The organism is Paenarthrobacter sp. NPDC090522, assembly GCF_044769225.1.
Taxonomy (GTDB): domain Bacteria; phylum Actinomycetota; class Actinomycetes; order Actinomycetales; family Micrococcaceae; genus Arthrobacter.
This window is the reverse complement of record NZ_JBIVXL010000025.1, coordinates 1-49,986: the sequence shown is the minus strand read 5'-3', so window position 1 is coordinate 49,986 and position 49,986 is coordinate 1. Positions and strand designations below refer to the sequence as shown.

General features: G+C 63.9%; 37 protein-coding genes. 12 read left to right on the top strand and 25 right to left on the bottom strand.

Annotation, left to right across the window (positions count from 1 at the left end):
• Positions 1–626: 626 nt before the first annotated feature.
• The 3 genes from ACIQT2_RS21755 to ACIQT2_RS21745 form a co-directional block, all read right to left on the bottom strand.
• A complete protein-coding gene (locus tag ACIQT2_RS21755) occupies positions 627–1,355 on the bottom strand; it encodes a hypothetical protein (protein ID WP_402950734.1) in 729 nt (242 codons plus the stop codon).
• 107 nt (positions 1,356–1,462) lie between these two features.
• A complete protein-coding gene (locus ACIQT2_RS21750; protein WP_400336504.1) occupies positions 1,463–1,645 on the bottom strand; it encodes a hypothetical protein in 183 nt (60 codons plus the stop codon).
• Between the two features lie 63 nt (positions 1,646–1,708).
• A complete protein-coding gene (locus ACIQT2_RS21745; RefSeq protein WP_402950732.1) occupies positions 1,709–2,590 on the bottom strand; it encodes a siderophore-interacting protein in 882 nt (293 codons plus the stop codon).
• 174 nt (positions 2,591–2,764) lie between these two features.
• Between ACIQT2_RS21745 and ACIQT2_RS21740 the strand changes: the two genes are divergently transcribed.
• The 5 genes from ACIQT2_RS21740 to ACIQT2_RS21720 all read left to right on the top strand — a co-directional run bounded on the left by ACIQT2_RS21740 (position 2,765) and on the right by ACIQT2_RS21720 (position 7,571).
• Positions 2,765–3,379, top strand: a complete 615-nt coding sequence (locus ACIQT2_RS21740) for a TetR/AcrR family transcriptional regulator (RefSeq protein ID WP_402950729.1) — start codon at positions 2,765–2,767, stop codon at positions 3,377–3,379.
• A 210-nt stretch (positions 3,380–3,589) separates the two neighbouring features.
• A complete protein-coding gene (gene fepB, locus ACIQT2_RS21735) occupies positions 3,590–4,591 on the top strand; it encodes a Fe2+-enterobactin ABC transporter substrate-binding protein (protein WP_400336507.1) in 1,002 nt (333 codons plus the stop codon).
• Positions 4,592–4,600: 9 nt separating this feature from the next.
• Positions 4,601–5,662 carry a FecCD family ABC transporter permease gene (locus tag ACIQT2_RS21730; RefSeq protein WP_402950726.1) on the top strand — a complete coding sequence of 354 codons (1,062 nt, stop codon included), beginning with the start codon at positions 4,601–4,603 and terminating at the stop codon, positions 5,660–5,662.
• Complete coding sequence (locus ACIQT2_RS21725; RefSeq protein WP_402950723.1) at positions 5,659–6,747, top strand: FecCD family ABC transporter permease; 1,089 nt, start codon at positions 5,659–5,661, stop codon at positions 6,745–6,747. Before ACIQT2_RS21730 ends, ACIQT2_RS21725 begins: the two co-directional genes overlap by 4 nt.
• A 17-nt stretch (positions 6,748–6,764) precedes the next feature.
• On the top strand, positions 6,765–7,571 hold the full coding sequence (locus tag ACIQT2_RS21720; RefSeq protein ID WP_400336510.1) for an ABC transporter ATP-binding protein: 807 nt from the start codon (positions 6,765–6,767) through the stop codon (positions 7,569–7,571).
• On the opposite strand, the gene ACIQT2_RS21715 is transcribed toward ACIQT2_RS21720, so the two are convergent.
• From ACIQT2_RS21715 to ACIQT2_RS21670, 10 genes are read right to left on the bottom strand one after another with little or no spacing between them, the layout of a single operon-like run.
• Positions 7,543–8,226 (bottom strand): 4'-phosphopantetheinyl transferase family protein, encoded by a 684-nt coding sequence (locus ACIQT2_RS21715; RefSeq protein ID WP_402950720.1) that lies wholly within the window; start codon positions 8,224–8,226, stop codon positions 7,543–7,545. The two genes, ACIQT2_RS21720 and ACIQT2_RS21715, sit on opposite strands and share 29 nt — an antisense overlap.
• A complete protein-coding gene (fes, locus tag ACIQT2_RS21710; protein WP_402950717.1) occupies positions 8,223–9,515 on the bottom strand; it encodes an enterochelin esterase in 1,293 nt (430 codons plus the stop codon). Before fes ends, ACIQT2_RS21715 begins: the two co-directional genes overlap by 4 nt.
• Positions 9,516–9,527: 12 nt before the next feature.
• On the bottom strand, positions 9,528–10,847 hold the full coding sequence (entS, locus tag ACIQT2_RS21705; RefSeq protein WP_402950714.1) for an enterobactin transporter EntS: 1,320 nt from the start codon (positions 10,845–10,847) through the stop codon (positions 9,528–9,530).
• A complete protein-coding gene (locus ACIQT2_RS21700; protein ID WP_402950711.1) occupies positions 10,840–11,706 on the bottom strand; it encodes a siderophore-interacting protein in 867 nt (288 codons plus the stop codon). The genes entS and ACIQT2_RS21700 overlap by 8 nt, the downstream gene beginning before the upstream one ends.
• Positions 11,703–20,354: an amino acid adenylation domain-containing protein gene (locus tag ACIQT2_RS21695; protein ID WP_402950709.1), complete on the bottom strand. Its 8,652-nt coding sequence runs from the start codon at positions 20,352–20,354 to the stop codon at positions 11,703–11,705. Before ACIQT2_RS21695 ends, ACIQT2_RS21700 begins: the two co-directional genes overlap by 4 nt.
• Before the next feature lie 60 nt (positions 20,355–20,414).
• Complete coding sequence (locus ACIQT2_RS21690; protein WP_400336516.1) at positions 20,415–20,630, bottom strand: MbtH family protein; 216 nt, start codon at positions 20,628–20,630, stop codon at positions 20,415–20,417.
• 2 nt (positions 20,631–20,632) lie between these two features.
• Entirely contained in the window at positions 20,633–21,586 is a 954-nt protein-coding gene (locus ACIQT2_RS21685) for an isochorismatase family protein (protein WP_402950706.1), read from the bottom strand.
• 36 nt (positions 21,587–21,622) lie between these two features.
• On the bottom strand, positions 21,623–23,287 hold the full coding sequence (locus ACIQT2_RS21680) for a (2,3-dihydroxybenzoyl)adenylate synthase (RefSeq protein WP_400336518.1): 1,665 nt from the start codon (positions 23,285–23,287) through the stop codon (positions 21,623–21,625).
• Positions 23,284–24,432: an isochorismate synthase MenF gene (locus tag ACIQT2_RS21675; RefSeq protein ID WP_402950703.1), complete on the bottom strand. Its 1,149-nt coding sequence runs from the start codon at positions 24,430–24,432 to the stop codon at positions 23,284–23,286. Before ACIQT2_RS21675 ends, ACIQT2_RS21680 begins: the two co-directional genes overlap by 4 nt.
• Before the next feature lie 27 nt (positions 24,433–24,459).
• The gene (locus ACIQT2_RS21670; RefSeq protein WP_402950700.1) at positions 24,460–25,251 is read right to left on the bottom strand and encodes an SDR family oxidoreductase; all 792 of its coding nucleotides are present in this window, start codon (positions 25,249–25,251) and stop codon (positions 24,460–24,462) included.
• Positions 25,252–25,601: 350 nt separating this feature from the next.
• Between ACIQT2_RS21670 and ACIQT2_RS21665 the strand changes: the two genes are divergently transcribed.
• The gene (locus ACIQT2_RS21665) at positions 25,602–25,859 is read left to right on the top strand and encodes a helix-turn-helix domain-containing protein (RefSeq protein WP_402950697.1); all 258 of its coding nucleotides are present in this window, start codon (positions 25,602–25,604) and stop codon (positions 25,857–25,859) included.
• 203 nt (positions 25,860–26,062) lie between these two features.
• Here ACIQT2_RS21665 and ACIQT2_RS21660 read toward each other — a convergent pair whose 3' ends face one another.
• The 7 genes from ACIQT2_RS21660 to ACIQT2_RS21630 all read right to left on the bottom strand — a co-directional run bounded on the left by ACIQT2_RS21660 (position 26,063) and on the right by ACIQT2_RS21630 (position 33,530).
• Positions 26,063–27,214: a diguanylate cyclase gene (locus ACIQT2_RS21660; RefSeq protein ID WP_400336522.1), complete on the bottom strand. Its 1,152-nt coding sequence runs from the start codon at positions 27,212–27,214 to the stop codon at positions 26,063–26,065.
• A gap of 115 nt (positions 27,215–27,329) precedes the next feature.
• Positions 27,330–28,058 (bottom strand): GntR family transcriptional regulator, encoded by a 729-nt coding sequence (locus ACIQT2_RS21655; RefSeq protein WP_400336523.1) that lies wholly within the window; start codon positions 28,056–28,058, stop codon positions 27,330–27,332.
• 226 nt (positions 28,059–28,284) lie between these two features.
• Entirely contained in the window at positions 28,285–29,076 is a 792-nt protein-coding gene (locus ACIQT2_RS21650; protein ID WP_402950693.1) for an IclR family transcriptional regulator, read from the bottom strand.
• A gap of 167 nt (positions 29,077–29,243) precedes the next feature.
• A complete protein-coding gene (pruA, locus tag ACIQT2_RS21645; protein WP_400336525.1) occupies positions 29,244–30,890 on the bottom strand; it encodes an L-glutamate gamma-semialdehyde dehydrogenase in 1,647 nt (548 codons plus the stop codon).
• Positions 30,891–30,941: 51 nt separating this feature from the next.
• On the bottom strand, positions 30,942–31,616 hold the full coding sequence (locus ACIQT2_RS21640) for a GntR family transcriptional regulator (RefSeq protein ID WP_400336526.1): 675 nt from the start codon (positions 31,614–31,616) through the stop codon (positions 30,942–30,944).
• A 74-nt stretch (positions 31,617–31,690) separates the two neighbouring features.
• On the bottom strand, positions 31,691–32,602 hold the full coding sequence (locus tag ACIQT2_RS21635) for a proline dehydrogenase family protein (RefSeq protein ID WP_402950689.1): 912 nt from the start codon (positions 32,600–32,602) through the stop codon (positions 31,691–31,693).
• A 277-nt stretch (positions 32,603–32,879) separates the two neighbouring features.
• Positions 32,880–33,530: a HutD family protein gene (locus tag ACIQT2_RS21630; RefSeq protein ID WP_402950686.1), complete on the bottom strand. Its 651-nt coding sequence runs from the start codon at positions 33,528–33,530 to the stop codon at positions 32,880–32,882.
• A gap of 244 nt (positions 33,531–33,774) precedes the next feature.
• Here ACIQT2_RS21630 and ACIQT2_RS21625 point away from each other — a divergent pair, with 244 nt between their 5' ends.
• The 3 genes from ACIQT2_RS21625 (at position 33,775) to ACIQT2_RS21615 (ending at position 37,642) form a co-directional block, all read left to right on the top strand.
• Complete coding sequence (locus ACIQT2_RS21625; protein ID WP_400336529.1) at positions 33,775–34,770, top strand: Ldh family oxidoreductase; 996 nt, start codon at positions 33,775–33,777, stop codon at positions 34,768–34,770.
• Positions 34,771–34,828: 58 nt separating this feature from the next.
• Positions 34,829–35,971 carry a proline racemase family protein gene (locus ACIQT2_RS21620; protein WP_402950684.1) on the top strand — a complete coding sequence of 381 codons (1,143 nt, stop codon included), beginning with the start codon at positions 34,829–34,831 and terminating at the stop codon, positions 35,969–35,971.
• A 327-nt stretch (positions 35,972–36,298) separates the two neighbouring features.
• Positions 36,299–37,642, top strand: coding sequence for an MFS transporter (locus ACIQT2_RS21615; RefSeq protein ID WP_402950681.1), 1,344 nt, complete (start codon positions 36,299–36,301; stop codon positions 37,640–37,642).
• A 77-nt stretch (positions 37,643–37,719) separates the two neighbouring features.
• On the opposite strand, the gene ACIQT2_RS21610 is transcribed toward ACIQT2_RS21615, so the two are convergent.
• The 3 genes from ACIQT2_RS21610 to ACIQT2_RS21600 form a co-directional block, all read right to left on the bottom strand.
• Positions 37,720–40,440, bottom strand: coding sequence for an aminotransferase class I/II-fold pyridoxal phosphate-dependent enzyme (locus ACIQT2_RS21610; RefSeq protein ID WP_402950678.1), 2,721 nt, complete (start codon positions 40,438–40,440; stop codon positions 37,720–37,722).
• 137 nt (positions 40,441–40,577) lie between these two features.
• Positions 40,578–41,852, bottom strand: a complete 1,275-nt coding sequence (locus ACIQT2_RS21605) for an allantoate amidohydrolase (RefSeq protein ID WP_402950675.1) — start codon at positions 41,850–41,852, stop codon at positions 40,578–40,580.
• Entirely contained in the window at positions 41,849–43,000 is a 1,152-nt protein-coding gene (locus ACIQT2_RS21600; protein WP_402950673.1) for an FAD-dependent oxidoreductase, read from the bottom strand. Before ACIQT2_RS21600 ends, ACIQT2_RS21605 begins: the two co-directional genes overlap by 4 nt.
• A gap of 124 nt (positions 43,001–43,124) precedes the next feature.
• Here ACIQT2_RS21600 and ACIQT2_RS21595 point away from each other — a divergent pair, with 124 nt between their 5' ends.
• The 3 genes from ACIQT2_RS21595 (at position 43,125) to ACIQT2_RS21585 (ending at position 48,051) form a co-directional block, all read left to right on the top strand.
• Positions 43,125–44,006, top strand: coding sequence for a LysR substrate-binding domain-containing protein (locus ACIQT2_RS21595; protein ID WP_400336535.1), 882 nt, complete (start codon positions 43,125–43,127; stop codon positions 44,004–44,006).
• Between the two features lie 226 nt (positions 44,007–44,232).
• Complete coding sequence (locus ACIQT2_RS21590) at positions 44,233–46,767, top strand: FAD-dependent oxidoreductase (protein WP_400336536.1); 2,535 nt, start codon at positions 44,233–44,235, stop codon at positions 46,765–46,767.
• Positions 46,768–46,950: 183 nt separating this feature from the next.
• Positions 46,951–48,051, top strand: a complete 1,101-nt coding sequence (locus ACIQT2_RS21585; RefSeq protein WP_400336537.1) for an MFS transporter — start codon at positions 46,951–46,953, stop codon at positions 48,049–48,051.
• 222 nt (positions 48,052–48,273) lie between these two features.
• Here the strand turns inward: ACIQT2_RS21585 and ACIQT2_RS21580 are convergent, their stop codons facing one another.
• Positions 48,274–49,143, bottom strand: coding sequence for a substrate-binding periplasmic protein (locus tag ACIQT2_RS21580; RefSeq protein ID WP_400336538.1), 870 nt, complete (start codon positions 49,141–49,143; stop codon positions 48,274–48,276).
• 150 nt (positions 49,144–49,293) lie between these two features.
• On the bottom strand, positions 49,294–49,986 hold a 693-nt coding region (locus tag ACIQT2_RS21575; RefSeq protein ID WP_402950668.1), incomplete at its 5' end, for an amino acid ABC transporter permease.

Genomic DNA, 49,986 nt, shown 5'->3' with positions numbered 1-49,986 from the left:
CCCACCGCACTGTCCCGCCTCGAACGCGGACTCACCCACGACAACGACTTCCACCAACGCTACGAAACCTGGCTCAACTGCCAGTCCCCTGCAACCGTGCACATACCGGATCCCGGGTTGGCCCGCGTGCTGCCTGCCTGACCATGGCCGCGCAAGCCCCGGGGTCAAGGGCGTCCACGTGGCTCAACAACCGTTGACAACAATAGGAGCATCAATGTCCACACTTTCCGCCTCGGACTGGCCCGTACAGCCGCCGGACTGGCCCGGATTCCGCAGGTTTCCGCGGGTCCCCAGCAATGACAAGGCTCGGAATCGCGTTCGAGTCCCACCTCGGGCACGGCATAACCCCTCGTCAGAGAGGTCTTTGCTTTCCGGCCCCTCGTTCAGGTTTCAACCCGAGCGAAGTGGCTGGGCTCGTGGCGGCACTGAAAGAGGCTGGCCGGAAAATCAGCCTCGCTATGGGCTCGGGACTGCACCGGTGAGCGGCCAGTAAGCGTACGGCCCCAATATTGCCTCGATGGATAAACGTGGGTGCTTTCCATTTTGTTGGCTTCGGAAATCCTCGGGTCGACGGCCTGGAAGAGTTTCCTGACCGCTGAGACGAAGTCGGCTTGCGGATAGTCCGCTCAGTTATCCGCGTTCCGCGCCTGCTCCAGATCGGCTGCGTTCGCCAGCACTTCACTCAGGCTCATGCGCTGCTCGCCGGTGAGTTCGGCGGTTGCGACCTCCTCAAGCAGTGCGCCGGCCTGTGGGCTGTCGCCGAGCCGCAGTGCGAGCTCGGCGCGGTAGACCAGCGCCTCGACCAAGTCGGTGACCGGGGCCGTCGCGCGGTGCCTGGTCAGCGTGCTGTCCAGGATTCGGGCGGCCTGCCGCGTGTCACCCTTGGAGTCGCCCAGTACGACCGCATTCTGCGTGGCCTTCGCAAGTTGGCTGGACGGTTCGTTGACGCTGTCGTCAGCGGCTTCAGTGTTGTGGAAGAACCGGATCCAGTTGCCGCCGGGGTCGACGACCGAGAAGCCGGAGGCGTTGCCGGTGTTCTTCCGCTTGCGTGGCCTGGTCATCCGCGGGATGCCGGAGACCAGCACCTTGCCGTGCGTACGGCGCATGCTGGCGGCGAAGGCCTCGTAGAGCGCCATGGTGTCCTCGACCAGGACTACGCATGATCCGTACGACGTCTCCGGGTCGAAGCCGTCCAGTCCGAAGAACTGCAGCTGGAGGTCTTCGCGCCGGAGACCGACGCAAGGGTAGGGCTTGGTCTGCCAGTAAGTGCGTTCGAACCCGAGCATCTGGTAGAAGTCAGCGATCTCATCGATGGATCGGCAGGGCAGAAGGGGGACCGCGATCTCGCCTGACATGGCCTCATCCTCACACGTAGGGCAGTGCGTAGGGCTGACGCGCCCGTGACCCGGTGCACCGAGGCGGGCACTCCTAAAGTCTAATAGAGTGCCCGCATTGATCGGAGTTATGTGGGGTTACGCGTGCTCGGCCGGACTGCCTTCTCGGTGAAATAGGTCACTTCACCGCTAGGGTCCTCCACACCGATGATGAATTTACCTGCAGGAGTTGCCCGGACGTCCACAACCGTTCCGCGTCCACGGGTAGCAGTGGTGACTTCGGCTCCGGGTGTGAAGATACTTTCGGTCATGGTCCCTATTGTGCAGCAGAGCCAGGCGGAAAGCCTTCCCACTGCGTCGTCTGGACGCGGGCGTCAGTGCCCGTGTGCGAGCCTGTTGATGATGGTGCCCACGACGCCGGGTTCCTGGTTGGATTTCTCCCCGCGCTTCCAGTAGCCGTCGACGTCGGACGAGTGCTTGCCCAGCCCTGCGGCCTTGATCCATTTCCGGAGAGGTTTCAGGGAACCTGCTTCGCCCGCGGCCCAAACGTAACTGTGACCATCTTGGGGGATCTCAATCGTTTCGGCGGCTTCTGCGAGCAGCCTCGTGGTGCCGGGCTCGGCTCCGTTGCGGTGCAGCCACCGGATTTCCATGCCAGGCGGGGCCACCAGCGGGAGTTCGTCATCGGCTGAGCCCACCTCGATCACCGCGTACCCAATGATCGCTGAAGGGAGCTCTTCCAAGCGGCGTGCTATCGCAGGAAGTGCTGTCTCGTCTCCAAAGTAGGCTTGCCACCGGAATTCGTCCGGGATGACGACTCCTCGGGGCGGACCCGCGACCCAGATGGGTGCGCCCAACGGCGTTGTGCGCGCCCAGTCGGAGGCCGTTCCATGGTCATGGACAACGAAGTCCAGGTCGAATTCGCCGGCAGCGGCATCGTATCTGCGAACGGTGTAATCGCGGGTGACGGGCATCGGCTTGGGCCAATGAAGGTGGTCATCGTCCTGCTCGGGAACGCGAAGTTCGCCAGTGTCCGGATCGGGGAAGATGAGCTTGACGTGCTCATCGGCAATGTGGCTTTCGAAGCGGACCATGTTCTGGCCGCCCAGCGTCAGCCGGATCATGCGCGGTGTCAACTGCACGCGACGCAGCACCAGCACTTCGCGGATCCTGATGGGGAAGCCCCGCAAATAAGCCTGAGGGAGTCCGCCGACCGGGGCTCCTGCATTGGTGGGTGCGGTGTTCTTGTGTTGCATGTGGGTCGCTGGTTTCCTTCGTGCGTCCAGAGGGGCCGTCAAGACGGGGGACCATCCTGCAAAGCCAGCGGCCGTCCCGAGCGAATCCATGCTCGCCGTACCGCCTCAATTAGTGTTTTCCAGTTAGCTTAGCCTAAGCTAACTCCGCTTCCGGGTTGAAGGGTAGGTTGTCGCATGGCATGGGATACGGAACGAACAAAGAGACAATTGCTCCACGCGGCCATGGGTGAATTCTGCGCCCGGGGCCTTGCTGGGGCGAGGGTGGATCGGATTGCTGCGGAGGCGGGGGTCAACAAAGAGCGGATCTACCAGTACTTCGGCAGCAAGAACGCCCTTTTTGACGCTGTCATCGTGGCAGCTTTGAGTACCGTCATGGACGAGGTCCCCATCCAGGGCCGCGGTCCCGAAGCCATGGCTGACTACGCCGGCCGATTGTTTGATCACCATCAGAACGACGCGACCGTTCCCAGGCTGTTGTTCTGGGAGGGGCTCGAGCGGGGACACGATGTTGTTGGCCTCCCTGCACGCCTGGCCAACTGCGCCGCGAAGGTCGACAGCACACTCACCGCACTTCCTGGCATTTCGCGAGAAGCCGCCGGCGATCTGCTGATCACTATCGTGACCCTCTGTGATGCCGCGCCGGTCCTTCCGGCCCTTGATGGACTGATGGCCGGCGTCGTCCCCGGTCGTGCAGGGCAGCGCCGGGCCGCAGTTGTGCGCACCGTGCTGCTCACCGCCGAAGCCTTGTCGTCTGAGCAAAGCCAACGGCGACCAGCCCGTGCGGAGTGATGAAAGTCACCTGTTTCCGAGCGGCATCACGTGCGCAGCGGGAGCCCCCCCTACCGCTCCGGGATAAATACGTCACGAAACTGTTCTCTTTTTATTTCTTAGGTAAGCCTATGCTAAGTTCCTTCGAGGTTGGACTGATTCCTCCCCGGTATGTCCGGGTGCGCAGGTTGCGTTCCAGCTCTCCATTCGCATCTTCCAAGAGAGAACACCATGAAATTCCGCAACAGACTCATCCCGGCAGCCGCTGCTTTGGCGGCTGCTGCAATCGCCCTCACGGGGTGCTCGGGCGCATCCACCGCTGCCCAGGAGCCGAAGTCCTCGGAGAGCGCGGCAGCCAGCTCCTGGCCCCGGACGGTCAAGCACGAGAACGGTGAAACGGTCATCTCCGCCAAGCCGGAGAACATCGTCTCGACCTCCATTACCGCTACCGGCTCATTGCTCGCGATCAACGCACCGGTGAAGAAGACCGCGGCAACGAACCCGGGCGACATCACCGACAGCAAGGGATTCTTCTCCCAGTGGGCTTCGGTCGCTGATGAGCGTGGCGTCGGTGTGCTGTACCCGAACCTTGAACTGGATCTCGAAGCTGTCATCGCGGCGGACCCGGACCTGATCGTGGTCTCCACCAGTGGCGCCGACAGCGCCGCCGACCACTACAAGGAACTGAGCGACATCGCTCCGACCATTGTGGTGAACTACGCGGACAAGACGTGGCAGGACCTTGCGACTGAACTCGGCGAAGCCACCGGCCACGAAGACGATGCAAAGAAGGCCATTTCTGAATTCGATGGCACCGTGAAGGAAGCGGCCGGGAAGATCAAGCATCCGGCCGGAACCTCCACCATCATGAACTTCAACGGCGCAGGAAATGACAGCGCCGTAGGCAAGCTCAGCGGCACCCACGCCAAGCTTCTGACGGCGCTGGGCTTCAACGTAGCTGAAGCCCCTGCGGGCTTGGATTCGAGCAAAACCCCGCGCTCGGACTTCGCGTTCGTGTCCCTGGAAAACCTTCCAAAGGCGGCAGCTGCGGACAACCTGTTCGTCCTCAGCGGTGAAGAAGCGGACGTCAAGGCCATTCTTGACGAGCCGGTACTGGCCAACCTGCCGGCCGTGAAGGCCAAGTCGGTCCACACGCTGGGTAAGACGTCGTTCCGGCTGGATTACTACAGCGGCAAGCAGTTGGTTGAGCTTCTCACCAAGACGTTCAGCTAACCACAGCCGATGAGCCTGCTTTCCCGTGCCCAGCCCGGTGCGGGCACGAAGCCCGGTACTCCGTTGCGCCGCCGTGCGCAGCGGAGTACCGGCGTGCTGACCGGGTTGGTTGTAGTTGCCGCGTTGTGCGTCGTCAGTTTGGCGGTGGGTTCCCGCCCCGTGCCTGTGGACACGACTCTTGACGCCCTGCTGAACTTCAACCCGGGCAATGACCTGCATCTGTTGGTGATCCAACTGCGTCTGCCGCGGACGATCCTTGCGGTCCTGGTTGGCGCTGCTTTGGGCCTCTCCGGTGCTCTGATGCAGGCGTTGACCCGCAACCCGTTGGCCGAGCCGGGCATCCTGGGCATCAACTCCGGTGCCGCGGCAGCGGTTGCCGTGGGGATTGCCAGCTTCGGCGTAAGCGCGGTGGCCGGATATGTCTGGTTCGGTTTCCTCGGAGCGGGGATCGCCAGCGTGATCGTCTACGTGCTGGGCAGGGCTCATGACGCCGGGACGAACCCGGTCCGTCTGGTCCTGGCCGGTGCCGGGCTTTCGGTAGTGCTGGGAGCCCTGACGTCGATCGTACTGATCAACAGCGATCCCGATACATACGATGACTTCCGCCAGTGGGCGACAGGTTCGCTGCAGGGCCGCGGTTTCGATGTTCTGCCCGTAGTTGCCCTCGTGTGCCTGGTGGGCTTCGTCCTGGCGTTCAGCATGTCCCGGTCCTTGGATTCCCTCGCCCTGGGCGGGGACCTGAGCCGGGCGTTGGGAATATCGCCCCGACGAACCATGATCATCTCCGCTCTCGCCGTACTGCTGCTCTCTGGCGCTGCCACGGCAGCCGCGGGCCCCATCGCTTTCGTTGGACTGGCCGCCCCGCACATGGCCCGCCTGTTGGTCGGGCCCGGCCACCAATGGCTGTTGCCCTATTCGATGGTGACCTCGGCCATCGTGCTGCTTGCCGCCGACATTTTGGGCCGGCAGGTACTCTTCCCAGGCGAAATCGGCGCTGGAATCATGACCGCCCTCATCGGCGGGCCCGTCTTCCTCGCCCTTGTTCGCCGCAGAAAGATGGCACGACTATGAACCCAGTCCAAAACACCAGCAACCCGTTGCCGGCGCAGGCCTCACGATCCCGGGTTCCGGTCGGTCGTCTGACAACGGTGGGGAGCTACTCGTTCCTGTGGCATCCGCGGACTGTCGTCGTGGTCATTGCCCTTGTACTTCTTGTTCTTCTCCTCGGCATCGTTTCCATGGGCACCGGGACCATCCGGCTCTCCTTTGGCGACGTCGTGGGTACCTTGCTGGGGCAGAACCAGAACGCCGGTATCACCAAGGTCGTGACCGGAATCCGGCTTCCGCGGCTGGTGACAGCCGTGTTCGTGGGAGCCTCCCTGGGCATGGCTGGTGCCGTGTTCCAATCGATTTCACGCAACGCCCTGGGATCACCGGACATCATCGGATTCACCACCGGCTCCGCTACCGGGGCTGTCCTGCAGATCATTGTGTTCAACGCCGGCGCTGCGGCCACCGCTGCCGCCGCCGTAGTCGGTGGACTGCTCACGGCCGGGATCGTCTACCTTCTCTCCATTAAGGGCGGCGTGACCGGTGGGTACCGGCTGGTCCTGATCGGAATCGGCGTCGGCTCGATTCTCGGCGCCCTCAACACCCTCCTGCTGGCCAAGGGCTCCCTGGAGCTCGCCCAATCCGCCTACCTGTGGCTCAGCGGTTCCTTGAACGCCCGTACTTGGGAACAAGCGGCACCGGTGGCTGTCGGGTTCCTGGTGCTGCTGCCACTCATTGGCTGGTACGGCCGGAACCTGAACCTGATGGAACTCGGCGACCACTCCGCCCGCCAGCTTGGCGTCAGGGTGGAACGGACCCGGCTGGTCATGATGGGTGCCGCCGTCGCACTGACAGCATTGGCGACGGCGGCAGCCGGGCCGATTGCCTTCATCGCCTTGGCGGCGCCGCAGCTGGTGTTGCGGCTCACTCGCGGAACAAGGGTCCCGTTGCTGTCCAGCGCCGTGATGGGAGCCGCGCTGCTGGTCGGCTCGGACCTGCTGTCCCTCTACCTGCCCGTGAAGGCTGCCATCCCCATCGGGCTCATGACCGGGCTCGTGGGTGGGGTATACCTGCTCTGGCTTTTGACCCGCTCCCGCCAGCTCTGATTCCTGGAAAGACGAACATGACCATCGCACCACCTGCCACACCGGCAACGCTCTCCGCCGCCGGGCTGACTCTGGGCTATGACGGCCGGATCATTTCAGAAAACCTGGATGTGAGCATCCCGCCGCTTTCGTTCACCGCCATCATCGGCCCCAACGCTTGCGGCAAGTCCACCTTGTTGCGTGCCCTGTCGCGGCTGCTGACGCCAACCTCGGGGCGTGTGATGCTGGACGGAAAGCAGATTCAAAAGTATTCCACGCGCGAGGTGGCCAGGCAGCTTGGGCTGTTGCCGCAGACGTCGACGGCACCGGACGGCATCACCGTCATGGACTTGGTGGCCCGTGGACGTTTCCCGCATCAAAGCATGTTGAAGCAGTGGTCACCTGAGGACGAGGCCGCCGTGACCAAGGCCATGGACGCCACGGACATCACGCATTTGGCTGACCGGCACATCAACGAATTATCCGGCGGGCAACGGCAGCGGGTATGGCTGGCACTGGTCCTGGCCCAGGAGAGCCCCATCATGTTGCTGGACGAACCAACCACCTACCTGGACATCAGCCATCAGTTGGAGATCCTCAATTTGTGCCGGGAGCTGCACCGCAGCGGACGGTACACCCTGGTGGCCGTCCTGCACGATTTGAATCTGGCATTCCGCTACGCTGACCACTTGATCGCCATGAAGGACGGCGTGAAAGTGGCAGAGGGAAGCCCTTCGGACATTGTGACTGCGGATCTGGTCCGGGAAGTGTTCGGCCTGGAGTCGTTGGTGATACCTGACCCAGTGACGGGCAAACCTATGGTCGTTCCCTTGGAGGAAGGCTGAGGTCCACCGCCACGTGGCGTAGGTCGATGCATGAGGCGCCGGGAATACAGAGCGCGGCAGCGTATCCCCGTCCAAGCTCCAGCCGGACAATGCTTGGGGGCATGACAGGACCCGGGCTTTCGAAACAGATGGTGCGCGGATCCACTGAAAGGCCGGTGCCGGTTGCTTTGACCAATGCTTCCTTCCGGACCCAGTACCCGGCGCGGGTCCCCGCCCACCGTTCCCGGGGCAGGGCATGCAGGGCAGCTCGCTCGGCATCGCTAAGAGCCACCGCATCGAAATCGGGAAATGCGGTGGCTCCTTCGTGTTCAACGTCCACGCCAACGTCAATCCCCTCGGTCACGGCGACCATGACCACATCACCTGCATGGGAGATGTTGGCGCGCAGCCGCGACGGGGCGCCGCCAACGTGCAGCACGGGTTTGGCGGTCCTGGACGATGCCACCAACTCCACCCCTGCGGGGTCGATGCCGAACTGTCCCTTGAGTACTGCCTTGAGGATCAACCTCGCACTTGCGGACCGGACGCGGTCCTCATGGCGCCGTTTCGTTGCCACTTGTCCGCGTTCAGCGGTGCTGAGGTACGCGGATTCCGCTGCGTCCTCGAGCGGGGCCGCCCAGCTGATCCAGGCCTGGGCCGCCGTCCCCGACGTCACGCTCTGACCGGCTCCGGCCGGGGCGTACCGGTCGGAACGCTGGCTGTGTTCAGCAGGTCGATCGTGGAATCCACGAGTCCGCCGCGCCAGCACAACCAGTCGTGGCCGCCGTCGAACACTTCGAAGCTCGACTCGACTCCAGCGGCGATGAGGCGCTCATGGACGGTGCGGCTGTGCAGGACCATGTCACCTTCGTGCAGACCAGCCTGAAGCCGGACGACGGGCGGATGCTCAAACGTTGTGCGGGCGATCCGTTCGGCGATGTCACCGCCGGGGCTGCCTGGGACCGGGGACGTGTAGGGAACGGGCCACCAGAAAGACCCGGACTGGCTGGCCACCAGACCGAACCGTTCCGGGTGTTCCAGTGCGGCAAACATGGCGGCCAGTCCGCCGAAGCTTTGCCCGGCCACGACGGTCCGGCGCGGATCCTTCGTGAAGGCCGCGACGGTTTCTACGAGGGGGAGCAGTTCGGTCAGGATGGCGTCCCAGAACGTGCTGTTGCAGGGAAGTTCTTCGGAGCGGACAGCACCGTTGAGCACATCGATGGCCACTATGACCGCTGCCGGCATTTCGCCCTCTGCAACAGCCGCGTCAAACACGCGCGCGGCCGGCATTTGGTGGACCCAGTGCTGGCCATCGAGCAGGATCACCAAGGGACGATCCGCCTTGTCAGTGTCGGCGTCGTGGGGGGGTTCGTGGACCCAGACGGTTCGTGTTCTGCCCAGCAGGCCGCTGTCCCATGACAGTTCATGGGTGGTGCCTGCGGTGACGGACGTCGGGGCAGGATCATCCCACCAACGCTGCAGGGGCGCCCCGGGCATCGCCAAGCCCGATTTCAGGCCTGCCCGTACGGGGTTGAAGGGGTCGTGCCGGGCGTGTTGGAGCAGTGCGATCCAACGTGCCCGGCGACTCGTGTCCTGCAACCCGGCCTCCGGCGGATCCACTTCCCGGACGAGGTCAGCCGTGGCAGGTATGTAGGAGTAACTTCCCCGCCACTCCCCGGAGACCTCCACAGCCCAGAACCAGATGCCGGTTCCTGGAAGCCTTTCCATGACCGGAAGCACCGCAGCGTGATGATTGGTAACGGAGTTGACGTCCATGTAGACCCGTTCAATGCCTCCCTCGGCGTCGGAGCCGGTCTCCCTCCACAGGAAGGTCACACGGCAGCGTCCCCCGGGGATCGCTTCGACGGTCGGGGTGCCGGTACGGCCCACGCGTGCCCAGAAGGCCTCCTCGGACCCGTCGTCGGCCAAGGCAGCCAAGAGTTGCGGCCGAACGTTTTCAAGCATGACTGCTTCTCCTTAGGTTCCGGGCGTGTGCGCGGGCTGGGGGGTGGTGGCCGCTGCAGCGGTCGATCCTTCATTCTCACCGGGTTCGATGGCGGAGCCAGTATTCACCAGCGCCCGGAACCCCAGCAAGCCGCCGAGTCCGGCAACAACTGCGGACGTGCCGAACACCGTCAGCGCAAGTGATGCCGGTACCAGCTTGCCCAGGCCGCCGAGGGCCAGGGCACCGCCGGAGTCAGCACCAACTTCCTGCGCCATCCACAAGGCGTTGACCCGGCCCAGCAACCGGTCGGGCGTGTTTTGTTGCACCAGGGCGTACTGCAGGATGCTGCTCAAGGAGCTGAACGCGCCGAACAGGGCCATCGCGGCCAGCGCCGGGACCAGGTCACGGCAGAGACCCAGCGCAGCCAACGCAGCGAAAGACGCCGTGGCAAGCAGGATCATTGCCCTCCCCGGGCGCTGGAGGTGTCCTACCCAGCCGCTCAAGAGTGTCGCAGCCACGGCGCCGAGGGGTACCGCCGAGTACAGCAGGCCGGTTCCTTCGGGCCCGACGTTGAAAGTGGCCACGGCCAGGGCCGGGATCAGGACGCGGACGCCTGAGGCGGCTGTTTCCAGGGTGCCAAGGAGCACCACGGATCGGACGATCGTGTTGCGGTAGACGAATGCTGCGCCTTCCAGGGCGCTCCTGAGCGGGTGCTGTGGTTCTCCGGTACGGTCAGGCAGCATGGGCGGCAATCCAAAGAGCAGGACCACTGTCACCAGGGTGGTTGCTGCCGCGCTGGCGTAGTTCCACCCGACGCCTCCGGCGGCGATGACCACACCGCCGATTGCCGGTGAGATCATGGTCCCGAGCCGCACGGAGAGCATGTTCAAGGCGCCGGCGGCCGGGAGTTTGTCCCGGGGGATCAGGGAGGGCGTGGCGGCCATCAAAGCCGTGACGGAGAATCCGCCGAAGAAGCCGTCAATCGCTCCCACGACGTAGACAGCTGTCAGGGACGATTCTGGCAGCCAGGCGTTCAGGGCCAAGGCGGCGAAACCAAGGCCCCCCAGTATGCGCGAGCCAATAATGATCTTCCGCCGGTCGAACCTGTCCGCGGCCTCGCCGCCAAACAACAGTCCCAGGAAGGCGCAGATTCCCTCGATGCTGGCAGCCAAGCCCACATGGAGCGTGGAGTCGGTCAGGTCGAAGACCTGCACGGGGATGGCGACGGCCAGCATGCCCAACCCAAAAATGGAGATGGTCCGGGCGATGAAGATGCGGCGGAACGCGGGACTGACCCGCAAGGGGCTGGTGTCCAGGACGAAGCGCGCCCTCGCCTTTGCCGGTTCAGTCATCGTCGTCCGCTGCGTGATGGTCCAACCCTTCAACGCCGTTCTTCCAGTAGCCGTCAATGTCGGTGTGCCCCTTGGGCACGCCGAGGACATCGCGGACGTGGCGGCGGATGGTCTTCATGGCCGCTGCCTCGCCCGCTGCCCACACGAACAGGTCATCGCCCGCGGGGCGCCAGGACAGGACGGCGTCTTCGAGGGCCGTGACGCCAAGGACGTTGCGGTGCAGGTAACGGACCACGGCTCCGGGATGGTGTGGCAGGTCGATTTCACCCGCTGCCGAGTCCACGCTGATGAACACGTCGCAGCTCAGGTTTGCCGGGAGTTCCTCCAGCCAGCGGGCGAGGGCGGGCAACCCTGTTTCATCCGCTGCCAGAAGGTAGTGGCCAAAGCCTGTCGGGTACAGGTGGGACCCTCGCGGCCCCAGGACACCCAATTGCTGACCGGGTGAGGCCGCGATGGCCCACCTCCCGGCCACCCCATGGTCGTGGAGCACGAAATCAATGGAGACTTCCAGGGTGTCCGGATCGAACGCCCTGACTGTATAGTCCCTGAACAACGGCCTGGGCCGCCCTTCGGGCATGACGAGCCGGTCGGGCCCAGCTTCGGGCAGGTGCAGTTCGCCGGTGGCAAGCTCCGGAAAGACCAGCTTGACGTGGTCCGAAACGGCCATGGGACGGAACGGAAAGACGGCTTTGGTCATGTCGTCCCCGCCGAAGATGACACGCCTCATCACCGGGCTCAGGTCAATGACCTTCAGCACTGTAAGCAGGCGGGGAGTGACCTCGTGGATGTGCAGTTCGATGGCCCGGGAGGGCTCCGCGGTGGCCGCCGGGGTTCCGGTGGTTGTGGAGGTCTCTGTCATGGGGTGGTCTCCTGGGTTGATGTGGCGGTGTGGCGCTCGATTCGGCGGCTGGCAGCAAGGGCAGCTGACAGTGCCGGTGCAAACGATGGAAGTATCTCCGGGGATACGATGTCCTCGTGGGAGCAATCGAGCCGGTGGATCCGCAGCCCGTCGACCCGCTGCCCCCACGCCTCTTCCGGGTCGAAGCCGTCCGGGAGGGTCCGCTCGGCCACGAACAGTTCCGCTGCTCCGTGGAACACGGGGCTGGTAGCGGTTTTCAGCAACCGGACCGCATCGGCGTAGTTGGCGACGATGTCGGTAAACATGGCCTCACGTTCGGCGTCGGGTTCCTGGTCGGGGACCGCGTCGAGGAACCCGGCCCGTTCGCGGTCGGCTTCTGCTTCCGCTTCGGCTGCCGTGTCGGCGTCCCAGTCCTGGCCTTCTGGTGGATAGGTATCCAGCAGTCCAAGGAACGCGATGGTTTCTCCTTCGGCCTGCAACCGCGCCGCGAGGGCGTGGGCGATGGTTCCGCCGAGTGAGTATCCCAGCAGACGGTAGGGCCCGTGGGGTTGGGCGGCTCGAAGGTTCCGGTAGTGGCTGTCCACCACATCGGTGAGGCCCGTGGCGTGGGCGAGGGGACCGTCCGGTCGTGGTGACTGCAACCCAATAACTCCGTGGCCGTCGTCGAGGTGGCTTGCCAGTGCCTTGTACTGCCAGGCGAAACCCGAGGCCGGGTGGATGCAGACCAAGGGTTCTGCGTTTCCGGGCCGGATCTGCAGGAGCTGGTCGAAGGCTGCGTTGGTGTCGGTTCCCGTGCCCAGCTGGGCAGCCAGGGCTTCGACGCTGGAGCTGGCCATGATGCTGCCAACGTGGACACGACGGTCCAGTGTCCGCCCCAACTCTGCTGCCAGGCGCATCGCCAACAGTGAGTGCCCGCCGAGTGCGAAGAAGTCGTCCGTGGCTTGGACGCCGTCCACACCCAGCACGGAGCCGAAGGCCTCGGCAACCGTGGTTTCGAGTCCGGCGGCCGGCGCGCGGCCGGTGCCGGAGGCCATATCCGGAGCGGGCAGCGCGCGGCGGTCCAGCTTGCCGTTGGAACTCAGGGGCAGTTCCGGGAGCACCACCATGGCGGCGGGCACCATGTGGGTCGGAAGGGAGGACAAAGCCGCAGCGTTCACGGCCCTTAGCAGCTCCGTGTGGTCCGTCCCGGGATCGTCGGGGACCAGGTAGCCGACCAGGATGCGGTGGTCCGCTCCCGTCAGGCCGGTGCCCGCGGTGGAGCTTCTGGCGATGACGACGGCGGTGCGGACGCCGGGCAGGGCGGCGAGCACGGTTTCAATTTCGCCGGGTTCGATGCGTTGTCCCCGGATCTTGACCTGGTCATCGGTTCTGCCCAGGTATTCGATGGAGCCGTCAGGAAGCCGACGGACCATGTCACCGGTGCGGTACATCCGTTGACCTTCGGCAAACGGGTCAGCCACGTAGCGTTCTGCGGTGAGGGCAGGCCTGCCCAGGTAGGCCGTGGCCAGTTGCGCCCCGGCAAGGTACAGCTCGCCGGCCACTCCCAACGGGGCGGGCCGCAGCAGCGGATCCAGCACATGCAGCTGGGTGTTCCAAACCGGCGATCCGATCGGGACACTGCCGGTGAGGGCTCCCGGGACCGGACCGGCCCAGCGGTGCGCCGTGACGTCCACGGCCGCCTCCGTGGGGCCGTAGAGGTTATGCAGTTCCGCGCCGACCACATCGCTGAAGGATGCGGCGAGCTCTGCGGAGAGCGCTTCGCCGCTGCAGAAAACGTGCCGCAGGCTGGGCAAGGCAGAACCGGGGCCAATGTGTGCCTGCAGCGAGGGTTCCTGGAGGAATGCTGCAAGCATGGAGGGAACAAAGTGGATGATACTCACTCCACCGTCGCGGATCAGCTGGCACAGCGCCGACGGATCCCTGTGGGCCTGGGGCGGTGCGATGAGCTGCCCAGCGCCGACCATGAATGGCCAGAAGAACTCCCACACTGACACATCGAAACTGGACGGGGTCTTTTGCATGACGACATCGGCTGCTGTCAGCGGATACTCGTGCTGCATCCACAACAGCCGGTTCACGATGGCCCCATGCGGGACCTGGACGCCCTTGGGCCGTCCCGTTGACCCCGAAGTGTAGATGACATAGGCAGGGTGGCCGGGGGTGAGTTCAGCTTCCACATCCTCCCGCCAGCCCAGACTCGAGCCGCTGGACACGGGGTCGTCCTCGACGTCGGCTTCGGTACGGTCCACCACCAGAGACGGCACGTTGGCCGTGATGAGGTCCCCGGCCAAGGCCGAGGTCAGCAGCAGCCGCGGTTTGGCATCGTCCACCATGAACTGCAACCGTTCTGCCGGGTAGCTGGTATCGAGCGGCAGGTACGCGGCCCCCGCTTCGATGACGGCCAGGATGGAGACAGTCAGGTTGGTTGAACGGGGGAGCGCGACGGCGACGATGTCGCCAGTGCGGACACCTGCCTGCCGCAGCCGCCTTGCCAGCCGGACGACGCGCAGTCGCAACTGGGCGTAACTGAGATCTCCTTCATCACTGGTGATGGCCAGATTTCCGGGAGCCATACTGCCCTGGTCCTGGAGCAAGGAACGCAGCGTCGCTGCAGGCACGACGTGACTGGTCGTGTTGGCGGCTTCGACCAGGTCCCGTTCAGCGGGCAGCAGGACCCCAAGACGGGACGGGGCTTCCTGGGCGTCAGAGACCACCGAGGCCAGCGCGGCACGGAACCGCTCCAGCAAGAGCCTTCCATCCGCCTGATCCAGCCGGTGTTCGAGCACCAGCCGGTAGCCTGCCGGTTCGGGCAGCACCAACAACGTCACCGGGTAATGGGTGTAACCGCGGTTGTTCAGGGTGGTCAGACGCAGGCCGGAGGCACCGGCGTCATACAGGGAGGACTCGGCCGGGTAGTTCTCCATGACGAAGAGGGTGTCAAAGAGGGTGCCGGCACCGGCGAGCTGTTGGACTTCGGCCAATCCGATGTGGGAGTGCTCGCGCAGCTCCGACTGTGCCTGCTGCACATCGGTGAGTTGCAGGGCCAGCGGCTTGGCACGATCCACGGTGATCCGCACCGGGAGTGTGTTGGTGAACAAGCCGATGACGTCCTGGTCGTGCTGGTTGTCCCGGCCGGAGACCGTGCTGCCGAAGATGACGTCATGTCGTCCGGTGAGCTGGGCAAGGGTCTCGGCATATGCCATCTGGAAAACGGTGTTCGGCGTGGCACCCACGCGCCGGGCCACGGCCGCGATCTGCTGGGCCAGGCATTCCTCCAGGACGGTGGAGATCTCGAACAGGGGAGACTCACCGGCGGAGGAGTTGCCTGACGGGAACGTGGGGGCGAGCATCGTCGGAGTGCACCCGGCCATGGCCCGCGCCCAGACGGCGCGATCCTCGTCGGAAGTTTCCATTCTTCGCACGGCGTCCCGGTAGGCGGAGAGAGCAGTCGGCCCGGGCAGGATCCGGTCTTCGTATGCGGTGAGCAGGTCACGGATGATCAGCGGGGTGGACCATCCGTCCACCACCAAGTGGTGGGCGGAGAGGTAGAGGCGTGCGGAGGTGCCGCTGACCCGCAGGAGGTGGGCGGCCAGCAGTGGTCCCCTTGCCACATCGAAGTGCCGGTTGGCTTCGGCTTGTTCAATGTCTTTGGCGGTTGTTTCCACTGTCTCCGAGCTGGTGCCGGCGCAGCTTGTTTCTTCCCAGATGAACTCCCGCCGATGCGCAGCGTGGGGGATGACCTGCACCGGTCGGGAACCGGTGCCGCTGTCGAAGCCGGCCCCGAGCTGGGGGTGCTTGTCCAGTAGAAGGCCAACAGCCTGCCGCATCCGGCCGCTGTCGAGGGGACCCTCGAAGTCAAGGACGGTGACGGAGCTGTAGCTCGCGGACTCACCGAGCTGGGCATGGAACAACAGGCCTTCGTGCAGTGGCCCCAGGGGCAGGGCTGCCTCCAGCGGTCCATGGACTTGTTCCAGGCGGTGGACCTCCGCGAGGGTCAGTCCGGTGCCGGGGACATCGGCGGGAACGGAGGTCGCCAACGCTTGCACGGGTGCGGCCTTTGCCTGCCGCAGCAGTGCCATGGCGGCGCGTTCCATCGCTTCGGTCAGGGCTTCGACATCGTGGAGTTGAAGCAGCCGTTGCGCCCAGGTCCAGCTCAGTGCGAGCTGCTTTCCGTCCAGGAACATGTTCAGTTCCAGGGGGTGGGACAACGGTATGGCCGGGTCGATGTCCACGGCGAAGGAGTCCACGAAGACGCCGGTTCCGCTGATGGGGGTGAAGTGCCCTTCATCGTTGGCGAAGCGGCCGAGGTAGTTGACCAGCAACGACGGCGGGCAGGCCCGGAAGAGCCGGTCGAGTTCCGGGCCGGTTTGTTCGTCCAGGTAGCGGAGGATGCCAAAGCCCAGGCCATGGTCGGGGACCTCCCGCACGGCTTGTTTGATGCTGCGGACAACATCGAACAGCCCGGTGCCCCCGGCGAGGGCGTCTGCGGCGTCGATGGCACCGAGGTCAAGTCGCAACGGGTATTCGGCGGTCAGCCAGCCGACGGTCCGTTCCAGGTCAAGGTCGAGCCCGTCGCTTTCGCGTCCGTGGGTTTCGCGGGCGATGCCCAGCGACTGTGTGCCGACCTGCTCGGCTGCGGCCAGCATGACCGTGGCCAGCAGCACCTCGTCAATGGTGGCCCGGTACGCGTCAGGGAGTTGCTCCAGCAGGGCGGTGGTTGTCGCCTGGCCAAGGAGCAGCCGGGCGGTCCCGGCCGTGCCGTGGGTGTCCAGGGCGGGGTCCAGTCCGGCGGCGATCCTGCCGGTCCCCGCAGCGAGCTGCCCTGTCCAGTACGCAAGTTCGTCGCGTCGGGCAGGGATTTGCGCGTGAAGACTCTGGGTCCACTGCCGCAGTGAGGTCTCCTCCGCGGGCAGCTCGGGTGCGTGCCAGGTGAGGACTGCATCGACAACCTGGCCGAGTTCGGGGAGCAGCGTGCGCCACGATACGCCGTCGACGATCAGATGGTGCAGTACCAGCACCAGGCGGCGGGACTGCCCGGCCACGGCGATGATCGCAGCGTAGACCATGCCGCCGCCGACGGGGTCGAGGTCTGCGGCACCTTCACGGAAAGCGAGGTCTGCGGCGTCGTTCAGTGCTGATTCTGTGGCACCTGCGGGCAGATTGATTTCCCGGACGTCCGGCACCGGGCTGTCAGCGGCGGAGGGGATGTGCAGCTCCTGGCCGTTCAGCCGTGCCCGCAAGGCAGGGTGGGCTGCGGCCAGCGCACCCAGGGACCGGGCCAGGTCCTGGCGGGACAACGCGGCCGGTACGGTGACGCAGACACCCTGGGCGTAGCGTGCGCCGGCCCCGGAGGCTGTTTCAGCGAACCATTTCATGATGGGTAGAGGCGGGACCGGCCCTTCAGGACTGGGCGGCGCAACGATCTGTGAGGTAGCGAGGGAGGTAAGAGCCGTGGCCATCGCAGCTGGGGTGCGAAGCGCGAAAACGTCGCGGGGACGGAGTTGGTAGCCGCCCCGGCGGGCGGCGCCGCAGACGGCCATGGCGGAGATGCTGTCGCCGCCGAGGGAGAAGAAGTCGTCGTCGACACTGACCAGCGGCATGCCCACGACGGTAGCGATGGCTGAGCACAGCAGTTCTTCCTCAGCGGTGGTTGGTGTCCTTCCCGGGGCACTGGCGACTGCTGCCGGAGCCGGGAGCGCGGCGCGGTCCAGCTTTCCGTTGACGGTCAGCGGCAGTTCATCCAGGTGGATCAAAATGGCCGGTACCAGATAGTCGGGCAGGGTTGCGGAGAGAATCTCCCGGACCCGGGCTGGCGGATCCTGATCCCTCCGCAGGGCTGTGCCGGCCCCGGTCACGAAGTAGCCGATCAGACGGTTGGTATGGCCCAATGGTTCGGCGATGACAGCAGCGGCCACAACCGATTCAACGCCGGTCAGGGCGTCCTCGACCTCGCCCAGTTCCACGCGGAAGCCTCGGACCTTGACCTGGTCATCAACCCTGGAGAGGTAATCGATGGTGCCGTCCGGGCGCCACTGCACCAGGTCCCCAGTGCGGTACATCCGTTCGCCATCACGGTGGGGATCCGCCACGAACCGTGCCGCGGTGAGATCCGGCCGGCCCAAATATCCGCGGGCCAGGCCCGGACCCGAGATATACAGTTCGCCGGGCACACCTGCGGGCAGCGGCCGCAGGGCAGCATCGAGGACATAGACACTGGTGTTGCCGATGGGCCTTCCGACCACGGGGACCTCAGCGTCCAGGACGTTGGCGCCGAGGGTGTCGACGCTGTATTCGGTGGGGCCGTAGAAGTTGTGGCTGTGCGTTCCCGGAGTCTCCCGAAGCGTCTTCCACAAGGCCGGCGATGCTGCCTCGCCACCGATGAGGAAGAGCGCGGGATGATGTTCGGCCGAGGCGAGGAGACCGCTTTCGAGGAGCTGGGCGCCGAAGGACGGGGTGACATCGAGGGCGTCGATGCGTGCAGCCCGGACTGCCTCGACCACAGCCTGCGGATCGCGGCGGGTGTCGTCGTCAAAGACGTGCAGTTCGTGGCCCAGGTAAAGCCAGATCAGCTGCTCCCAAGATGAATCAAAGGAGAAGGATGCCGTGTGTGCTGCCCGGACCCGGCGGGGCGCCAGGGTTGCGATAGTGGAACCGAAAACATCGGCTGCATGGTTTTCGAGAAGGTTGCGCAGGCCCTCGTGCGTGCTCTGCACGCCCTTGGGCCGGCCCGTGGATCCCGAGGTGTAGATCACGTAGGCCAGATCCTTCGGGTGCAGCTGACGGGTCCGGTCTGCGTCGGAGACCGGAGTTCCCGGCAGTCGGCTGGCGGCGGAGACGATGTCCGGGTCATCGAGGCCGAGCACGCGGACATCGTCGCCTGCGAAGGTGGTGTCCACCTTGCTGTTCGTGAGCAGGATGACTGGGGCGGCGTCCTCCACCATGTAGGCGAGCCGGTCCTGGGGGTAGTCGAGGTCCAGCGGCAGGTACGCAGCTCCGGAAGCTACGACGGCGGCGATCGAAACCACGGATTCGATCGAGCGGGGGAGGGCGATCGCGACGACGGTATCCGGGCCAACGCCCTGGGAGATCAGGTACCGTGCCAACGAGTTCGCCCGTCCGGTGAGTTCGGCAAAGGTCAGTGACAGGTGTCCACAGACAACCGCCGTTTCGGTGGGTGTTTCGGCCGCCCTGGCGTCGAGGAGTTCCCCGACCGGCGCGGCGCTGTGGGGGACAGTTGTACCGGCACCCCAGGCGTGAAGGATGAGGTCCTGTTCGTCGGCTGTCGCTATCGGAAGGCCATCGACGGCGCCGGCGCCAGGGTCGGTCGTGGACAGTATCCAGGCCTGGAGGCGCCTGGCATGGCCGGCCAGGTCTTCGTCGCTGTATCGGCCCGGATGGGCTTCGATTTCGATGACGGTCTCTTCGCCCTCCCGGAGCACGGAGAATTCCAGATCGTCCACGGGCCCGGCCGAGAGGTGGCGGGTTGTGACCGATGCCCCGGCCAAATCGGTGGTGTAGTCGAAGATCTTGATGTTGACTACGTGCCCATACAGTCCCGTTTCCGCGCCAACCAAGTTGGCGTCGCGCATGATCTGCTCGGCACCGTAGCGGTAATGACGCCGCGCCTGCGCGATGTTGCGGGCGGTCAGGCGCGCCACCTCACCCAGCCCGGCGTTCCGAGCCAGCGGTACGGTGACGGGAAGTACGGTGACCACCGGGCCGGACGTTCGCAAGGCGCTCTTGGTCCGGCCCATGAACGGGACACCGAGAACCACGTTGCGGGCGGAGCCCATCCTGCCGATGTAGCTGCCTACCGCAGCAGTCAATACATCGGCCCAGGTGACGTGGTGGGTGCGGGACAGCTCGGTCACCGCGGCCATTTGCGCTCCATCAAGGCGCAGTTCGTGCCGGCGCACCGGTGCCCAGGTGGCCGGCGCGGTTTCCAGCGCCCGCGCCGCTCCGGCGAGCGACACCGGCGTCGGCAGTTCGCTGCAGTAGTCCCGCCAGAAGGCCGCGTCCTGCTCTTCGTCGGCCGAACCACGGTAGGCGGACTCCTGGTCGACTACCAGGGAGAACGCCGTGAAGGGTGAGGCCGGGATTTCCGTACCCGAGACCAGTGCCCGGTAGATGGCGCTGATGTGCTCGGTGATGGCGGTGAAACTGTAGCCATCGAGCAGGATGTGGTGGAAACGCTGGTACCAGAACCACCGGTTCTCACCCACACGGAACAGCGTCTGACGGTACAGGGCTGAACCGTCCGTCAGTGAGACCGGTGTTGCAAGGTCCTGGTGCATCCGGGTCCGGGCCTCATCGGCGCCATCCGCCCGGAAATCCACGACCTCAAGCGGCGCCGACGCCGCGGCTCCGGGGTGCTGGCCCGGGGTGCCGTCGTCGTCGAACGTGCTGTGGATCGTATCTGCGTCCGCGAGCCCGAGTGCTACTGCCTCCGTGAACAAGGTCTCGTCCAGTGACCCTTGGATGTCCAGATAACGGGCCACGTTGAAGATGGCCGTGCTCTCGCCCTCCAAGTGATGGGCGTACCAGATGCCCGGTTGGGCAGCGGCAAGGGGTAGCCGGCCTTGGAAGGTGGGGGTGGCGGGGTTGTCCTGCAGCTCAACCGTGTTGCTGAGGTCAGGGGTGATGGTCATCGGAGGTCCTGTTCGGGAAGGCGCAGTTCTGTGGTGCTCTGGGCGCGGAGTCGTGGAGGGCTAGCTGATGTGGGCGCGGAGGCTCAGCGGCCGGAGGTCGGTCCAGCTGCGTTCGATGTGCTCGACGCAGCCTTGCCGGGAATCGGGGCCGTGAACGGTTGTCCACCCCGCGGGTACCGCCGCGAAGCCAGGCCACAGGCTGTGTTGTTCTTCGCTGTTGGTCAGGACCAGGAACGTTCCGGTTTCCTCGTCGAAGGGGTTCTGGATTTCGCTCATGGTTATTTCACTGCTCCTGCAAGCTCAAATGTTCCTGCCGTCGCGCCGGCGGTGGCTGCGTCGAGTGTGAGCGCCCAATGTTTGATGGTGGGTTCTTCGGCGAGCTGTTCGTAGGCCACCTGATATCCCGCGGTGCGCAGGAATTCCACGAGTTCCATCATGCGGATGGAGTCCACGCCGAGGTCGCCCAGGTTCTCCGCCGGGTCGATTTCTTCGGGGTCAAGGTAGGCCAGTTCGGCAACTTTGCCCCGCAGCATGGCCGTAATCGCGGACAGGCCTGCTGTGTTTACTGCCGCGCCGGCGGTTGGCGCGGTTGCCCCCCACGCTTGGTGCAGGTCGGCGGTGGTGGTGACCACACCGCAGCGGCCGGCCACCCATTCCAGCGCCTGCTGGTGGTGGGCTTGGGAGAAATCGGCCACGGCATCGGCCACGAAGAACGGTTGGACGTCCTGCATGAAAGCATCGGTGGCCGTGACCTGGCAGCCGATATGCGCGTAAACGCCGGTGATCGCCAGTTGGGTCCGGCCGGCTGCGGCCAACTGCTCAGCGAAGTCGCTTCGCTGGTAGGCGGAGTAGCGCCATTTGGTCAGGACCGTATCGCCTTCTTCGGGTGTCAGCGCATCGATGATCCGTGCCCCGTCTTCGTTGGTTCCGATGCCTTGCCCCCACAAATCGGTCAGCAGGGCGCGGTCCTGCGGGTCCTGGTGGGAGGGCTGCGCCGTATAGAACACTGGGATGCCCAGTTCCCGGGCCTGGTTCCGCAACGCCTGGATGTTGGCGGTGACGGCGTTGATGGGTTCAGTGCCAGCATCGAAGGGCCGCAGGAAGTGGCGTTGCATGTCGTGGATCAACAAGGCTGAGCGGTCCGGTTCGGCCGCCCAGGCAAGGGACGGCGCGGGCAGTTCGCCCGGGGTGGGCAACGGATAGCTGATGCTGGCGGGAAGTCGCTGGCTCATGGCAAATCTCCTGGGTATATGGGCTTTCGTAGGTGGTCAGTGCTGGGGTTGTGTTGGCTGGGGTTGGAACTGACCGGCCAAAGTACGGCGCAGTTGGGCCCGGCTGTTTTTACCAACCCCTGTGGTGGGAAACTCGGTGACGAACTCGACGCGGTCCGGGATCTTGTGCGCCGCCACGCCCCTGGTGCGGATGAACTGCAGGATCTCTTTGCGGGTGGGTGGTTGCCCTGCGGGCACAATGACCGCGCAGCTTCGCTCTCCCAGGTACTGGTCCGGGATCGCGACGACGGCGGCGTCATGGACCAAGGGGTGGGCGAGCAGATGGTCTTCGACTTCCTCGGCGGAGATTTTCTCGCCACCACGGTTGATCTGGTCCTTGGACCGGCCTTCGACGCTCAGGTAGCCGCCGGGCAACCGGCGCACGATGTCACCAGTCCGGTAAAAACCATCTGCGGTGAACGCCGTCGCGTTATGCCCTTCGGCCTTGTAGTACCCCCGGATGGTGTACGGCCCCCGGGTGAGCAGGTGCCCTGGTGTGCCGTCGGCGACCGGGTGATCTTCGTCGTCGACGATCATGACCTCATCGGCCTCACTCATGGGGCGGCCCTGGCTGGTGCAGACGAGGTCTTCCGGGTCCTCCTGCCGGGTGTAGCACACCAGCCCCTCGGCCATGCCAAAAACCTGCTGCAGGCTCGCCCCCAGGTCGGCCCTGATGCGGCGTGCGGATTCGGGCAGGAACTTGGCTCCTCCAACCTGGATGGTGCGGAGGCTGCGAAGATCAGCGGATGTGGTGGCTGCGGCCCGCATCCAGGCCAAGGCCAGGGGCGGGACCAACGGAACGATGGTGACGGCTTCGCGTTCTATGACAGGGAAGGCTGCATCAGGTGCTGGTGATGATCCCAGGACGACGCGGCCACCGGCGAGCAGCACACCCAGGAACCCGGGAGAACTCATAGGGAAGTTGTGTGCCGCGGGCAGGACCAGCAACATGACGGCGCTGGCATCCAGACCGCAGACTTTGACGCTCTGGCGCACCGAGTAGTGGTAGTCGTCGTGGGTCCGGGGGATCAGTTTCGGTGTGCCGGTGGTTCCGCCTGAGAGTTGCAGGAAGGCGACATCCCCGGTGTCGGTGGGGACACCTTCCGAACATTCTTTGCCAAGCCCCGCTTCAAGGACTTCGTCCAGGCCTGTCTGTCCTTCAAATGTTTCTCCGTCAATGATGACCGTCAGCCGGTTCCGGTTTAGCGCGGCTGCCTGGGTGGCAGCGACTTCGGCTGCCATGGGCCGGTAGTCGAAGCTGTCGTGCACGGATGGGCCGATGTAGGCCACGGGGTCCGCTTGCGCGGCGATGGCCACGAGTTCGCTGTGCCGGTGTGCCGGGAGCAGGTACACCGGGATGGCGCCGACGCGCATCAGGGCCAGTGCCGTGACCAGGAAGGACGTGCGGTTGGGCAGCTGCAGCAGGACACGGTCCCGAGGGCGTATTCCCAAGGAGATAAATCCACCAGCCATTTGCGCGACCTTTTGTTCGAAGGCAGCGTAGGTGAGGCGTCCGGCGTCGTCGACGACGGCGATAGCGTCCGGGGTGCGTTCTGCGTGGGTCGCTGCGACCCGGTCGAGGCGTTCGCCGGTCCAGTAGCCTGCCGCGCGGTAGCGGGCAGCAGTTTCCGCGGGCCAGGAGATGGTCCCTTCGAGCGTCATTCGGTGAACCCCATTCCGCGCAGGATGGTGCGGAACTTCGCTTCGGTTTCGGCGAATTCGAGTTCAGGGTCGCTGCCGGGGACGATACCCGCACCGGCGTGCACACGGAGTTCGTCATCGCCTATTTCGGCGCACCGGATGCTGACCACCCATTCGCCGTCTCCGGAGGCATCCACCCAGCCGGCGGCGCCGGCGTAGAAACCGCGGTCTACGTCCTCGAGCTCCTGGATCAGATCGCACGCTGTGGTGGTGGGCCACCCGCAGACAGCGGGAGTCGGGTGCAGGGCGAAGGCCAGGTCCAGGGCGCTGGTGTGGGTATCGCGCAAGTGGCCTTGGATCTTGGTGGACAAATGCAGCATGGATCCTGTCCTGATCAGTTCAGGGACGGGTGGAACATCGAGGTCCTTGCAGTATCCGCTCATGACCTCGGCCACCATGTCCACCACGATGGCGTGTTCGCGGAGGTCCTTGGCCGAGCGGATCAGCTGTTCGGCGTTTTCACGGTCGATGCCTGCATCGCCAGTCAGAGGCACCGAACCCGCCAGGGGATTGCTCAAAGCGGTGGTCCCTGAACGGCGGATCAACAACTCAGGGCTGGCGCCCACAAGGGTGCGTCCACCGGGAAGGGGGGCCGCGAAGGTATAGGCGGTCGGATTCTGGCGGAGCAGTCGCAGGAGCAGCCCGGCGACGTCCACCGGTTGGGTGAGGGCTGCCTTCTGGGATCGTGCCAACACCACTTTCCGGAGGCCTTCGGGAGTGAACCGCCGCAGGGCCTCTGCGACGGCTTCCTTGTAGTGCGTTGCAGGTGTCTCTCGTTCCAGAATTGCCGCTGCAGGCACAGGCGCTGCCGGTGAAGCGGTCCGGCCCGTGAGCTGTGGTCCCCGGAGCGTCGACTCCATCAGCAGGAACTCCCCGGGATGACCGGGGGTGAAGGGCAGTACGCCACCGAGTAGGGCGGTCCCTCCTTCAAGGACCTTGTGCAGCGTTGCAGCGTCTTGGAGACCGCCTTGGAAGCGTTGGGTGCCCCTGCCGAGGATGGTGCCTGAACGGCCGGTGACCAGAAAATCACCCGACCGGTATTCTTCCAGCGGGTCACGAACCCAACTGGATGTCTCGGGAATTTCGGGGGCAAGTTGAAGCGTCACGATAAACCTTTCGGTGGTGGGTGTAGCTCAGGCGCGAAGAGTCGCGCCGCCGTCAACGTAAATGTCCTGCATGGTGATGTGGCCGGCGTCCTCGGAGAGCAGGAACGCCGCGGTGGCAGCGATGTCGTCCGGGGAAGCGATCTTTCCCAGGGGAACTCCCACCCGGAACTGGGCAAGGTCGCCCTGAAGTACCGATTCGAGCCCCCGCTCCGGGTCATTTCCCCAGAACGCCCGCTGCATGCCGGTGTCGGTTGATCCCGGACACACGGTGTTGCAACGGATGCCGCGTGGCGCCAGCTCCAAGCCCAGGGAACGGGTCAGCGCCGCGGCAGCGGCCTTGGACGCGGCATAGACCGGCATTGCGCTTCGTGGGACACCGGCCGCATTCGAACCGATGACCACAATCGCCCTGTTATCACTCTCGGTCTCCAGCATCTGCCTGGCAGCGGCAGTGACCACCAGGAACGTGCCGGTGGCGTTGACGGCGAAAACGCGGTTCCATTCATCAACACTCGTATCCAGTGCCGAGCCCACACTGTGGATTCCCGCCGCGTGGACCAGTTGGTTCAAGGCCGCGCCGGTATCGCGGATCGCGGCAAACAACGCCGCGACCTGACCGGCGTCGGAGACATCAGTGGGAACGGCCAGGACCTTAACGCCAGTCAACGCCTCGGTGGTGTCTTCCAGAGCTGCTTCGTCGCTGTCTGTCAGCACCAGAACATCCCGGGACGTGCTCCTGCTGGCAAGGCGATGGGCCACGGCCCTGCCAATGCCACCGCCGGCGCCCGTAACGAGCACCGCCCGTGATACGTTCCGCATCAAAATTCCTTCCATGAGTTAGCTAAGGCTTACCTAAGTTATTTACAACATGAAAGTGTTACCTAATTCGGCATACCTAGGTATGGCCCAGCTGGGAGGTCGGCGCCACGCACCCTGGTGGCGCATCCTTGACTGAGTCAGGGAGTGCGATTTCTGCAGAGTGGCAAGGGTGAAACGCTTTCTGACGCATGCTCCGCCCGTGCCCCGGCGAGGCGGGGAAACCGCGGCTGTGATTTGCGGCACTAACAGAATGTGACGCCTGAAGAAGCCGATATGACAGACAGTTGACAGGTTGTGCGTAAGACTGTCGTTCCATAACTTGCGAACATCACACTGAAAAGGACGCCACCTTGGGGACTGCGTACAACCATCCGTCCGACCTGCGGGACATCGCCAGATACACCGCGCAGATGAGGGACTGCTCGATGCAGCGCGCCTTGCTCGCAGAGAAGCGCCGGCTTGCGATGGTCCAACACTTCGATGACGGGGTAACCATCGCTGCGATGGCCAGGGCGATGGGAATCACGGAAGCGGCGGTAGCCAAGGTCATCAAGAACGGTCCAACCGGAGTCGTCCGGGCACGGCAGAGCGCCGTTCAGGGCGTCTGAAGGGTCAGCTGACAGATGCCGCGGCCCCCGCGGAGGGCACACCAAGGTACCGCTGGATGCCAGAAGGATGATCTTGTGGCAGTTCGTCGTGGCCCGGCTCCCGGACAGCCGGCTCGCTCACGATCTCCGTACCCGTCCACTGACGGCACAACAGAAAAGTGGACGTGCCCTTTCCGGGAACTGCAGATGATCCGGCGGACGATCTACTTTGCTGGCTGGCTGTGCGCGACGCGGTTTCTGCCGAGTGCCTTGGCCTGATACATGGCTCGATCCGCGGCCTCGATGAGGTCCGCCAACTGGGACGTTCCTACGTGGTACTGGGCGATCCCGTAACTGACGGTCGGCATCAGGACGCCGTCCGGTGCGGGGACGGATGCCAGATGTTTGCTGATCTCGCGCGCGATCGCTTCGGCACGTTCCGGACCAGCGCCGGGAAGCAGGAGGACAAATTCTTCCCCGCCGTAGCGCGCCACCAGGTCGGTCGGGCGAACTGAAGCGGTGCAGGCATCGGCGAAGGACCGCAGGGCACTGTCGCCGGCGGCATGGCCATGGGTGTCATTGATGGCTTTGAAATGGTCCAAATCCGCCAGGATGAGTGCCCCCGTGTTGGGAGTGACGGTTCGGTCCGCCAGATGCTCCGCCGCGAGGTCCATGAAGGCCTTGCGGTTGAGCAGGTTCGTCAGGTCGTCCCGGGAAGCCACCACGCGCAGGGCACGGGTTTGCTGCTCGCTGCTCAGCGCGGACATGCTGAAGGACACCACAACCAGCAGAACCATGGTCACCATGGTGGTCACGGCTGATCCGAAAACCGTGACGAAGACCAGGCCCGTCTGGCCAACCGCAAGGAACGCGATCCAGCGCAGGCAGTAGAAAACTGCCAGCACTCCGGAAGCCACCGCCATGGGTATCCGGACCCGGGAATACCCTGGTTCAAGACGCCAGAGTTCGTACGATGACAGCCCTAGGCCAAGGCTCATGGACGCCAGGAACACCGGCCCACCGGACCACGCGTTGATCGCCGGGTTATCCAGCAGTGAACTGACCAGAGTCAGGACGGGCAGCGCCGCCGCAGCCCACGCGGAAAGCGTCAACGACCGCAGCGACCTGGCACCTGCCCAGACAGCCACTGCTCCATAGGCCAGCAGCGTGTTGCCCAGGGGATTGGCCCACACCTGGTGTGCGCTGCCATCCAAGAGGAAGCACCCCGCGCCGGTAAGGAAGGACAGCAGCGCAACGCACCACCAGCCGCTGTAAGCGGAGCGGGTGGGTCGGTAGGCGGAAAAGTAGAACAATGCCGCCAGGACCAGCGTGAGAAGGCCGAACGCGATCCGGAGGGTTGTCGTATCCAGGATCATCGCTTGAGTTGTTCCTTCCGGCCGGTGGGATCAGCCTCAGTATCGCACCGCGTCCCTCCAAAAACGGTCGTCGGCAAGGGCAGACTGATTCCGGGCGCGTCTGGCGGTGACCGGTCTACTGCCCTTCAAGCCTTTTCTCGAGGCGCTTCCGTGCGCTGGCCAGCGACAGCTTGGTGAGTCGGGTTGCTGCCTTCGCGTCACGGGACCGGGCAGCTTCGAGAAGGTCGGGTTGCGGGGTCCACAGACTTTGGTCGTTGTGGTCGATTGCTTCGGTTGCACCGATGACTTTGTAGGGGCGGCATTGCAGCCAAAGGTTCTCAATGACGTCCATCAAGACGGGGTTGCCCCCGGCCTTATACAGCGTCCTCAAAAGGTCTTCGTCATCATCCAAGGCATCCCAGACCCTTCGTTCGGCCACGGCCTTTTTCATGCGGGTGCAGGCGGCCGCCATGCGTTCGACGTCGGCATCGGTGACGTTGGCGGCTCCCCGACGGGCGGCTTCCGTTTCCAGCGTTGCGCGGACTTCGTAGATGTGGATGAGTTCCCCAACGGTGAATTCCTTGACCACGGCTCCGCGGTGGGCGGCCACGCGGGTCGCGAGCCCGCTCTCTTCAAGTCGACGGATGGCTTCCCGGACCGGCATGACGCTGGTGCCGACCATGTCGGCGACGTCGCGCACGCGGAGGGGAGACCCGCCGGCCAGTTCGCCGGTGAGGATGGCTGATCGCAAGGCTTCGTAGACCTGGTCCGCTACGAGCGTCGGAGTAACCGAAAGCACGGCAGCGTTGATCCGGGTTACGCCAGGGGCAGAGGGCGCAGCCTCGCCCGATTTCTTGTCAGCCATACTGCTGATCCTATGGCTGCCTGACGCCAGCGGCGACTCCACACGCGGGTCTGGCGAGTTTTGAAATCTGAGATTCAGGCTTTTCTGATGTGTGATCGCTTGAAGATGTGCTCCCCTTGTGCTGGCACACCGTCGCGGACGCGGACCAGGGCGTCCGGCTGGACATGCGACGGCGGGACTCACCAAAGGACCAAATGGTGAGTCCCGCCGTCGTACTTCTAGCGGATCATCCCGGCACTGCGGCGAGGCTCAGCTCGGAGGCCGCTGTGCAGGTCAAGCTTGTAAAGCGTTCCCGGCTGGGTCCGTCGTCTGCGCGCTCCTGCGGCACCATGGTGGTGATCACGCCGGCCAAGACCCCCGCGTCGTTGAAGACGGGAGCGCTTACTCCCCAAACACCGGGAGCCAACGCTCCGGAGCTCGTCGCGTACCCATGTTTCCTGATGCTGGCGAGGTCGGCCTCGAGGGCCTCGTGCTCGTCCCGGCTCAGGAAGCGCCCGGCAAGGGCCTCGGCGGCCTCATCTTCAGGCAGGAAAGCAAGAATGGTTCGTGCGCTCGCACCGTTCAACAGGGGCCGGGAACGTCCCGCGGCGTAGCTGCAGCTGAGTATGTGTTCGCTTTCCACCGACTCCACACAGAGGGCTTCGTCACCGCTTTGGACCAGAAAGGCGGCCAGCTCGCCAGTGTCCCTTGAGAGTTGCTCCAGCCTGTTGCGGATGGTGCCTTGTGCCAGTGATTCCTGGCGGTAGTTGTCCGCCAGCCGGACGACTTCCGGCCCGGCTGAGTAGCGGCCGACAGCCGTGCTTTCGACGACGAAGCCCGCCTGAAGAAGGGTTTGCAGATGCCGGTAGACGGTGGATGTCGGTATCCGGAGGAGGCTGGCAATTTGTGCGCTGCTCAGGCTGCGGTGTCGGGCGAAGAGCAGCAGGATGGACATGGCAGTGCCGCGTTCGTCGCGTTTCCTGGACTGTGCGGACTCACCGGGTGCCGTTGGCTTGTAGTTGAGGATTCGCTTCTTCATGGGAGTACTTCCGTAAGGGGTGTGGAAGGCCAAGGAGAGGGCAACAGCCGCCGCCCGGGAGAATCGGGCGACGGCTGCGGTTGCCGTGCGGGTCGTTGCGAGGGGGTCCGACGGCGGTTGGTTGGCTGGGTGGGCAGGTGCGCACCCAGCCGGCTGGTGGGTCCTGCTTACTGGGCCATGTAGGGCTGGCGCCATTCGGAGGACGGGGAGAAGTTCTCGTGAATGAACCGGCCACTGAGCCAGCGCTGCAAGGCGAGGCGCGAGCCGGTCTTGTCGTTGGTACCGGAAGCGCGGCCACCGCCGAAGGACACCTGGCCCATGAGGGCGCCTGTGGGCTTGTCGTTGATGTACGTCATGCCCGAGGAGTTGCGGAGCCTGTCCAGGGCGTGCGAGACGGCGCGGCGGTCGTTGGCGAAGATGGACTGGGTGAGGGCGTAGTTGCTGGTCTGGTCCACCAGGTCAAGCACGGACTCCCATTCGCTGTCCTCGTAGACGTAGACAGTGAGGATCGGGCCGAAGAACTCCTCGCTCATGGTGAAGGCGTGGGGGTCGGTGGTCTCGAAGATGGTGGGTTCAACGAACCAGCCTTCTTCGCCGTGAACGTTGCCGCCGGCCAGCAGCGTGTGGCTCGGGAGGGCCTTCGCTTTGTCGATGGCCTCTCCGAGCTTTCGGAAGGAGACTTCATCGATGACGGCGCCGGTGAAGGTCTCGTGCTCGGCGGGGTCGCCAAGGCGCAGGGATTTGGTGGTTTCAACCAGTTCGTCCTTGATCTGTGCCCAGATGCTGTTCGGGATGTAGGCCCGCGAGGATGCGGAGCACTTCTGTCCGGAGTATTCGAAGGAGCTGCGGATCAGGGCTGCCCGGAGGGCGCCGGGGTCGGCTGAGGGGTGGGCAACTACTGCGTTCTTGCCGCCGGTCTCGCCTACGAGGCGGGGGAACGAGCGGTACTTTTCGATGTTGTCGCCGGCCTTCTTCCAAAGGCTGCGGAATACATCGGTTGACCCGGTGAAGTTCAGGCCGGCGAAGTCGGGGTGGGCCATGGCGTAGTCGGAGATAAGCCGGCCGGAGCCGTGGACCAGGTTGATGACACCAGGGGGAAGGCCGGCTTCTTCGAACATGCGCATCAGGACATCGTTGCTCAGTGCCGACTTCTCGGACGGCTTCCACACCACGGTGTTGCCCATGAGGGCAGGGGTGGTGGGCAGGTTGCTGCCGATCGCGGTGAAGTTGAACGGGGTAATGGCGAGGACGAAGCCTTCAAGACCCCGCTGGTCGAGCGTGTTGCCTTCACCCTGCAGCGATGCCGGCTGATCGGCGAAGATCTGCTGGGCGAGGTGGGCGTTGTAGCGGAAGAAGTCGGCCACTTCGCTCGCGGCGTCGATTTCAGCCTGGTGGAAGGTCTTGGACTGGCCGAGAATGGTGGTGGCTACCAGTTCATCCCGGTACTTTCCCGCGGCAAGCTCGCCGGCGCGGAGGAAGATGGCTGCGCGCTCCCACCACGGAGTGCGGGACCAGCCCTGCTGGGCTGCAAGGGCGGAATCGATGGCTGCCTGGATGACGGTTTCATCGGCGGTGGGGATGCGGCCCAGTACCTGTGAGTGGCGGTGGGGTGCGGTGATGTCGCGAAGTTCGCCGGTCATGGACCGTTCGCCGTTGATCACGTGGGGGATATCGCGGACGTTGGAGGTTACGTCCGCAATGACCTTCTTGACCGAGGCGGCTTCCGGTGATCCCGGACGGAATTCACGGGAGGGTTCGTTATAGGGCGTGGGAACCTTGAAGTTGCCAGAAACGGCGATGGACTGAGATGACATTTTCTGGGTGTCTCCTTTGAGTGTTTCCCGGACCGTGCAGTCGCGGGTTGGTTAGTGGGTTTCCAGCCGCAGCTCCAGCCTGCGCAGGGCGCTGGCGAGGGAGTCTGCGGTGATGGTGGTTGCTGCGGCGGTGTCTCCGTCGAGCAACGCCTGGACCAGCGCCGGTTGCGGTGTCCAGAGGGTGTTGTCGTTTTTTGCTACGGCCTCGGTTGCGCCAATCACCTTGTAGGGCCGGCACTGAAGCCACAATTGTTCGATCGTGCTGACCAGGACAGGATTTCCCGAGGCCTGATAGAGGGTCCTGAGGACTTCTTCATCGAAATCCAAGGCATCCACGATGCGGCCTTCGGCAACCGCCTGCAGCATGTGACTGCAGGCCACTTCCATGGCCCGCACATCCCGCTCGGTGACATTGGGCGCACCTTGTGTGGCTGCTTGGACCTCAAGGATGGTTCGGACATCGTAGATGTGGATCAGTTCCGTGGCTGTAAAGGTCTTGACGACGGCTCCTTTGTGAGGGGTGCGCGTTGCAAGGCCCGCTTCTTCGAGGCGGCGGATCGCTTCGCGGACTGGCATGACGCTGGTGCCGACCATGCCCGCCAGGTCACGAACCCTCAGGGGAGACCCCGCTTCGAGCGAGCCGGTCAGGATGGCGTTTTCCAGAACCTCATAAACCTGGTCCGCCACCAGGGTGGGGGTGACGGGACTGGTTGTTTGGACGCTCATGGTTACTCCTCTGACTGCCGCATCAAGATCGATGGTGATATTTGATCACATACCAGCCTACGCGAAAATGCTGTTTACCCTCCGATGAGGGAGCGGAGGAACAGGAGCAGGTTCGCGGGCTTCTCGGCCATGCGACGCATGAGGTACGGATACCACTGCGTGCCGTAGGGGAGGTACACCCGGACCCTGTACCCCTCGCGGACCAGTTCGTCCTGGAGCTTGCGGCGAACGCCGTACAGCATCTGGAATTCGAAGTCCCGCTTTCCCAGGCCGAGCTCGGCCGCGCGCTCCTTGATGACGTCGATGCATTTGTCGTCGTGGGTGCCGAACGCCGGGTCCGGCAGGTGTTCCAGCGCCCACCGCGCCAGATACTTGTACTGCTCGGTGACTTCTTCCGCGCTGTTCAGTGCTGCGGCCGACGTTTCATCGAAAGCACCCTTGACCAGTCGGATCCGTGGCTTGATGTCCGTGAAGGACAGCAGGTCTTCGGGAGTCTGCCGCATGTTGGCCTGGATCGCTACCCGGGTAGTGGGGTGGTCCGGAAGGATGCTTTTGAAGATCGCGAGGGTGTCGCGGCCCACCGAACTGTGCTCCATGTCGACTTCGACCGTTGCTTCGTTGGTGGCTGCTGCATTCAGAAGTGCCTTCAGGTTATTGGCACACTCCTGGGGGTCGATCATGATCCCCAGTTGGGACAGTTTGACCGAGACGGTGGATCCAGGGGCCTGGTTCCGGATGTTCTCGATGGCGCCCTGGTATTCCTTGGTGGCCTGCTTGGACTGTTCCAGGTCATGGACCGATTCGCCCAAGAGGTCGAGGCTGACGTCAATGCCAGCCTTGTTGAGCGCCTTGGTGGCAGTCCAGGCCTCCTCAACGCCGCGTCCTGCAACGTAGCGGTCAACAATGGGGCGGGTGAAGCGGTTGCGCGTGGCAATGGCTTCGAGTTTCTTGTTTTCTGCGACCTGCAGAAGAAGTTTGTTCGGCATGAATCACTTCCTGGTTCGCCGCGGAGCCGCGGATGGGGACCGACCGTTCCTGGTTGCGGCGGCGTGTATTCGTTTCTACTGGCCCAACCTCTTTCGAGTGTTGTGCAAACCACATTAGCTTGTGATCACAAATCACACAAGAGTTTGATTTTCGAATGTCCGCTCCAGCAGCCACTGGCTTGAGGCTCGGATGGATTCATGCCGTGCTTTCTTTCGTCACATGCCTCAATGGGCAGGCTGCCGATGACTGCCTTCACTGCGGTGGGCCGGAGACGGGCTAGTTCACACCCGCGGCGTGGCGCAGGCGAAGGGTGTTGGTCCGGCCACGCTGTTCACTGGTTCCCCTTGTCTCGCTCCGAACCGTGACGATCGCCAGAAGGCAATTGCGCGCAAAGAGTTCCTCGGCGCCAGTATCCAGAATCAGCGTCGCCAGGGGATCGAGTCTGCGCCGGCTGCTCAGTGAGGCGGAGCCATCCAGTACTGTGACGGCTACGACTCCTGATCGGGGGTCGAGCAGGACCGGGCCGTCAAGTCTCTTGGTGGAGACGGAGCCCATGGCAGCGTTGCGATTCGTCATGAGGTTCAAACCCAGTTGGGGGCTTTGGTCCGCCATGCGGAGGTGGACGTCGGCTTCTCCTGGGAATTCTGCGGTCTTTCCAAGACCAAGTCGGTGCGCCTGTCCGTTGATGCTGAGCTCGACGTTTCCTGTGCTGGCAAGCGTAAAGATCCGGTCAATCCCAGGCAGGCAGGAAAAGGCTGAGTCCTCGTTGAGGTCGGCCAGGCTCAGGCGCCACATGAACTCATCGCCCAGTGCCGGGTTGCGTCTACTTCCGATGTGGCGCGTGTATCCGGCCCCGTTGATCCACGGAATGCGCGGGACGTTGTCGGGGCGGACGATCCGGGCTTTCGAAGACGAGCTTTGAGTCATGCGTTCCCTCATTTCCGACCCGATGATTGGGCCTTCGTCAAACCCAATTCAATGAAGCATTGACTGAGATGTGATCACAGATTACATTCTGAGTATGACACCAGCCACATGGTCTCAGACCGCGGACGGCCAGATGGCGCACCGCGGCAAGACAGGTGCTGACCCGGCGGCCTCAGGTCGACGGCTACCTGACATTGACGTCCCCGACGGGCACATGTGGCACAAACCCTGAAAGGACCCATCCTTGAACACCACTATTCCAAGCGAGGAACTCGCTGCCCTTTGCGAGCGGGCACTCCTGGCTCAGGGCGCAGGGGACCGGGCGGCCCGCGTCCTGGCCCGAGCCACGGTCGAGGCTGAACAAGTAGGCAACCGGGCGGTCGGTGTGGGTCACCTTTTCGACTACATCGACGGATATGGAACCGGTCGGATCGCTGCAACAGACGAGCCCGACATCCGACGGCTGGCCTCAGCCGTCATCGATGCGGATGCCCGCGGCGGACTGGCGCAGGTCGCCTTCGAGGAAGCGGTGCCGGCGTTTGACGTCGCCGCCCGGGAAGCGGGCCTCGCGGCAATGTGGATTCGCGGGTCCTACACCTGTGGTGAACTGGGCTACTACGCAAGGCACCTGGCGCAGCGGGGCTTCATCGCCGTTGCCACCGCCAACAGCCCTTCACTCATGTCGCTCGGCGGAGCCCCTAAGCCCATCCTGGGCACGAACCCCTTGGCCTACGGAATTCCGCGCGCCGGGAAGTTGCCTATAGTCATCGACCAGGCCTCATCGTCCACTGCCTTTGTCAATATTCGACGTGCCGCCGAGGCAGGCGACCCCATTCCTACGGGCTGGGCGCTGGACTCTCAGGGGCAACCCACGACCGTCGCCGATGAAGCCCTGCGCGGAACCCTCCTTCCCTTTGGCGGACATCGCGGCGGCAACATCGCCCTGCTGGTTGAGGTACTGGCCACGCTCTCCGGAGCCAAGTTCTCCATGGACGCCGCCCCCTTCGACCACGGCGATACATCCCCTGGTATTGGTGTCTTCCTGCTGGCCATCGACCCGGCGAGCTTCGTGGGATCGGTGGAGCGGCTCAACAAGCAACTGGAGCACCTGCAGAACGAGCACCAGGTCCGGCTTCCGGCTCTTGAAAACACGGAGCTTCCCGAGCAGGTTGGCATCGACCCTGCACTCCTCGACAGGCTCCGCAAAGCTGCCGAGCCGGCGGCCGAACAAGCGTCGTAGCCTGGTTCCACTGCCGGCTAACCTCCCCACACACCCCAACGAACAAGGCGAAACTGACATGTCTTTCAAACGAATGATCCACGCCGTGGAGACCCACTCCGGCGAGCCCATGCGCGTGATCACCGGCGGCGTGCCGCACATTCCCGGCAACACGGTATATGAGCAAATGAAATGGCTCGAAGAGAACGATGACCAGATCCGCAAGCTCATGCTCAGGGAACCACGGGGATACCCGCCGCTGTGCTGCAACCTCGTCGTGCCTCCCAAGCACCCCGACGCTGTGGCGGGCTTCATCATCATGGAGCAGGTTGAGTACCCGGTCATGAGCGGCGGCAACACCATCGCCGTCGCGACCGTCCTCCTGGAAACCGGCATGATTCCCATGGAGGAGCCCGTCACGAAATTCAATTTGGAGGCGCCTGCCGGCCTCATTGCCATCGAAGCCGAGTGCAGCAATGGCAAGGTCAAGCAGGTTAAGTTTAAGAACGTGCCCGCTTATGCGGTGTACCTCGACGCCGTCATTGACGTCCCCGAGCTGGGTAAGGTAACCGTTGACGTGGCATGGGGAGGCATGTTCTATGTCATCGCCGACGTCCGCCAGTTCGAGGGCCTGGACCTGGTCCCGGAACGCGGACGGGACATTACCCGTATCTCTTCCCTGATCCTCCGGGCGGCGCAGGACCAGCTGCCCGTGGCCCACCCGGACTATCCGGGCATCGGCATCACCATCTCGCAGCTGTCAGGTCTCACGGACAATCCCAATGCGGACCGTAAGAACGCCGTGACGGTTGCCAGCGGACCCGTCGAGTTCGACAATCCGGCAACCTGGACCGGTGGAGTGGATCGTTGCCCGTGTGGTACCGGAACGTGCGCAAAGATGGCCGCGCTCCACGCAAAGGGCGAGCTGGCATTGAACGAGCCATTCCGCCACGAGGGAATCCTGGGCAACGTGTACACGGGGGAGTTGGTTGAAGAAGTCACCATCAACGACCGTCAGGGCGTAGTACCCACCATCAGTGGGCAGGCGTGGATTACGGGTTTCAGCACCTGGGTTCTGGACCACGATGATCCCTTCCCCTATGGGTTCACTGTTGGGGATATCTGGGCACCCCAGGAGCAGGAGGAAAACACCAGTATGCGGCCGAGTGACGCAAAGGGTATTGCCGAGCTTCACGCGGCCAAGGCGGCCGCTCTGTCCTAGGGCCCATAACGGTGGTCCTGCGCTGAACTGTTGTCCTGCGCAACGGGGGAACATAACTGAAGCAGTCGAGTGGACCCGAGGAGAAAGTTCTCCTCGGGTCCACTCGCTTTTTGGCGGAATGGTGACCTCGAATTTACCTGAGTGTTACACCCAACCATTGACGCGATATGTGATCACAGATTACATTAGTGTGTGATGATAGCCACACGCCCAGGCGCAGCCGGGCGGCTCCCACTGTGGCCGGGGCGCGGCAGCCCCCTACTGAACACAATCCCTCAACGACGAAGGAGAAATAATGTCTTCCACTCTTAGCGCTAGGAGCGATGTGTGTCTGTAATCAACAAAACGGTCCTGCCTGACAGTCCGGCGACGGCCGCCTATAAGAAGCGTTTCCTCACCCGGCTCACGGCAGTCCTCGTGGGAGGCATGTTCCTCGATGGATACATCCTGGGAATCATCGGAACGGTGATCGGTTCCATTACCACTGAGCTGCACTTCACGCCTCTGTGGGAAGGCCTGATCGTCGCCTCCTCCCTCGTGGGGATTCTGGTGGGCTCGCCCATCGGCGGCTGGCTCGGGGACAAATTCGGCCGCAAGCCGTTGTTCATGATCGACATGGGCATCTTTGTGGTCGGCTCAGCGCTTCAATTCGTTGTCCACGAACCCTGGCAGTTGTTCCTGGTCCGGCTCTTGATGGGCGTTGCCGTGGGCGTTGAGTACTCTGTGGGCTGGCCCCTCATGTCCGAATTTGCCCCTGCACGGCTCCGTGGCCGGCTCATGGGACTGACGCTGGTGGCGTTCTACGTCGGCTTCATGGTCGCGTTCATCGTTGGGTACGCACTGACTACGACCACCTCCGTCGACTGGCGCATCATCCTCGGATCAAGCACTATCCCCGCGGTGATCCTCCTCCTTGCCCGGATTGGCCTCCCGGAATCTCCCCGGTGGCTCTGGAACAAAGGCCGAAGGGATGAGGCCCGTGCCGTTGCGCAGAAGTACATGGAGACAGGCGGCGGCGCAGACGACTTCGAACACGAGCAGGCGCGCCCTCAGGGCAGCTTCAAGATGCTCTTCTCCCGCCGCTATTGGCGTGCCACGCTGTTTTGCTCGATGTTCTGGCTTTGCGCTGTCACGCCGTACTTTGCCATTGCCACCTTCGCTGAAGGCGTCCTCAAGGGTTACGGGCTAAGCCAGGGGCTGGCCGGAGGCGTAGGTCTGTCGGCAGTCGCTACGGCAGGGGTGATCCTGACCGTCATCCTGATCGACCGTGCCGGACGCCGGTTCCTCACGGTCCCGCCACAGTGGCTTTGCTTCGCGCTGCTCTTGGTCATTGGACTGTGGGCAGGTGCCCCGGCATGGGTGGTCCTGGTGTGCTTCCTGCTCTTTTCGTTCTTCAACGCCGGTTACAACACCCTGACGGGCATCTACCCCGGTGAAGTCTTCCCGACGGAAATCCGGGGGATCGGCACCGGTTTTGCCACCGCTGTCAGCCGCATCGGTGCGGGAGCCGGCACCTTCCTGCTCCCGTGGTCGGTGGCAAACTACGGTCCCCAGGTCACCATGCTGGTGGCTGCAGGACTCACCCTTCTCGGCGCCGTGTTGTCGCAGTGGCTCGCACCTGAAACGAAGGGCAAGAACCTGAGCGAAACCGCGGCTGGTTTCTCCCACTAACCAGGCCCACTAACCAGACCCGAAGAAACGAACAGGGCGGCTGGATCCTCTTGGATCCAGCCGCCCTGTTCGTATTCCTAGAGCTGGCCTGTCAGGGCTTTCGGCTGTAGGCGCAGGACGCGGTAGCCGTGGTGTTTGTCATAACCGTGGATTTCCTTGGTGTCCAGGGCTGCCATGAAGTCGAGCACGTTGGTGTCGAGGAGCTGGCCTGGGACCAGGACGGGAAAACCTGGCGGGTAAGGGGTCACGAAGGCTGCGGAGATGACTTCTTCGCCGACGGCCAGCCGCTTGCGGACCCCTGAATCGGTGAGGTATTCGCAGGAATCGGGCTTGTAGGTTTCAAAGTACGCCGTGCGGATGCAACCATCCGGCAGCGCCTTGTCGGTGCGGAATCTGGAGGCGAAGCTGCTGAAGTCCGGCAGCGGCGGGGCACCCTTGGTGAGCTTGGTGACCATGCGGTTGTGGGCGGTCCGGGACCTCGGGCTTCGCGTGGATGCCTCTGATTCGAATGACTCGGCCAGTTTGACGAGGACTTCGATCAGGTACGCCACCGAGCTGCGGGACGTGCCGATGTTGGTCATGAACAACACACTGTTGCGTGAGGTCTTATTGACTTGGATGCCATGGCCGTCCATGAGGTACTCATGCCTGAAGGTGTCTCCATCGACCCCTGTGGCGCCGATATACATGGTGAGCCGGCTCGGGTCCACCACGAACTCATCGTCCTTCCAGGCCTGGGCCATCCTGGCGAGGCCGTCCACCAGGGGCATGGGCGATGTGCTGGTGCGGAACTCCTCGGGAATGAGATCCAACGTGCTGAGGATGCGGAAGTACTTTCTGAGCAGCGGGTGCTGTTCGATCGCGGTCGCCACGCTGGCAGCGAGGTCGGCCTGCTTCTGTACCAGTTCGCAACCTTCAAGTTCTGCCTGCCGGCGCCCGATATCCAGGGAGGCCAGGATCTGGTAGTTGGGTGAGGTGGACGTGTGGGTCATGTAGGCCTCCCGGAAGGCCTCCTCCGTCAGGTGCGCGAAGTCCTGGTCATGGACATGGATCATCGATCCCTGGCGCAGGGACGTGAGGGTTTTGTGCGTCGACTGGGTTGCGTAGACCCGGATCCGGGCTCTGTCCGGGTCCGGGACAAGGCGGGTGTTCAACCAGAGATCGTCGTTGTGGGGTTCCCCGGTCACGGGATCGAACAACTCGGCGGCCTGGGCGGCATACTTTTCGCGGGCCGCCGGAGCCTGGAAGCGTTGCTCGAGGGCTTGGCTGGCCGCCATGGCCGTGCGGCGGCGGTAGATGGGATGGAACCCGGCGAACGCGAACCAGGCTTCGTCCCAGAGGAAGACGAGGTCTGGTTTGATGGCCAGGCACTCCTCCATGACGCGCTCTACGTCATACACGATCCCATCGAAGGTGCAGTTGGTGAGGGCAATCATTTTCACTTCGTCCAGCCGGCCCGAGGCTCGGTAGTCCAGAAGCATCTTCTTGATGGAGGACGTGGGGACGCCCCCATACAGCGAGAACTCATCCATCGGGTATGCCTCAAGGTAGGCAACCTTGGCACCGGCCAGGACCATGGCGTAGTGGTGGGATTTGTGGCAATTCCGGTCAACGAGGACCACGTCACCCGGGGCCAGGATGGCTTGATGGACAATCTTGTTCGCCGTCGAAGTGCCGTTCGTGACGAAGAACGTTTGCCGGGCGCCAAAAGCGCGGGCGGCCAGGCGTTGCGCGTCCCTGATGGATCCGTGAGGGTCCAGCAACGAATCAAGGCCACCAGAGGTGGCCGATGTTTCGGCGAGCAGGAGGTTCAAGCCGTAGAACTCTTCCATGTCCTTGATCCATTTGGAGTTGGAGACTGAACCGCCCCTGGAGACGGGCAGTGCATGGAACACTCCACCGGGTCGGCGGCTGTGGTTCTGGATGGCTGTGAAGAAGGGGGTTTCGTAGCGTTCGCCCACTCCTTTAAGGATGGAGAGGTGGAGTTCGAGGCTGTCTGCGCGCAGGAAGATCCTGCTGAAACGGCTGGTGAGGGAACCACCGAGTTTTTCGATGGAAACCCCGGCCACCAGGTAAAGGTCCAGGCTAGGCCGGAGTTCTGCAGCCTTCTCGGCCAAGGCCAGGATCCTCTGGATGGGGCGGGCCGGGTCCAGATCGTTTGGACCGTTGGCAGCCACGAAGTCCTTGATGTCCTGCTCCAGCGGCCTTCGGGAACGTGTCTTGAAGCCAGGCCGGATAATGCACGCTTGGATGTCAGTGTTCAGCAGCAAAGCTGCAACGGCATCTTCGTAGCTTGGAACAATGTTGATCTCGTAGACAAACGGGTCCTGGGGCCGGCGTTGCGCGAGCATCTGGTGAACGAACCCGGCGCCGTCCTCGGGCGTGCAGTCATCCACGAGCAGCACTTCGAAACGGGGACGCCCGTCAGATACATCCTCACGGGCTGACGGGGATACGCGGGAGGACTCCGCACGTGCCTGCCGCCGTCGCCGGCCCTTGAGTCTCTCGATCGCTTCGCCCAAGGCGACGGGGTCGCCGTCGTTGATCAACAACCGCAGTTCCTCAATGGCGGCCAGCCCCGGCGTTGCCCAGTGGCCTTCCACCAGTTCCAACCTGTCCAGCACCTGAAGGATGTCCTCGCTGAGCCGGCGCCTCGTTTCGGCAGAATGCCCACCTCCCATCTTCTCCGCCGTGTAGGTCAGGTATTCCCAGAGATCCTCCCGGATCCGCCACACATTGTGTGTAGCGGTCTCACTGGTGCCATCAACGGTGTACAGGTCTGGTGCGACCGGATTCACGTGTTTCCTTCTCTCGAATGGAGCCTTGTCCTCTTTGACAAAGCAGTGTCCGGGCGGGGCCCGGAAAATCTTGGGTTCCTCTGGGGCCAGAGGAAAACACCCGCGCCGATTGGGTCGGCGCGGGTGCTGGTATTCAGTTAGTCAAGGAGGCTGGCGAGTGCGTCTGCCAGCGCCTGGGCTCCAATTTCGGCGTCTTCGTCCACCACGTGTTCTTCGGGGGAGTGGGAGATGCCGCTGGGGTTCCGGACGAACACCATGGCCGTTTGGACGTAGGGGGAGAGGACGCCTGCGTCGTGTCCGGCCCCCGTGTCCAGGATGGGCGCTTCCGGGAGGGCCAATTGGAGTTGCTTCTGCAGCCCGGGGTCGAAGTGGACGGTGGGGGATAGGGATTCTTCGCTGAGCGTGACAGTACAGCCTTCTTCGGCGGCAATCAGTTGTGCCTGGGCGTGGATGGCTTCAACCACTGCTGCGGTGATGGCGTCGTCGGGGTGGCGGACGTCGAGCCAGAAGTCCACGCGGGACGCGATCACGTTGGTGCCACCGGGGACGGGTTGAAGCCGGCCGACGGTCGCCCGGGCCTGTGGCTGCTTGCGAGCGGTATCGCGGATTGCGACAACGGTGCGGGAGGCGGCGACCATGGGGTCGTGCCGGTCGGCCATGAGGGTGGTGCCGGCGTGGTTGCCTTGGCCATTGAGGCTCAGTTTCCAGCGGCCGTGGCCCAGGATGGATGAAGCGATCGCGATGGGCTGGTTGAGATCGATCAGTCCACGGCCTTGTTCGACGTGCAGCTCCACGAACGCGCCGATGTTGCCCAGCAGTTCCTCGTCGCGGCCCACATAACGCGGGTCCAGGCCGTTGGCCTTGGCGATATCGGCGAAGGTGTTGCCGTCGGGGTCGCGGAGGTTCCGCGCTTTGTCCGGGTCGATCGCACCGGTCATGAGCCGGGAGCCGAGGCACGCGACGCCGAAGCGGGAGCCTTCTTCTTCGGGGAAGACCACGACGGCGAGTGGCCGGGTTGGGTTGGTGCCGCGGGCTTTGAGGATGTCCACGGCGACCAGTGCGGAGGCGACGCCGAGGGGCCCGTCGAAGGGTCCGCCGCCGGGGACGGAGTCGAGGTGACTGCCGGTCACGAGGGCGTTGGCCCGGTCCTTCCCGGGGGTGTCCCACCAGGCCCAGATGGCGCCGTTGCGGTCGGTTTCGACGGCCAGGCCTCTCTGGGTGGCCTGGTCGATGAACCAGCTTCGCAAATCGAGTTCTGCGGTGGAGTAGACAGGGCGGGTGTAGCCGCCGCGGATCGGGTCGGTGCCCAGGTGGGCGATGTCGGACATGAGTCCGGTGACCGTTGCCGCCGTCGTGCCTGTCCGGAGAGTGGGGCTTGTCTGGTTGGTGAGGCTGCCGGTGGTGTTGGTCATGCGTGGGCTCCTGCTGCTGTGGCGTGGACGGCGAGGCTGAACTGTTCGGGGACGGTTCCGGTGCCGGTGGCGAGGTCGGCGGCGAATTGGCCGATCAGCGGTGCGAATTTGGCGCCGTGGCCCGAGCAGGGGGAGAGAATGGTGACGCCCTCGGCACGGTCGATGATGAAGTCCTCGGTGGGGGTGTTGGTGAACAGGCAGGTGGTCTCGGCGTACGGTTCCGGTACGACGCCGGGCAGGTACTTCTCCACGTATTCGATGACCCGACGGCGGTTATCGGCGCTGATCTGTCCGTCCTGTTCCGCGGCCGAGGGCAGGATTTTGCCGCCGTTGTATTCGGCGACTTTCTGACCGTGGAAGCCGGCGTCCCGGCCGCCGGGAAGGCCGTAGGCCTGCCAGCCTTCGCGTTTGTGGATAAACGTGGGCCAGGTGGCCGGATCGGTCCCGTCGATGTAGGGGAAGTGGTAGGCCTGTTCCTGGCGGACCTCGAACGTAGGCATGGTCGCGAGGAACCCTGCGGGCAGGGAGAGGGACCCGAGGAGTTGGGGGAGCCAGCCGCCGGCGGCGACGATCACGTTCGCTGCCTTGACGCTGCGGGCGTCCTCGGAAGTCAGGGTGTAGTCGCCGGCGGTTCCGGTGATGGAGGCGAGGGCCCAGTTGGTGTGCAGGGCAGCGCCGTGGGCCACTGCCTGGTCCACCATGGCGGTGACGGACTCGTGGGCGTCGATCACACCGGCGCCGGGGTGCCAGAGGACGTCGGTGTCGAAGGCGATCTGCCCCCATCGGTCCTGGGCTTGCTTCGCGGTCAGGAGCTCGTGCTCGATGCCGCGTGCTTCAAGGACAGTCGCGAGGCGTTCCGGTTGGCGGATGGACCCGTAGTCCACGGCGCCGTGTGGGGTGATGAGCTGTTTGCCGGAGAGGCGGGCCAGTTCGTCCCAGCCCGTCTTGGCTTCCTGCACCAGGCCCGTGTAGAAAGCGTCCGGGTAGGCGTAGCGGAAAATCCGGGCAGAGCCGTGGGAGCTACCGGCGTCATTGGCCGGGGTGGACCGTTCGAGCAGGGCGACATCGTGGCCGCGGGAGGCAAGTTGCCAGGCCGTCGCCGCGCCGGAAAGGCCGGCTCCGACAACGACGTATTCGAACGATTCCATGGGGTTGCTCCTTCGGGTTTGCGTGGTGCGGTTTCTCGCTTCATCCAGTTACTCACCACCGGCGTCCTTGCGTCCAATATCTTTTTAGTTGCCATTGTTGCTGCAAGTCGAAAGAATCGACGTCATGGAACTTCGACAGCTTCGGTACTTCCTGGTCGTCGCCGATGAATTGCACTTCGGCCGCGCCGCCGAGCGCCTGCACATCACCCAACCGCCACTCACCGTAGCCATCAAACGGCTTGAACACGATCTTGGCGTCCAACTGTTCGACAGGACCACCCGCCGCGTCACCCTCACCACTGCAGGGGAGGCCTTCAGGGACAAAACGGCTTCTGCCCTCGCCGAGCTCGACGAAGCTGCCGGGGACGTTGCGGACGTAGCTGCCGGCAGAAGCGGAAAGTTGCGGTTGGGATTCGTCAGCTCGGCCAGTTACACCACCGTCCCGGAAGCCATCCGGGCGTTCCGGGCGTTCCGCCCGCGCGTCGAGCTTGTGTTGGCACCCTTGACCAGCGGCGAACAGGTCGAACAGTTACTCGACGGCGAGCTGGATCTCGGATTACTTCGGGATCCTGGACAGATCCCTGGGCTCACGCTCGAGTTGCTCAGTACCGAGGACCTGGTGGTCGTGCTCCCGGAAACCCACCCCTTGACCGCTTGCCCCGAAATTGCGGCGGAGCAACTCGAGGGGGAGCCGATGGTCCTGTTTCCCTATCGGCTGATGCCCGGTTTCGTCTCGCGGGTGCTCCGTCTCATCGAACACCTGCCCACACCGCCACTGGTCGCACAACAAGCCATCCACCAGGAAACAGTCCTCGGCCTCGTAGCCGCAGGGCTGGGAATCTCTGTCCTTCCCCAATCCATCCAGCGGTTCCACATGCCCGGGATCACCACACGCCCGATCGCCGGTCAGCCCCAAACCGAGCTCTACGTCGCGCGCGGCCCGCGGAGTTCACCCTCCGCTGAAGACTTCATCGCCTGCCTTCGGGACGGCCTCCCCGGGGCATAGGTCCTTGCATGGAGCGGGCGGGAAAAATTGATTCCGTAAAGTGTCGCTTGTGATCACATATCTCACATATACTGTGATTCAACCGACATGCGCTGATTTGCCATCCCGCGTTCGGCTACCAAATCTTGGAACCGCCTCGCTCCCGTCAGGGAGCCTGACGTGGCGGGACCCAACCAGTGACTCTTTCACTTGAGACGTGGACGTCTCTTATCGCAAGGGAGATACCGTGGCGAACGCCCGAATTGACACAGATACCCGGATCCTCATCATCGGGGCTGGTGTTGTTGGTGCCGCATTGGCCGATGACCTGACCCGTCAAGGGATGAAGGCGGTCACCGTCGTCGATCAGGGTCCGTTGTACCGGACAGGTGGATCGTCTTCGCACGCCCCAGGCTTCGCATTCCAAACCACCGGCTCGGCGGTCATGACCGAACTCGCGCGCAGGACGTTGGACAAGCTGGACGGCGCCACCCTGGATGGCCAGTGGATCCTCAAGCGTGTCGGTGGACTCGAACTCGCTTGCGACGAAGAGCGCATGCAGTACTTGCACCGTCGTCACAACCTGGCCGAATCCTGGAAGGTGCCAGCCAGCATCGTTTCTCCCGAAGAGTGCGCGGAATTGTTCCCTGCTTTGGATACGTCAAGTGTCCTCGGCGGCCTGCACACGCCGACCGATGGCGTGGTCAAGGCTGTCCGCGCCGTGGAATGGCAAGCACGCCGCGCCATTGAAAACGGTGCGCGATTCTTTGGCCACACCCAGGTCACAGGTTTCAGGATCGACGACGGCCGGGTCTCGGGTGTCAATGTCCGTACGACACCCGAGGTGCCCGGCAACCCCTGCAAGGGCGAACGGCTTCCCGAAGGCACGACGCATCTGGACGCCGACGTCGTCGTCGTGTGCGCCGGGTTGTGGGGGCCAGGTTTGGGCAAACTGCTCGGCCTGGAACTGCCGATGGTACCCATGGAGCACTGCTCTTCGTCCACCAGCGTCCTGCCCACCCTTGCCGGCATGAGCGATGAGCAGGAACTTGATCTCCCCATGATCCGGCACCAGGGCACGGGGTCGTACTTCCGGCAGTACGGAGAACGTTTGTTGTGGGGTAGCTACGAGCACCGCGTCATACCTGTTGAACAGGAAGACATTGCTGGTCCGGAAGAATTTTCCCGGACCCGCGTTGAGCCGGCAATCCACCCCTTGACGTGGGAAGACCTCAAGGGCGGCTGGGCTGAACTCCAACGGCTCTTCCCGGAGGCCGCGAACTGTGAGCCGGTTGACGGCTACAACGGCATCTTTTCCTTCACTCCTGACGGCAACCCGCTGTTGGGAGAGGTCCCGGGCGTGCGCGGGCTCTGGCTCGGTGAATCCGTGTGGCTGACACAGTCCGCTGGGGTTGCCGGCGTACTCGCCGACTGGATCGTCACAGGAGACCCCGGGATCGACACGACGACTCTCGACTTCCGCCGCTTCGACCAAACGCACCTCACACGTTCAGCCAGCATCGCCCGAGCCAGCGAAAACTATGACGAGGTCTACGACGTAGCCCACCCGCGCTGGCAGACCAAACAGTTGCGAAAGTTCGCAACGACTCCCTTCTACCTGCGGCAGGAGGCGCTTGGAGCCAAGTTCGGCAGTACCCCCGGCGGCTGGGAACGCCCCCTGTGGTACGAGAGCACGAACCCCGCCGGTTCGCTGGTGGACAGGGATTCCTGGTCTTCGTACGGATGGTCGCCCCGGATCTCCGTCGAAGCGCGCAACGCACGAACCGGTGTGGGCCTCGGTGACGCCGGTACAGTGTCCGCTTTCGAAGTTCGGGGTCCTGGTGCGAGGCGGCATCTGGAGGAACTCTTGTCCGGGGAGCCGTCCCTGGACGTCAACACCTCCACTACAGCCTTCATCATCAACTCCAACGGCGGCATCGTGGCGGACCTGACGATTATCCGTACTTCCAGCGAGTGCTATGTGGTCATCGGCAGCGTTCCCGAAGACATCTGGCACCTCCAGCACGAAACGGCCTTCCTGCAGGAGACCAGCATCCTGGACGTCTCTTCCGGAACCACCGCCTTGGTACTCGTGGGTCCCGACGCCGCATCAGTTCTCGAAGCAGTGACCCGAGGGGCACTGCCCGCAAATGCGTCATCGGAAGCGCCCGTCCTGGACGTGGGCGGTATTCCGGTCCGGGCTGTAGCCGAAACAACCACCGGGCTAGGCGGTTGGACACTGTATACAGCCACGGAACACGGCCTGTTCCTGTGGGATCTGCTACTGGAAGCCGGAGCAGACTGGCGGATCTCGGCCATGGGGACCGATGCCCTTGCGGCGCTGCGGATCGCGAACGGGACACCAGCCTTCGGCATCGAATACGGGCCCCAGGATAACCTTCATGAAACCGGTCTTGCGCGCCCGTCCAAGCGTGGAGCGCTCCGCCAGGGCCACCGCGTGCTTGTACGGTTGGCACTGGAAGACAAGCGCCACGCGGCCATCCCGGGGGCACCAGTCACGGACGGCCAGGCTGTGGTTGGATACGTCACCAGCGTCGCGGAAGACCCGGAAACGCTTCACTATCTGGCTTTCGCCTGGGTGGATGCGCACGCAGCGGAAACTGGCACGAACCTCGCAGTCTCCCACCTCAGCGAACGCTACCCAGCCGTCGTCGATCGATCTGCACTTCCCGAACGTGATGACCGCACAGAACATGTCGAGGTCTCTCCAGTTGCAGGTGCCCATACCGCAGGTTCAGTGGAACTAGCCAGCGCTCTGTGACCATCCAGCATTGACACAAGCCTGACCGCTTGCCGCTATACCGATTTCGAGTCGGATAGCGGCAGGCGGTCAGGCGTTTAAATCGCAGCATGGGCCGCGCACTGTGACTAACCACCGTGAAAGGATCGCATAACTTTGAGCGCCTCTGGATACTTGGCAGCTTCCATTCCACAAAGAACGGCAATGGCGGGTTCCCTTGTCGCGCTTCCCGTCCTGGCCATCGAACAGGCGGGCAATGTTGCGATGGGCGGTGTTCTTGTTGCTGCCTTCCTGGGACCCAGCGTCATTGCCGCTCCAGTGGCAGGGGCCGCTTTGGACATGGCACGCCGGCCAGCCGTCCCCGTCGCAGCCTCGGGGCTGCTGACTGCCACAGCGTTCGCTGTGGCAGCCATGTTCAGTCGTGAGCTGCCTTTGATGGTAGTCGTAGGCATGGCCATCGCTGGGGCGGTTTCGCCCTTCTATATGGGAGGGATGTCCAGCTTTGCCTGGGATGTCATTCCCGATAAGCGACGTGCCTTCGCCTATGACGCGCTTTCGTATAACGTCGCTGCAGTGGCTGGCCCAGCGCTGGTTGCCCTCCTCGCGGCGTTCCTCAGTGCACAGACGGCTCTCTTCACATTGGCTGCGATTGCTTTGGCCGGGACCATGTGCGTGGGCGTGCTCAAAGCGCGCCGCGGCAATCGTACGGCAACTCCGGCGATGGCGGTCATTAAGGCAGGGCTACAACGGACCTTCGCCCACCGCCCCTTGGCGGTGGTCACCCTTTCCTCGACGCTGACCCAGGTGGGGCAGGGAGGGTTGGCCATAGCCCTTGTTGCGCTGTCTGTTGACCGCAGCGGATCTCCGCAGGAGGGTGCTGGCCTCGTCACTGCCTTCACGCTTGGGAGCCTGGCAGGCGCGCTTGTGGAAACCATTCGGCCAAGCCGCGCGAAGCCGCACCGCACCATGGCCGCCGGCTTTGTCGCAACAGGGGTTTTCACGATACTGGCGGCCTTGGACATGGGCCAGGTCTGGGCAGTCGTCACCATCGCTCTTTCCGGAGTCTTCACGGCCTCAACAACAACAGCCATGCTTTTGTTGCGTGACCGGCACAGCGGACATGGCCTCAAGTCCCAAGTATTCTCGGTCAGCGCAGGCCTTCGTACCAGCGCGTCAGCGGGAGGCGCGATCCTTACCACCTCGGTCGGTGGATGGGGAAGCGCACTTTCGCTCGCATCACTCGGAATGATCTGGATTATCTCGGCGACTGTCCTCATCGCCTACCCCGCGTCAAAGGCTCCCTAGTAGAGAAGACGTGACCGCCGCATACTGAAGCCGCTCGGCGACGACCTTCGATGCCTGCAGACAACCGACCGCACGCGACCGGAGCCGGAATGCCCGGGAATTCCCCGTTGGCAGCTGGCCTTAAGTGGCGCCGAAAGCCACCTGGAACGGGAAAATCCAACGGACGCGAGAAAGGGCACTGGATGGAATCCAGTGCCCTTTCTCGCGTTGAGACTTTACGCGTCAGAGTTCGTTGGGAGCTCCGGGCTGTCCAACGGCGGGGTCCAGTCCGTACTTTTCGAGGATCTTCTTGATGGTGCCGTTTTCGCGTAGCTTGGTGATGTCCTCATCCAGTGCCTTGCCGAGTTCCTGGTTGTCCAGGCTCGAAGGCAGCATGACCTGGCCAACCGCAGCAAACTCGGGAACCTTGGGATTCGGGGTCACGTCCACCACAGTCGCTCCATCGATGGGGGCGTCCTTGAAGCGGCCCTTGGCGGAGGCCGCAGAAGCCACGATGCCGTCGATGCGGCCTGCCTTCAGATCGCCATAGATGGATTCGTCATCCTGGTAAACCTTGAACTTGTCGCCGAGCCACTGCTGCAGGCTGTTGTTGTAGAGGTTGCCGGCCACCGAGCCGATGATCTTTCCTTCCAGCTTGTCGCTGGTCAGACCGGTCTTGGAAATGATCGCTTGCGGGTCATTCCAGAGCGGGGTGCTCAAGTAGACGATCTTCTTGCGTTCCTTGGTGCGCAGCCAGCTACCGGATCCGATGTCCACGCGCTTGGACTGCACGGAGGGGATCACGGCTCCCGCGCCGCCCGAGGTGCTGACGGTGACCTTCAGGCATTCGAGCTTGGCGATCTCGCCAATGAGGTCACCCTCGAGACCGGTGACGGTGTCGCCCTCAACCTTCGTCGCGGGGTAGTAGTCGTAACTGGCAACGGTCAGTTCACCCTGCGTAACGGTCTTCAGGTCCTTGTGGGCCGGGGTGCAGTCGCCTGAGCCGGCGGAGGCGTCGCCGCTGCCTCCGCAGGCTGCGAGGGAGATGGCGACCAGGCCGGCGGCGGTGCCGGCCGAAAGTACGCGCACGAGGGAACGGGTTGTTCGCGACATGGTGACTCTTTCTTCTATCTCTTTGATGGGGTTGAACCCCGATTGATGGGAACGGAGGTGGTGGTTTTGGTGCGGTTTGGTTCTCGGTCTGTGGGAACCGATCCCTTGGAAGCGACCTTTACGGAGCAGGCCTGGTGTGTGTTGGTGGTGTTAGTTGCGTTGGAGGTGGCGGCCGAGGCGGTTTTCGAGGAGTTTGACGGCGCCGAGGAAGACGAGGGTCAGGGATCCGTAGATGATGGCGGTGAGGGTGTAGACGGAGAGGTATTCGAAGGTGATGGAGCCGATTTCGAAGGCTTTGGACATGAGTTCGGGGACGGCGATGACGAAGGCGAGGGCGGAGCCCTGGAAGACGAGGACGGCGAGGCCGGCCAGGGGTGGGGTGGAGATGCGGAGGGCTTGGGGGAGGATGATGAGCCGGAATCCGGTCCAGCCGCGGAGTCCGGTGGTGAGGGCTGCTTCTTTTTGGCCGAGGGGGACGGAGGCGATGCCGGCGCGGAAGTATTCGGAGGCGTAGGCGCCGGTGTTCCAGGTCAGGGCGATGATGGCGGTGGTCAGGGAGGTGAGGGTGATCCCGGCGTCGGGGAGGCTGAAGTAGAGCAGGTAGAGCAGCACCAGGGCGGGCAGGCCGCGGCCGACCTCAACGAACAGGAAACTGATCCAGCGCAGTGGCGCGAGTTTCGCTTCGGCCATGACGGCCAGCAGGAGCCCGAAGGGGAAGCCGAAGAGCAGGGACAGTCCGGTGAGTTGCAGGCTGACTCCGAGTCCTGGGGTGAGGTTGGGCATCCAGGAGAGCCATTGGGTGATCAGGTCCATCACGCTACTCCGATCTTTCTGCGCAGTTTC

Excerpts from the sequence above, each read along its gene's own strand:
- ACIQT2_RS21755 (WP_402950734.1), bottom strand. The coding sequence starts at position 1,355 with ATGTCAGGCGAGATCGCGGTCCCCCTTCTGCCCTGCCGATCCATCGAT.
- ACIQT2_RS21750 (WP_400336504.1), bottom strand. The coding sequence starts at position 1,645 with ATGACCGAAAGTATCTTCACACCCGGAGCCGAAGTCACCACTGCTACC.
- ACIQT2_RS21745 (WP_402950732.1), bottom strand. The coding sequence starts at position 2,590 with ATGCAACACAAGAACACCGCACCCACCAATGCAGGAGCCCCGGTCGGC.
- ACIQT2_RS21740 (WP_402950729.1), top strand. The coding sequence starts at position 2,765 with ATGGCATGGGATACGGAACGAACAAAGAGACAATTGCTCCACGCGGCC.
- fepB (WP_400336507.1), top strand. The coding sequence starts at position 3,590 with ATGAAATTCCGCAACAGACTCATCCCGGCAGCCGCTGCTTTGGCGGCT.
- ACIQT2_RS21730 (WP_402950726.1), top strand. The coding sequence starts at position 4,601 with ATGAGCCTGCTTTCCCGTGCCCAGCCCGGTGCGGGCACGAAGCCCGGT.
- ACIQT2_RS21725 (WP_402950723.1), top strand. The coding sequence starts at position 5,659 with ATGAACCCAGTCCAAAACACCAGCAACCCGTTGCCGGCGCAGGCCTCA.
- ACIQT2_RS21720 (WP_400336510.1), top strand. The coding sequence starts at position 6,765 with ATGACCATCGCACCACCTGCCACACCGGCAACGCTCTCCGCCGCCGGG.
- fes (WP_402950717.1), bottom strand. The coding sequence starts at position 9,515 with ATGCTTGAAAACGTTCGGCCGCAACTCTTGGCTGCCTTGGCCGACGAC.
- entS (WP_402950714.1), bottom strand. The coding sequence starts at position 10,847 with ATGACTGAACCGGCAAAGGCGAGGGCGCGCTTCGTCCTGGACACCAGC.
- ACIQT2_RS21700 (WP_402950711.1), bottom strand. The coding sequence starts at position 11,706 with ATGACAGAGACCTCCACAACCACCGGAACCCCGGCGGCCACCGCGGAG.
- ACIQT2_RS21695 (WP_402950709.1), bottom strand. The coding sequence starts at position 20,354 with ATGACCATCACCCCTGACCTCAGCAACACGGTTGAGCTGCAGGACAAC.
- ACIQT2_RS21690 (WP_400336516.1), bottom strand. The coding sequence starts at position 20,630 with ATGAGCGAAATCCAGAACCCCTTCGACGAGGAAACCGGAACGTTCCTG.
- ACIQT2_RS21685 (WP_402950706.1), bottom strand. The coding sequence starts at position 21,586 with ATGAGCCAGCGACTTCCCGCCAGCATCAGCTATCCGTTGCCCACCCCG.
- ACIQT2_RS21680 (WP_400336518.1), bottom strand. The coding sequence starts at position 23,287 with ATGACGCTCGAAGGGACCATCTCCTGGCCCGCGGAAACTGCTGCCCGC.
- ACIQT2_RS21670 (WP_402950700.1), bottom strand. The coding sequence starts at position 25,251 with ATGCGGAACGTATCACGGGCGGTGCTCGTTACGGGCGCCGGCGGTGGC.
- ACIQT2_RS21660 (WP_400336522.1), bottom strand. The coding sequence starts at position 27,214 with ATGATCCTGGATACGACAACCCTCCGGATCGCGTTCGGCCTTCTCACG.
- ACIQT2_RS21655 (WP_400336523.1), bottom strand. The coding sequence starts at position 28,058 with ATGGCTGACAAGAAATCGGGCGAGGCTGCGCCCTCTGCCCCTGGCGTA.
- ACIQT2_RS21650 (WP_402950693.1), bottom strand. The coding sequence starts at position 29,076 with ATGAAGAAGCGAATCCTCAACTACAAGCCAACGGCACCCGGTGAGTCC.
- pruA (WP_400336525.1), bottom strand. The coding sequence starts at position 30,890 with ATGTCATCTCAGTCCATCGCCGTTTCTGGCAACTTCAAGGTTCCCACG.
- ACIQT2_RS21640 (WP_400336526.1), bottom strand. The coding sequence starts at position 31,616 with ATGAGCGTCCAAACAACCAGTCCCGTCACCCCCACCCTGGTGGCGGAC.
- ACIQT2_RS21635 (WP_402950689.1), bottom strand. The coding sequence starts at position 32,602 with ATGCCGAACAAACTTCTTCTGCAGGTCGCAGAAAACAAGAAACTCGAA.
- ACIQT2_RS21630 (WP_402950686.1), bottom strand. The coding sequence starts at position 33,530 with ATGACTCAAAGCTCGTCTTCGAAAGCCCGGATCGTCCGCCCCGACAAC.
- ACIQT2_RS21620 (WP_402950684.1), top strand. The coding sequence starts at position 34,829 with ATGTCTTTCAAACGAATGATCCACGCCGTGGAGACCCACTCCGGCGAG.
- ACIQT2_RS21605 (WP_402950675.1), bottom strand. The coding sequence starts at position 41,852 with ATGACCAACACCACCGGCAGCCTCACCAACCAGACAAGCCCCACTCTC.
- ACIQT2_RS21600 (WP_402950673.1), bottom strand. The coding sequence starts at position 43,000 with ATGGAATCGTTCGAATACGTCGTTGTCGGAGCCGGCCTTTCCGGCGCG.
- ACIQT2_RS21595 (WP_400336535.1), top strand. The coding sequence starts at position 43,125 with ATGGAACTTCGACAGCTTCGGTACTTCCTGGTCGTCGCCGATGAATTG.
- ACIQT2_RS21585 (WP_400336537.1), top strand. The coding sequence starts at position 46,951 with ATGGCGGGTTCCCTTGTCGCGCTTCCCGTCCTGGCCATCGAACAGGCG.
- ACIQT2_RS21580 (WP_400336538.1), bottom strand. The coding sequence starts at position 49,143 with ATGTCGCGAACAACCCGTTCCCTCGTGCGCGTACTTTCGGCCGGCACC.